This is a genomic window from Klebsiella sp. 10 (assembly GCF_018223925.1).
Taxonomy (GTDB): Bacteria; Pseudomonadota; Gammaproteobacteria; order Enterobacterales; family Enterobacteriaceae; genus Klebsiella; species Klebsiella pneumoniae.
Genome location: NZ_JAGRRB010000020.1, coordinates 57,672 through 101,908, shown reverse-complemented (window position 1 = coordinate 101,908; position 44,237 = coordinate 57,672). Strand labels below are relative to the sequence as shown.

Annotated in this window: 48 protein-coding genes and 1 other annotated feature (1 of these 49 only partly in view); of the genes, 14 read left to right on the top strand and 34 right to left on the bottom strand. The window is 58.5% G+C overall.

Going from position 1 to position 44,237, the window contains the following annotated elements:
- Positions 1–280: 280 nt before the first annotated feature.
- From phnV to phnR, 5 genes are all read right to left on the bottom strand, one after another.
- Positions 281–1,078: a 2-aminoethylphosphonate ABC transport system, membrane component PhnV gene (gene phnV / locus KHQ26_RS22940; protein ID WP_004145044.1), complete on the bottom strand. Its 798-nt coding sequence runs from the start codon at positions 1,076–1,078 to the stop codon at positions 281–283.
- A gap of 2 nt (positions 1,079–1,080) precedes the next feature.
- Positions 1,081–1,941 (bottom strand): 2-aminoethylphosphonate ABC transporter permease subunit, encoded by an 861-nt coding sequence (gene phnU, locus KHQ26_RS22935; protein WP_004150257.1) that lies wholly within the window; start codon positions 1,939–1,941, stop codon positions 1,081–1,083.
- On the bottom strand, positions 1,941–3,053 hold the full coding sequence (gene phnT, locus KHQ26_RS22930) for a 2-aminoethylphosphonate ABC transport system ATP-binding subunit PhnT (protein WP_004150258.1): 1,113 nt from the start codon (positions 3,051–3,053) through the stop codon (positions 1,941–1,943). Before phnT ends, phnU begins: the two co-directional genes overlap by 1 nt.
- Before the next feature lie 5 nt (positions 3,054–3,058).
- Complete coding sequence (gene phnS / locus KHQ26_RS22925; RefSeq protein WP_020805053.1) at positions 3,059–4,072, bottom strand: 2-aminoethylphosphonate ABC transporter substrate-binding protein; 1,014 nt, start codon at positions 4,070–4,072, stop codon at positions 3,059–3,061.
- Positions 4,073–4,250: 178 nt separating this feature from the next.
- Positions 4,251–4,970 (bottom strand): phosphonate utilization transcriptional regulator PhnR, encoded by a 720-nt coding sequence (gene phnR / locus KHQ26_RS22920; RefSeq protein WP_004145049.1) that lies wholly within the window; start codon positions 4,968–4,970, stop codon positions 4,251–4,253.
- 141 nt (positions 4,971–5,111) lie between these two features.
- Here phnR and phnW point away from each other — a divergent pair, with 141 nt between their 5' ends.
- A complete protein-coding gene (gene phnW / locus KHQ26_RS22915) occupies positions 5,112–6,215 on the top strand; it encodes a 2-aminoethylphosphonate--pyruvate transaminase (RefSeq protein ID WP_029497066.1) in 1,104 nt (367 codons plus the stop codon).
- A 9-nt stretch (positions 6,216–6,224) separates the two neighbouring features.
- Positions 6,225–7,034, top strand: coding sequence for a phosphonoacetaldehyde hydrolase (gene phnX, locus KHQ26_RS22910; RefSeq protein WP_004210697.1), 810 nt, complete (start codon positions 6,225–6,227; stop codon positions 7,032–7,034).
- Here phnX and nepI read toward each other — a convergent pair.
- Entirely contained in the window at positions 7,031–8,224 is a 1,194-nt protein-coding gene (nepI, locus tag KHQ26_RS22905) for a purine ribonucleoside efflux pump NepI (RefSeq protein WP_009485057.1), read from the bottom strand. The genes phnX and nepI overlap by 4 nt on opposite strands.
- A gap of 211 nt (positions 8,225–8,435) precedes the next feature.
- On the opposite strand from nepI, the gene KHQ26_RS22900 reads away from it, so the two are divergent.
- Together KHQ26_RS22900 and KHQ26_RS22895 are read left to right on the top strand one after the other, a co-directional pair.
- Positions 8,436–8,795 carry a type II toxin-antitoxin system RelE/ParE family toxin gene (locus KHQ26_RS22900; protein ID WP_004181582.1) on the top strand — a complete coding sequence of 120 codons (360 nt, stop codon included), beginning with the start codon at positions 8,436–8,438 and terminating at the stop codon, positions 8,793–8,795.
- The gene (locus tag KHQ26_RS22895; protein ID WP_004173862.1) at positions 8,779–9,102 is read left to right on the top strand and encodes a helix-turn-helix domain-containing protein; all 324 of its coding nucleotides are present in this window, start codon (positions 8,779–8,781) and stop codon (positions 9,100–9,102) included. Before KHQ26_RS22900 ends, KHQ26_RS22895 begins: the two co-directional genes overlap by 17 nt.
- A 98-nt stretch (positions 9,103–9,200) precedes the next feature.
- Here KHQ26_RS22895 and KHQ26_RS22890 read toward each other — a convergent pair whose 3' ends face one another.
- Both KHQ26_RS22890 and KHQ26_RS22885 read right to left on the bottom strand, forming a co-directional pair.
- Positions 9,201–9,725, bottom strand: a complete 525-nt coding sequence (locus tag KHQ26_RS22890) for a hypothetical protein (protein ID WP_020805057.1) — start codon at positions 9,723–9,725, stop codon at positions 9,201–9,203.
- A 102-nt stretch (positions 9,726–9,827) separates the two neighbouring features.
- Complete coding sequence (locus KHQ26_RS22885) at positions 9,828–10,280, bottom strand: DUF1198 family protein (protein WP_020805047.1); 453 nt, start codon at positions 10,278–10,280, stop codon at positions 9,828–9,830.
- A gap of 105 nt (positions 10,281–10,385) precedes the next feature.
- Between KHQ26_RS22885 and KHQ26_RS22880 the strand changes: the two genes are divergently transcribed.
- On the top strand, positions 10,386–11,291 hold the full coding sequence (locus KHQ26_RS22880) for a LysR family transcriptional regulator (protein ID WP_020805049.1): 906 nt from the start codon (positions 10,386–10,388) through the stop codon (positions 11,289–11,291).
- A 47-nt stretch (positions 11,292–11,338) separates the two neighbouring features.
- Here KHQ26_RS22880 and uhpT read toward each other — a convergent pair whose 3' ends face one another.
- The 7 genes from uhpT to ivbL all read right to left on the bottom strand — a co-directional run bounded on the left by uhpT (position 11,339) and on the right by ivbL (position 18,638).
- On the bottom strand, positions 11,339–12,730 hold the full coding sequence (uhpT, locus tag KHQ26_RS22875) for a hexose-6-phosphate:phosphate antiporter (RefSeq protein WP_002923280.1): 1,392 nt from the start codon (positions 12,728–12,730) through the stop codon (positions 11,339–11,341).
- Positions 12,731–12,875: 145 nt separating this feature from the next.
- Positions 12,876–14,204, bottom strand: a complete 1,329-nt coding sequence (locus tag KHQ26_RS22870; protein ID WP_004145056.1) for an MFS transporter — start codon at positions 14,202–14,204, stop codon at positions 12,876–12,878.
- Between the two features lie 11 nt (positions 14,205–14,215).
- Complete coding sequence (gene uhpB, locus KHQ26_RS22865; protein WP_020324525.1) at positions 14,216–15,697, bottom strand: signal transduction histidine-protein kinase/phosphatase UhpB; 1,482 nt, start codon at positions 15,695–15,697, stop codon at positions 14,216–14,218.
- 17 nt (positions 15,698–15,714) lie between these two features.
- The gene (uhpA, locus tag KHQ26_RS22860) at positions 15,715–16,308 is read right to left on the bottom strand and encodes a transcriptional regulator UhpA (RefSeq protein WP_002923282.1); all 594 of its coding nucleotides are present in this window, start codon (positions 16,306–16,308) and stop codon (positions 15,715–15,717) included.
- A gap of 150 nt (positions 16,309–16,458) precedes the next feature.
- Positions 16,459–16,746: an acetolactate synthase small subunit gene (ilvN, locus tag KHQ26_RS22855; RefSeq protein ID WP_002923283.1), complete on the bottom strand. Its 288-nt coding sequence runs from the start codon at positions 16,744–16,746 to the stop codon at positions 16,459–16,461.
- A gap of 3 nt (positions 16,747–16,749) precedes the next feature.
- On the bottom strand, positions 16,750–18,438 hold the full coding sequence (gene ilvB / locus KHQ26_RS22850) for an acetolactate synthase large subunit (protein WP_004173858.1): 1,689 nt from the start codon (positions 18,436–18,438) through the stop codon (positions 16,750–16,752).
- Positions 18,439–18,542: 104 nt separating this feature from the next.
- On the bottom strand, positions 18,543–18,638 hold the full coding sequence (ivbL, locus tag KHQ26_RS22845) for an ilvB operon leader peptide IvbL (protein WP_002923286.1): 96 nt from the start codon (positions 18,636–18,638) through the stop codon (positions 18,543–18,545).
- 12 nt (positions 18,639–18,650) lie between these two features.
- Between ivbL and KHQ26_RS22840 the strand changes: the two genes are divergently transcribed.
- The 5 genes from KHQ26_RS22840 (at position 18,651) to emrD (ending at position 22,189) form a co-directional block, all read left to right on the top strand.
- Positions 18,651–18,818, top strand: coding sequence for a hypothetical protein (locus tag KHQ26_RS22840; protein ID WP_004150272.1), 168 nt, complete (start codon positions 18,651–18,653; stop codon positions 18,816–18,818).
- Positions 18,819–19,270: 452 nt separating this feature from the next.
- Complete coding sequence (tisB, locus tag KHQ26_RS22835) at positions 19,271–19,390, top strand: type I toxin-antitoxin system toxin TisB (RefSeq protein WP_004145059.1); 120 nt, start codon at positions 19,271–19,273, stop codon at positions 19,388–19,390.
- A 90-nt stretch (positions 19,391–19,480) separates the two neighbouring features.
- A complete protein-coding gene (locus KHQ26_RS22830; RefSeq protein ID WP_002923294.1) occupies positions 19,481–19,927 on the top strand; it encodes a GNAT family N-acetyltransferase in 447 nt (148 codons plus the stop codon).
- A gap of 68 nt (positions 19,928–19,995) precedes the next feature.
- Positions 19,996–20,829 (top strand): DMT family transporter, encoded by an 834-nt coding sequence (locus KHQ26_RS22825; protein ID WP_002923296.1) that lies wholly within the window; start codon positions 19,996–19,998, stop codon positions 20,827–20,829.
- A 175-nt stretch (positions 20,830–21,004) separates the two neighbouring features.
- The gene (emrD, locus tag KHQ26_RS22820; protein ID WP_004181587.1) at positions 21,005–22,189 is read left to right on the top strand and encodes a multidrug efflux MFS transporter EmrD; all 1,185 of its coding nucleotides are present in this window, start codon (positions 21,005–21,007) and stop codon (positions 22,187–22,189) included.
- 159 nt (positions 22,190–22,348) lie between these two features.
- On the opposite strand, the gene dsdC is transcribed toward emrD, so the two are convergent.
- Together dsdC and KHQ26_RS22810 are read right to left on the bottom strand one after the other, a co-directional pair.
- On the bottom strand, positions 22,349–23,272 hold the full coding sequence (dsdC, locus tag KHQ26_RS22815; RefSeq protein ID WP_004188006.1) for a DNA-binding transcriptional regulator DsdC: 924 nt from the start codon (positions 23,270–23,272) through the stop codon (positions 22,349–22,351).
- Positions 23,272–23,406, bottom strand: a complete 135-nt coding sequence (locus KHQ26_RS22810) for a hypothetical protein (RefSeq protein ID WP_004150275.1) — start codon at positions 23,404–23,406, stop codon at positions 23,272–23,274. The genes dsdC and KHQ26_RS22810 overlap by 1 nt, the downstream gene beginning before the upstream one ends.
- 91 nt (positions 23,407–23,497) lie before the next feature.
- Here KHQ26_RS22810 and dsdX point away from each other — a divergent pair, with 91 nt between their 5' ends.
- Positions 23,498–24,835 (top strand): D-serine transporter DsdX, encoded by a 1,338-nt coding sequence (gene dsdX / locus KHQ26_RS22805; protein ID WP_004173855.1) that lies wholly within the window; start codon positions 23,498–23,500, stop codon positions 24,833–24,835.
- A 17-nt stretch (positions 24,836–24,852) separates the two neighbouring features.
- Positions 24,853–26,181: a D-serine ammonia-lyase gene (gene dsdA / locus KHQ26_RS22800; RefSeq protein WP_029497067.1), complete on the top strand. Its 1,329-nt coding sequence runs from the start codon at positions 24,853–24,855 to the stop codon at positions 26,179–26,181.
- Between the two features lie 3 nt (positions 26,182–26,184).
- Here dsdA and KHQ26_RS22795 read toward each other — a convergent pair whose 3' ends face one another.
- From KHQ26_RS22795 to KHQ26_RS22775, 5 genes are all read right to left on the bottom strand, one after another.
- Positions 26,185–26,607, bottom strand: a complete 423-nt coding sequence (locus tag KHQ26_RS22795) for an anaerobic sulfatase-maturating enzyme domain protein (protein ID WP_020805055.1) — start codon at positions 26,605–26,607, stop codon at positions 26,185–26,187.
- A 74-nt stretch (positions 26,608–26,681) separates the two neighbouring features.
- A complete protein-coding gene (locus KHQ26_RS22790) occupies positions 26,682–27,044 on the bottom strand; it encodes a DUF202 domain-containing protein (RefSeq protein ID WP_109226746.1) in 363 nt (120 codons plus the stop codon).
- Positions 27,034–27,381 (bottom strand): YidH family protein, encoded by a 348-nt coding sequence (locus KHQ26_RS22785; RefSeq protein ID WP_020805043.1) that lies wholly within the window; start codon positions 27,379–27,381, stop codon positions 27,034–27,036. Before KHQ26_RS22785 ends, KHQ26_RS22790 begins: the two co-directional genes overlap by 11 nt.
- A gap of 101 nt (positions 27,382–27,482) precedes the next feature.
- Positions 27,483–28,805: a 6-phospho-alpha-glucosidase gene (locus tag KHQ26_RS22780; RefSeq protein WP_002923306.1), complete on the bottom strand. Its 1,323-nt coding sequence runs from the start codon at positions 28,803–28,805 to the stop codon at positions 27,483–27,485.
- On the bottom strand, positions 28,802–30,424 hold the full coding sequence (locus tag KHQ26_RS22775) for an alpha-glucoside-specific PTS transporter subunit IIBC (RefSeq protein WP_002923307.1): 1,623 nt from the start codon (positions 30,422–30,424) through the stop codon (positions 28,802–28,804). Before KHQ26_RS22775 ends, KHQ26_RS22780 begins: the two co-directional genes overlap by 4 nt.
- Before the next feature lie 298 nt (positions 30,425–30,722).
- Between KHQ26_RS22775 and KHQ26_RS22770 the strand changes: the two genes are divergently transcribed.
- Complete coding sequence (locus KHQ26_RS22770) at positions 30,723–31,445, top strand: GntR family transcriptional regulator (RefSeq protein WP_004151520.1); 723 nt, start codon at positions 30,723–30,725, stop codon at positions 31,443–31,445.
- On the opposite strand, the gene KHQ26_RS22765 is transcribed toward KHQ26_RS22770, so the two are convergent.
- From KHQ26_RS22765 to ibpA, 4 genes are all read right to left on the bottom strand, one after another.
- Positions 31,437–33,098, bottom strand: a complete 1,662-nt coding sequence (locus KHQ26_RS22765; RefSeq protein ID WP_020802518.1) for a putative transporter — start codon at positions 33,096–33,098, stop codon at positions 31,437–31,439. The genes KHQ26_RS22770 and KHQ26_RS22765 overlap by 9 nt on opposite strands.
- Positions 33,099–33,199: 101 nt before the next feature.
- Positions 33,200–34,024, bottom strand: a complete 825-nt coding sequence (gene dinD, locus KHQ26_RS22760; RefSeq protein ID WP_009308837.1) for a DNA damage-inducible protein D — start codon at positions 34,022–34,024, stop codon at positions 33,200–33,202.
- A gap of 136 nt (positions 34,025–34,160) precedes the next feature.
- Complete coding sequence (ibpB, locus tag KHQ26_RS22755; RefSeq protein ID WP_004145074.1) at positions 34,161–34,589, bottom strand: small heat shock chaperone IbpB; 429 nt, start codon at positions 34,587–34,589, stop codon at positions 34,161–34,163.
- Between the two features lie 116 nt (positions 34,590–34,705).
- Positions 34,706–35,119, bottom strand: coding sequence for a small heat shock chaperone IbpA (gene ibpA, locus KHQ26_RS22750; protein ID WP_004151523.1), 414 nt, complete (start codon positions 35,117–35,119; stop codon positions 34,706–34,708).
- Positions 35,113–35,188: a sequence feature (ROSE (Repression Of Heat Shock gene Expression) occurs in the 5'-region of heat shock genes and acts as an RNA thermometer to modulate expression.), on the bottom strand. Its footprint overlaps the gene before it by 7 nt.
- 245 nt (positions 35,189–35,433) lie before the next feature.
- Between ibpA and KHQ26_RS22745 the strand changes: the two genes are divergently transcribed.
- The gene (locus tag KHQ26_RS22745) at positions 35,434–35,766 is read left to right on the top strand and encodes a YceK/YidQ family lipoprotein (RefSeq protein WP_004151524.1); all 333 of its coding nucleotides are present in this window, start codon (positions 35,434–35,436) and stop codon (positions 35,764–35,766) included.
- Position 35,767: 1 nt separating this feature from the next.
- Here KHQ26_RS22745 and KHQ26_RS22740 read toward each other — a convergent pair whose 3' ends face one another.
- The 8 genes from KHQ26_RS22740 to KHQ26_RS22705 all read right to left on the bottom strand — a co-directional run.
- Entirely contained in the window at positions 35,768–36,994 is a 1,227-nt protein-coding gene (locus tag KHQ26_RS22740) for a DUF3748 domain-containing protein (RefSeq protein WP_004181594.1), read from the bottom strand.
- Positions 36,995–37,045: 51 nt separating this feature from the next.
- Positions 37,046–38,383 (bottom strand): MFS transporter, encoded by a 1,338-nt coding sequence (locus KHQ26_RS22735; protein WP_004150285.1) that lies wholly within the window; start codon positions 38,381–38,383, stop codon positions 37,046–37,048.
- Positions 38,384–38,560: 177 nt separating this feature from the next.
- Positions 38,561–39,709, bottom strand: a complete 1,149-nt coding sequence (dgoD, locus tag KHQ26_RS22730) for a galactonate dehydratase (protein ID WP_004150286.1) — start codon at positions 39,707–39,709, stop codon at positions 38,561–38,563.
- Complete coding sequence (locus tag KHQ26_RS22725; protein ID WP_004181595.1) at positions 39,706–40,323, bottom strand: 2-dehydro-3-deoxy-6-phosphogalactonate aldolase; 618 nt, start codon at positions 40,321–40,323, stop codon at positions 39,706–39,708. Before KHQ26_RS22725 ends, dgoD begins: the two co-directional genes overlap by 4 nt.
- Positions 40,307–41,185: a 2-dehydro-3-deoxygalactonokinase gene (locus tag KHQ26_RS22720; protein WP_020805051.1), complete on the bottom strand. Its 879-nt coding sequence runs from the start codon at positions 41,183–41,185 to the stop codon at positions 40,307–40,309. Before KHQ26_RS22720 ends, KHQ26_RS22725 begins: the two co-directional genes overlap by 17 nt.
- Complete coding sequence (dgoR, locus tag KHQ26_RS22715) at positions 41,182–41,871, bottom strand: D-galactonate utilization transcriptional regulator DgoR (protein WP_004145084.1); 690 nt, start codon at positions 41,869–41,871, stop codon at positions 41,182–41,184. Before dgoR ends, KHQ26_RS22720 begins: the two co-directional genes overlap by 4 nt.
- A 229-nt stretch (positions 41,872–42,100) precedes the next feature.
- A complete protein-coding gene (locus tag KHQ26_RS22710) occupies positions 42,101–43,234 on the bottom strand; it encodes a BamA/TamA family outer membrane protein (RefSeq protein ID WP_020805054.1) in 1,134 nt (377 codons plus the stop codon).
- Positions 43,231–44,237, bottom strand: the 3' portion of a protein-coding gene (locus tag KHQ26_RS22705) for a hypothetical protein (RefSeq protein ID WP_029497068.1). 76 nt of this gene lie beyond the right edge of the window; only the last 1,007 of its 1,083 coding nucleotides appear in the window; its start codon lies off the right edge, out of view; its stop codon occupies positions 43,231–43,233. The genes KHQ26_RS22710 and KHQ26_RS22705 overlap by 4 nt, the downstream gene beginning before the upstream one ends.

Below are 44,237 nucleotides of genomic sequence, written 5' to 3'. Positions count from 1 at the left end.
CTACGCTTAGCCGGGCTACAACTGGTGCGCTCCATTTATGCCGGATGGCGGCATAAATGCCTTATCCGGCCTACGTTCCTTCCTGTGGGACCCCACCCCAGGACCGGCAAGCGCAGCGCCGCCGGGCAGGACACTTCAAGCTCCATACCTATGGTTGTGCCGGATGGCGGCATAAATGCCTTATCCGGCCTACGTTCCTTCCTGCGGGCTCCCCCCCAGGACCGGCAAGCGCAGCGCCGCCGGGCAGTCAGACCCGTGCCCTGGTGGCGTCATCAATTCTTTATCTCTGGCTTAATCGGCGGGCGATACGCTCAAGCTTCATCATCAACAGCAGCGTGACGCCCACCAGCACAATGGTCAGCGCCGAGCCATCGGCGATATTGCCGCGATCGGTGAGGCTGAAAATGGTCACCGGCAGCGTCGTCCAGCCCGGCGGATAGATCATCACCGTCGCCCCTAGCTCTCCCATCGACAACGACAGGCTCAGCGCCAGCGCTGAAATCATCCACGGCGTCATCAGCGGCAGCGTCACATGGCGCAGGCGATACCACGGCGAAGCGCCCAGGCTGGAGGCGACGTTTTCAATATCAGCGGAAATACGCGCCAGCCCGGTCGTTACGTTGCTGAAGGTAAAGGCGGAGATCAGCACGAAGTGCGCCGCCAGAACGATAAAGAAGGTGCCGTTCATCTGCAGCGGCCCCTGGCTAAACGCCACCAGAATGCCCAGCCCGACGGAAACCGAGGGGATGGCGCTGGGCAGATAAAACGCCAGGCCAAGATATTTCTGTAGCGTCGCGCCATACTGGCGCAGCGCCAGCGCCGCCCACATCCCGCACAGCAGCGCCAGCAGGCTGGCGCAGAAGCCCACCATCAGGCTCGAAAACAGCGAATCCCACGCCGCGCCGCGAAAGGCGTTAACAAAGTGGGCAAAGGTAAAGCCGGTGGGCAGCAGGCCATTCCATTGTTTACTCAGGCTGGAGAGTAAAATCACCGCCAGCGGCAGCAGGAAAACGCCGGCAAAAAGCGTCACCGCCAGCGCGCCCGCCGCCGCGCGGCCTTTACGCGACCAAATCAACATCGTTAACTCCTTACGCCAGTGCGCGCCGCCGCCAGCCGATAGAGCATAAACAGCCCCAGCGACAGCAGAATATTGATCAGCGCAATCATGCAGGCCACGCTGTAATCCGACTCCAGAATCGCCTTGCTGTAGACCATCATCGGCAGGGTATTGACCCCTTTGGCGCCAATAAACAGCACGATCCCGAACTCGTTAGTGGTCAATAGCAGGCACAGGCTGCCGCCCGCCATCAGCGCCGGGAGCGCTGCCGGGAAGATAACCTGGGTAATCACCCGTAACGGATGAGCGCCGAGAATACTCGCCGCTTCCAGCTGGCTCTTATCTATCTGCCGCAGTCCCGCCATCAGCGGGCGCATCACCAGCGGCGTAAAGACGGTAATCTCCGCCAGAATCACGCCGTTAATCGAATAGAGGAAGTCTACCGGCGGCAGTTCAAAAGCAAACAGCGCCATCAGGGTGCCGTTGAGCAGCCCCGCCGAGCCGTAAATAAAGGTGAACGCGAGAGTGATAAGAAAGGTCGGCAGCGCAATAAAAGTATCAATGACCCGGCCCACCAGTTGGCTGCCGGGGAACGGAATAAACACCAGAATCAGCGCCAGCACGCTGCCGAGCACCAGACAGCCAAGGGTAGCGAACACCGCAATCTGTAAGGTATTGAGCAGCGCGCCAATAAAGCGCTTAGAGTCGATCACCTGCCAGAAAGTCTCGAGGCTCAGGTTGCCGCTGGCGTCACGTAATGCCTGTTCGGCGATCAGCAGTAGCGGATAGAAAAATAGCGTCGCCAGCACCAGCAGCGGCAATGCCAGCCACAGGTAAGGCCGTAAATTTCGCGCCGGACGCGCAAGCGTGAGGGTTTGCGCCATCATTGCACCTCGATCAGAACCGCATCGCCAGGTTCGAAGTAGAGCGCCAGCTTGTCCCCCGCTCGCGGCAGCGGGTTCACGTGGGTCATCACAATCCGCACCGCTTCGCCGGCAACATCGCACAGCAGATGCGTCAGATCGCCCTGCCAGTGCACCGACGTCAGGGTGGCGTTGAGACGATTACTGGTTGCCGATCGCGGCGCCAGGCTCATGTGCTGCGGGCGAATGCATAACAGCTTGTTGTTGCCATGCAGGCCGCCCCGGCTGAAGGCGTTAATCAGGCCGCCGCCACAGCTCACGCTAACCAGCCCCGGCTCGGGGCTGTCTTTCAGCGCCGTCGCCTGCAGGATATTGGCGCGGCCGAGGAATTCGGCGCTAAAGCGGTTCGGCGGATAGTGGTACAGCTCGTGCGTTTCGCCGTGGGCGATCAGCGAGCCATCTTTCATGATGCCGATTTTGTCCGCCAGGGTCAGCGCTTCGGTCTGATCGTGGGTGACGTAGAGAATGGTCAGTTCCGGCAGTTCGCGATGCAGACGGGCAATCTCTTCCACCATGTTATGGCGAATTTGCGCATCCAGCGCCGACAGCGGTTCATCAAGCAACAGCACCCGAGGACGCACGGCAATCGCGCGGGCTATCGCCACGCGCTGCTGCTGGCCGCCGGAAAGCTGATGCGGGTAGCGGGTGGCGTAATCCGCCATGCCGACGATTTTTAAGGCTTCAGTCACCCGCTCGGCGATAAGCCCCCTGGGCTGCTTTTGCGCCCGCAGGCCGAAAGCAACGTTATCTTCCACCTTCATATGCGGGAACAGCGCGTAGTTCTGCACCACCATCGCCAGCCCGCGTTTGTACGGCGGCAGCTGGGTGACGTCAGTATCGCCGATCAGGATCCGCCCGCCAGCCGGTTGCACAAAACCAGCAATCGCCCGCAGCACCGTGGTTTTCCCGGAACCGGAAGGGCCAATCAGCGCCAGCACCTCACCGGGCTCAATGGTCAATGACAGCGGTTTTAAGACCACGTTGCCGTGGTATGAAACGCGCAGCGAGTCCAGGGTGATCCCGGACGTCCCCGCCAGCGACGGGGAAGAAGTGACGGTGGTTTTCATCAACATCAGGCTTACTCGCTATCGGTCACTTTATGCCAGCGGGCAATGTCAGCCGACAGCGATACCGCGACATCGTCCCAGTTAGGTTCCCAGCTCTTCACGCCGTCGAGCGCCGCTTTCGCCGCCTTAAAGTTAGCATCATCCGGCGCTACATCGTTGCGTACCGGCAGGCCCCAGGAGCGCGCGCTGACGCTGGATTGCGCCGGTTTATCCAGCAGGAAATTGATCAGCTTTTTGCCGTTTTCGCTGTTCGGTCCGTTCTGTACCAGCCCGATGGTGTAGGGCAGCGCCAGCGCGCTGCGCTCGCCTTTGTCATCCGCCGGCCAGAAAATTTTAACGTTCGGGTTACGCGCCATCTGCGACAGGTTCATCTGCAGATCGCCGTTGGCGACGTACAGCTCGCCTTTGTTGACCAGCGCCGTCAGCTTACCGGTCGAGGCCGATGGGCCAACGTTATTGGCCTGCAGCTTGCCCAGATACTCGAAGCCGGCGTCTTTGCCGCCGAGGCTGTGGAACGCCTGCAGCATCACCGCGGTACCGTCGCCCGCCTGGCCCGGCGTGGAGTACTGCAACTTGTTCTTAAAGCGGCTATCCAGCAGATCCTGCCAGCTGGCCGGCGCGGTTTTCAGCAACTGGCCGTTATAGATGAAGGTCAGATAGTTGTTCACCAGCGGCGAATAGCGGTCGTTGGCGCCGGGGATCTGCGCGCTACCTTGCGGGGTAAAGGTTGCCAGCAATTGCTCTTTCGCGGCGCGCTGGATAAACGGCGGCACCGTGACCAGCACATCAGCCTGTGGATTGGTGCGCTCCTTCGCCAGACGTTCGACGATCGCGCCGGAGCCGCCTTCCACATACTGCACTTTGATGCCCGTCTCTTTGGTGAAGGCAGCGAACTGGCTCTGATACCAGCTGTTATCGCCGTCATGCAGGCCGTCGGCGGAGTAAACCGTGACGACGCCGTCCGCCCAAACCGGAGAGCTGGTCAGCGCGAACAGGGACAGCAGAGCAAGTCGGGAGAGTTTCATCGTGTAAGCCTCATCGGATAGTCAGTTATTCTGGTGTAGACCAGATTTAGCTTCACGCTACCGGGGGTTTATGACAAAACGATGAAAGAAGTGTGTCGAAGGAGTTAAAACGAGCGGGATGCGTAGCCCCGGCACGCGCTAGCGCCACCGGGGAGATCAAAAAATTTAACTAATAAAATCAATGGGTATCGACTTCGATCCGCAGGCTATCATGCCGCCAGTATTCGATATCGTAGTCGAGAATACGCCCGTGCTGATCGTAATTCAGCCTGCGCAACAGCAGCGCCGGGCGCCCCTCCATCACCCCCAGCGCCTCGGCGGCCTGCGGCGGCATTGAGGTGGGATAAAACGACAGATGCATACTGGTATAGATCAGGTCGTAGTGAGTTTGATAAATCTCGGTCAGACTGCCGTTGAGATCGTGGCGCAGCAGCTCAGGCACCCGCGCGGGCAGACAGTGGTTTTCGCAGTAGCACACCGGCCGGCCGTCGGCATAGCGCAGCCGGGTCAGCAAATAGACCTGATCGAAGGGCTGCAGCGCCAGCGGCGCCATCACATCCAGCGGCACGGCAGCCAGGCGGCCATCAAGCAGCACCGTTTTCGGTTCGCGCCCCTGTTCGAGACACAGCTTGTGGAAGTTGGTATTTTGCGTCGGATCCAGCCACAGACGCTCCGGCGTCACAAACCAGCCGCGGCGGTCGGCGCGGTAAATCACGCCGCTGGCCTCCAGCTGCGCCAGACTCTCACGCACCGTAATCCGCGTCGTGTTGAACAGCGCGCACAGCTCGCGCTCGGAAGGCAGCTTGTCGCCGCTTTTGAGGGCGCCGTTTTGAATACGCGCCTGCAGCTGCGCCTTAATCATCAGGTATTGCGGCATCTCGCCAGAGGGTGATTTCATGTTTACTCACTGCCACTTTTCGTGCGCTCATTATACATAGCCAGATGAATTTTTTGTTGCAGCGCCACATTTCCTTTGACCCTTTCCCGGCTTTGTCTCCATGATAACTATAAATCTGGTATAGACCAAATGGTGAGACAAATGACTTCACGAAATTACCTGCTGCTGACCCCCGGCCCGTTAACCACCTCCCGTACGGTGAAAGAGGCGATGTTGTTCGATAGCTGTACCTGGGATGATGATTACAATCTCGGCGTGGTACAGACCATTCGCCAGCAGTTGGTGCAGTTGGCTACCCCGACCGACGGTTATACCGCAGTGCTGCTGCAGGGTAGCGGCAGCTACGCGGTCGAAGCGGTGCTCGGCAGCGTCATCGGCGAACAGGGCAAAGTGCTAATCGTCAGCAATGGCGCCTATGGCGCGCGTATGATTGAGATGGCGCAGCTGATGGGCATCGCCTGCCACCCTTACGACTGCGGCGAAGTCTCCCGTCCGGACGCGGCCGCGATCGAACAGATCCTGCAGAACGACCCGGCGATCACCCATATCGCGATGGTACACAGCGAAACCACCACCGGTATGCTGAATCCGATCGAAGAGGTGGCCGAACTGGCGAAACGGTACGATAAACGCTATATCGTCGATGCGATGAGCAGCTTCGGCGGCATTCCACTGGATATCGCCGCGCTGAATATTGATTACCTGATAAGCTCCGCCAATAAATGCATTCAGGGCGTGCCGGGCTTTGCCTTCGTGATTGCCCGTGAAGCGGAGCTGGCCGCCTGCAAAGGCCGTTCGCGCTCGCTGTCGCTGGATCTGTACGCCCAGTGGCGCTGCATGGAGGACAACCACGGCAAGTGGCGCTTCACCTCGCCGACCCATACCGTGCTGGCCTTTGCCCAGGCGCTGAAAGAGCTGGCGCAGGAGGGCGGCGTTAGCGCCCGCTATCAGCGCTACCGCAACAATCAGCGCCGGCTGGTCGCCGGGATGCGCGCGCTCGGCTTCCGGCCGCTGCTCGACGATAGCCTGCACTCGCCGATCATTACCGCCTTTTATTCACCGGATGCGCCGCAGTATCGCTTTCACACCTTCTACCAGAAGCTGAAAGATCAGGGCTTCGTTATCTATCCGGGCAAAGTATCGCAAAGCGACTGCTTCCGCATCGGCAACATTGGCGAAGTCTACGACGCCGATATCACCGCCCTGCTGGCGGCTATCGACAACGCCATGTACTGGAAACAATAAGGAACCGCCATGAACCGTATTAGCGCACTGATCCTTGACTGGGCAGGCACCACCGTAGACTTCGGCTCTTTCGCCCCGACGCAAATTTTCGTCGAGGCCTTCCGCCAGGCCTTCGATATTGAGATAACCCTTGAAGAGGCCCGCGTGCCGATGGGGCTTGGCAAATGGCAGCACATTGAGGCGCTGGGCAAACTCCCCGCTGTCGATAGCCGCTGGCAGGCCAAATTCGGCCGCGCGATGACTGCCGCCGATATCGATGCGATCTACGCCGCGTTTATGCCGCTGCAAATCGCTAAGGTTGTCGATTTTTCCGCACCAATAGCCGGCGTGGTCGACACCATCGCCACGCTGCGCGCCAAGGGCCTGAAGATCGGCTCCTGCTCGGGCTATCCGCGTCCGGTGATGGAAAAGCTGGTACCGGCCGCCGCCGCCCAGGGCTACGCCCCGGACCACTGGGTCGCCACCGATGACCTTGCCGCCGGCGGTCGTCCGGGCCCGTGGATGGCGCTGCAGAACGTGATTACCCTGGGCATAGACGATGTGGCCCACTGCGTGAAGGTCGACGACGCCGCACCGGGCATCAGCGAAGGGTTACATGCCGGGATGTGGAGCGTCGGGCTGGCGGTGTCCGGTAACGAATTCGGCGCAACCTGGGAGGAGTACCAGGCGATGTCGAAAGCGGAAATCGCCACCCGCCGCGAGCGGGCGGCAGGCAAACTGTATGCCGCCGGGGCGCATTATGTGGTTGATACCCTGGCGGACCTGCCGGAAGTGATTGCCGACATCAATGCCCGGCTGGCAAAAGGCGAGCGGCCTTAAGCGGGTGAATTCACCTTCACTTTGGCCGCCACCAGCAGGCCGGTAAACAGCATCAATATCCCTGACAACACCAGCGGCGACAGCAGCCCTAAGTGGTCAAGCGCAATGCCGCCGACCGCGGCGCCGCAGGTGTTGGCCAGCTGGATCACCGCCACCTGAATCGACCCGGCTTTTTCCGCCTGATCGGAGAGGGAACGGGTGATCCACGTTGACCACCCCACCGGGATCAGCGCAAACGCGAAGCCCCAGATAATCGCCACCGTCGAGGCGATGATTTTGCTCTCTCCCCACAGCACCAGCGCCACCGCGCAGGCGGTCAGCACCAGCGGCGCGATCGCCAGCGCCGCTTTTACCGAACGCTTGAGCAGCACCGAGGAGAGCGAGGTGCCGATAAAGCTGGCGATACCAAAGCTCAGCAGCACCAGCGTCAGGCCGTCGACGTCAAAACCGGCGAGGGTCATGTAAACCGGGCGAATATAGGTAAAGAAGGCGAACTGTCCGGCAAAGGCCATGAAAATGGCGCACATTCCGGCCATCACCCCCGGACGCTTCAGCAGACCAAACATATTTTGCTGCTGAGAAGCCGATTCACCGGGCAGCGACGGCAGCGCTTTCAGCACCCAGAGCGTACACAGCACGCCCATCACCGCCGCGCCGTTAAAGACGTTGCGCCAGCCGATAAGCCCGCCAAGGAAACTGCCCAATGGGGCAGCAATTACCAGCGCGATCGATACCGCGCCGAAAATAATCGATAGCGCTTTCGGCACCACGCGCATCGGCACCAGCCGCATGGTCAGCGATGCGGACATCGCCCAGAAACCGCCGAGCGCCAGGCCCAGACAGGCGCGCCCCAGCAGTAGCAGGGTGAAGCTATCAGCGAAAGATACCAGCAGGCAGGAAAAGGTCAGCAGCAGTGAAAACAGGATAACCACGTAGCGGCGATCGGTTTTACCTATCACCGTGGTGATAAACAGGCTGGAAAACATCGCGACGAATGCCGTCGTCGTCACCGACTGCCCGGCCATCCCTTCGGAGATGCCTAAATCCAGCGCCATCGGCGTCAGCAGGCTGACCGGCAAAAACTCAACGGTAATCAGGCAGGCGACGCAGAAAGCAACCGCGAAAACCGCCGACCAGTTTGGCCGCGCGAGATCGCGTGCATGGGGTTTGGTTTCATTTGAATGACTCATGAGTGACCTGCGAAGAAAGTGGCGGAAAGCTGCGCAGTGTAACATTTTGTATGTGACGTACTTAACGTTTTCGCAACTCTTCTCGCTTTTCATAAGAGGGTGCGTAGCTGCTCGCATGTTTAAAAAAACGATGCTTGCTATCGCTTTAACAAATCTCAGGAGAATTTAATATAGCACTATGTGCTATACTTTTAACGACAGGATGTCAGCAATGCGTATCTTTAAAACCAAATGGTTCGCCAGAGAGGCTAGCTCTCATGGCATTTCCGACGACGAGCTCTATCAGGCAATTCAATCTGCGCTTCAGGGCAAAGTGGTTGATTTAGGAGGAGGGGTTTATAAAAAGCGACTCAACAAGAATCGCGATCGCGCAATCATCCTTACCAAAAGCGCAGAGTATTGGTTTTATACCTTTCTATATGCCAAACAGGATATGGCCAATATCAACCATCGCGAATTAATGGGGTTTCGTGAGTTAGCAAAACACTATGCCAATCTCTCTGAAGAGAAAACGACGGCCTTAGTTAAAAGTAAAGAATTAGTGGAGATTTGCGATGACAGCAAAAAATAAATACAAAAGCCCGGCTTTCGAAGCGATCCATAGCGCTGCGTCGGGGCTATTCAGCGTTGGCGCAATCCCACAGGAAACAATGCGCCATTTTGATGAATCATGTCTCGGTAGCGTAGCCGCACTTCAACCCATTGAAATTAAAGCGCTACGTGAACAACTCAATGTTAGCCAACCCGTGTTCGCTCGTTATCTGAATACCAGCGTGTCTACCGTGCAAAAATGGGAGACTGGCGCTAAACGACCGAGCGGAATGTCATTAAAATTGCTTAGCGTCGTACAAAAACACGGCCTGAAAATCCTACTGTAGTTATCCTGCCGGATGGCGCTTACGCTTATCCGGGCTACAAGTGACGAGTGCGGAAACCGTAGGCCGGATAAGGCGCAGCCGCCATCCGGCACTCGGATTTACTCGCCGCGAGCCGATTTCACCAGCCCGCAAATCCATTCCTGGTGACCGTTAATCATCGGATTGGGCAACGTACGCGCCAGTTCCTGCGCCGGAACGCCCTTTTGCGACTCCTGGGTGAGGATGCGCACGCGTCCGCCGGGCAAATCTTCAAACAGCCACGCGTGGATCACATCAAGACGCGTTGTTGCATCCCCCTCCGCCCAACCGTGCCAGGCTACGCGCGCCGCCTGTCCGGCAACGGGAGGAACATATTCGGTAATCTGCGCCTCAATCGGGAAGCCGAAGGTGCTGAAGCTGAAGCGGGCGTTGGCGCTGAGGGTCGGGCCGCTGCCGTCATGGAAATGGATATCGGCAACGTTACTGTAATAGCCCGGCCACAGCGTGGTGTCATCGAGCTGCGCCCAAATCTGAGCTGCCGTCAGGCCGCTGACGATAATTTCATTGGAGGCAAAATTGTCGGTGGTGCCCGGCAGATACTCTTCCGGCCAGACGATTGCGCTTTGCTGTAGAGACTGTTTCATGATTAACCTCGTGAACGATTGTTTTAACGAGGTTAATCATGCGCCGGAGAGTGATATAAATCGAATCAGCATCCTTGATAATGTTCATAAGCAGCCGTGATATCAGTGCAACCAGTGCACGCCGTCTTCCGGGAGAAACAGATCGTTATAGCGCTGCTGTAGGTTATGCAAATCGCTCACATCCGGGTCCAGCTCGCGCAGAAATCCTTGCGCCAGACGGATTTGCGCGTCGGTAATCGGCGCCGCTAAACGCGCTTTTTGCATCAGGCGATACCAGTAATGCAGGTTTTTTTCGCTGGCGTCGACAATCGCAACCTGCCAGATCAGCAGCACCTGGGCGGCGTTCTGCAGATGCGCTTCATTCGGCCGCTCCAGGTAACGCAAATACTCATTACCGGCGGCTTTTCCCAGCTGATCGATCATCGATTCCAGCGGGACGGGCGTGATGCCCAAGCGTTCGCTCAGGCGGCGGATCGCGCGGCGTGAATCAGAGGTAAGCACCCGAAATCCCACAACAAACACCACTACCAGGGTGGCCAGTCCTATCCAGATCATGCATCCTCTCATCCAATCGCGGCCTCACTATCATAATGGGAATTTGCCTGCTGTCGACTGCCGGACGTACCATAATGTGACTTATCGCGTTTGCGGATGGCTATCATGAAATCTGATATCAGAAACCTCGATCTCAACCTGCTGAAAGCCCTGGATGCGTTGCTCGATGAGCGCAGCGTCACCCGGGCGGCAGCGCGGCTGGCACTCACCCAGCCGGCGGTCAGCGGCATGCTCACTCGCCTGCGCGACGCCTTTAATGACCCGCTGTTTATCCGCGCCCCGCATGGCATGGTGCCGACGCTGCGCGCCCAGGCGCTGGCGGCTCCGGTAAAGCAACTGCTGACCGATGCTGAAACCCTGCTACAACCGGTCGTTTTCGATCCGCTGGAGGCTGATTTCACCTGGACCATCGCCGCGACGGATTATGCGTTGAAAGCGGTGATCGTGCCATTTATCGCCGCGCTGAAGCCAATGGCGCCGGGTATCCGCGTGCGCATTATTCCCGAATCTCCGGCCACGCTGTTGGCTCAGACCGAACGCGGCGAAGTGGATATTGCGTTGTTAACGCCCCACGATACGCCGCCGGAATTGCACAGCCGGGCGCTGTATCAGGAAGAGTATGTCTGTCTGCTGCGCGAAGACCATCCACAGGCCAACCAGCCGCTAACGCTAGACCGTTTCTGTGCGCTGGAACATGTTCTGGTTTCATGGCAGGGCGATAGCTTTCGCGGCGTAACCGACGACGCACTGGCGGCGCTTGGTCGGACCCGGCGAGTAGGATTGTCGGTCAGCAGTTTTCTGGTGTTGCCGGAAGTGCTGGCGGTGAGTGAAATGATTGCCGTAGTACCACGCAGGCTGGCGAAAATGGCCAGCGGCATGAAAATCGCTGCTCCGCCGCTGGCGATCCCCGGTTTTACCAAAAGTATGGCCTGGCACGAACGCAATCATCGCGACCCGGCTCAACAGTGGCTGCGGGAGCTGCTGCTGCAAACCAGCCAGCAGGAACGATAAAAAAGCCCGGCGCGAAGGCCGGGCAAGGTTACCAAATACCTGGTGAATCAGGCGGTCTGCAAAATACGGTTCTTTTTCTCGCGGCGAATTTTACGCTCTTCAAAGATAGCCACGATGGCCATCAGGCAGATACAGCCGACGGCGGCGGCGTCCAGCGCCGCAAAGGTGCCGGCCCAGCCGGTCAGGCCGAAGACCGGGGTGCCGTCGGCGATCATCCCGAGACCCAGTTTGGCGAAGCTATCGCCGATCAGATAGGCGAAGGTGCCCTTGATCCCATCGGCGGCGCCGATCGCTTTTTTCGGTACGAAACCGACGGCGGCGACGCCGATCAACAGCTGCGGACCAAACACCAGGAAGCCCAGCGCAAACAACGAGGCCAGATAGACGTACTGGTTGCTGGCGTGTTGGTAAACCCCGAGGGTGGCGATAATCAGCGCCAGCGCGATGCAGGCCACCAGCGCGCGGCGGCCGTTGGCCAGATCCGACAGCCAGCCCCACAGCAGCGTGCCGACCAGCGCGCCGACCTCAAACAGGGTAAAGCCCTGAATCGCCACCTCTTTCGACAGCTTCAGCTCCTGGAAGGCGTACACGGTGGACCACTGATCGATACCGATACGCACCACGTAGAGGAAGATGTTGGAGAAGCACAGCAGCCAGATCACTTTGTTTTTCAGCACGTACTCAACAAAGATCTGCCACTTGGTCATCGCATTTTCTTCGGTCTCTTTGTCCTCTTCGCTGATCGCTTCGCCAAACAGCTCTTCCGCCGTGCCGAGGCCGTAGGATTCCGGAGAGTCGCTACCGTAGCGCAGGCCGATAAAGCCAACGATCAGCGCAATAATCGACGGGAAGATAAACATGCCGATCACATGGCCGTCGAACAGATAGTTGGCGCCAAACAGCGCCACGCCCGCCGCGCCCGCGCCGCCGAGGTTGTGGGAGATATTCCAGAAGCCGAGGAAAGTGCCGCGTTTGCGTCTGGGCGTCCACTTGGTGATGGTGGAATAGCTGCACGAGCCGCCGGTGCTCTGGAAGAAACCGCTCAGCGCATAGAAGGCGATCATCAGGAACAGGCTGGTAGAACCCGCCCCCATGCTGGCGCTAAAGCCCAGCATACAGATGGCGGAGAGGATCAGCATAAACGGCAGGAACTGCTTGGTATTTTTACCGTCGGCATAATAAGAGACCAGCGTCTTGCCCACGCCGTAGGTGATGGAGAAGCCCAGGCCAATCATCCCCAGCTGGGTCATGCTCAGCCCGTAGGTGGAGATCATGTCGTTCTGCGCGATGTTAAAGTTCTTGCGGATCAGGTACATGGTCAGGTAGCCGATGAAGACCACCAGATAGGACTGCATGAAAGGTTTGAACCACATTTTGCGCCGCACATCGAGCGGCAGATCCAGGGTCGGCTTGCGCACCTGATTCAGAAAGGCCAGCATGGGTATCTCCTGAGCTGATTTTTTATGCCTGCGTAATAACCAGGCATTGTAAAAACCAGCGCGCCGTCTGGCCTGAGACGGCGTCCAGGTAAAACCGGGAAAATTTCTTAGTTTTGTCCCGTTCGCGGCGAAAGGGTGAGCTACATCACGCTTCGCTGGCGGTACGCGGCGCCTGCGCGTTTAAAAACGGCAGCAGCAGCAGCGCGGAAATGCCGGCGGCAATCGCAATCACCACGAAGAATCCGGTCCAGTGCCAGATATCCATCACCTGCGCCAGCGGCCAGCCGGAAAGCGAGGCGCCAAGATAAGCGAACAGGCCGACAAACCCGGTTGCCGCCCCGGCGGCTTCTTTATGCGAACATTCCGCCGCCGCCATGCCGATCAGCATCTGCGGGCCGAAAACGAAGAAACCGGTAGTGAAGAAGCAGGCCGCCTGCATGACATAGCTGGCGAACGGCATCAGCCACAGGCCGCCAACCGACAGCAAAATTCCGGCGGCGAAAATCAGGTTCATCGGCCCACGGTTGCCGTTAAACAGCTTATCCGAGCCCCACCCCGCCACCAGCGCGCCGATAAAACCGCCCAGCTCAAACATGGTCACCGCCGAGTTAGCGGTCACCAGATCGACGCCTAGCGTCTCCGACATATACAGATTGCCCCAGTCGTTAATCGCCGCCCGCACCACGTACACCAGCACATAGCACAGCGACAGCAGCCAGATGTAGGGATTGGCCAGCACGTAGCGGGTCAGGATCGCTTTACGAGACATCCCAGCGCCTTCCTGCTGCTGGGCGATTTCCAGCGCATCGTGACGCCAGTCGCCCACGGCGGGTAACCCCACCGCCTGCGGGCGATCGCGCAGCCGCCAGCACAGATACAGTCCGGCGAGGATCGCCAGACAGCCGGCGATGGTCATCCCGGCACGCCAGCCGTAGTGCAGCGCCGCCGCTCCCACCACCATCGGGATCAGCGCGCCGCCGACGTTATGCGCCGTATTCCATAGCGCCCACCAGCCGCCGCGCTCGGTCCGCGAATACCAGGCCGTCAGCAGTCGGGCGCAGACCGGCGAGCCCCAGCCCTGGAAGAAGGCATTCAGCGCCCACAGCAGCGCGAAAGCCCATAGTGAGGAAGAAAAACCGAACAGAATATTCACCACCCCGGTGGCAATCAGCCCCAGCCCCATAAAATAGCGGGCGTCGGAGCGGTCGCTGACGATACCGGAGAAAAATTTCGACAGCCCGTAGGTGATATAGAACAGCGTGGCCAGCAGGCCAATATCGCTGCGGGTCAGGACGTTGCTGGCGAGAATTTCCGGGACCGCGGCGTTAAAGCTTTTGCGGGTGAAATAGAACAGCGCGTAGCCCAGCCAGATGGTCAACAGGATATGGCGACGCCAGTAGCGATAACGCGCATCAAGTTCGCGTTTATCGCTAATCGGCGCAGCGTCCGGCGGGGCTTTTAAAAAGGCGAACATCGGCGATCCTCTCAGGCGTAACGCAGCGGTAGATTGACGCACACCCGGGTACCATGGGTGCAGGAGATCGTCAGTGTGCCGCCCAGGGCGGTCACGCGCTCGCGCATGCCGGTCAGGCCGAACCCCTGCAGATTCGACCCCGGCGGCAGGCCGCAACCGTCATCTTCCAGCACCAGCATTAGTCGCTCATCCTGCTGCCAGCCCTGCAGAGTGACAGCGCTGGCGCTGGCGTGCTTGACGATATTATTCAGCCCCTCCTGGCAAACGCGAAACAGCGTCACGCGCTGGTTCTCGCTCAGTCCCGCCTCGTTAATCCGCCAGTCGAGATGGCTGACAATGCCGCGGTCCTCCAGCTCCATCTCGCGCATCAACGAACGTACCGCCTGCTCCAGCGGCAGGTCGTCGAGCTGACGCGGACGCAGACGGCCTAGCAGTCTACGCACCGAGTCGTAAACTCCCAGCGACAGCTGTTCTATCAGCTGACCGCTCTGGCGCACGCTGGCATTGTCCGGCGCCAGCCGCTGTACGATCCCGGCCTGGGTGCGGATCGCGGTGATGGTCTGGCCGATATCATCATGGAGCTCGCGGGCGACGTCTCGCCGCACGCTCTCTTCGGTCTCCAGCAGGCGTTCCGCCAGCCGACGATTACGCGCCAGCTCGCTTTGTAATGACTGGTTCAGCTCGCGTAGCCGCTGGATCCCCGCCCCCAACAGCAGCCCGGTGAGGCTCTGTGCCAGCAGGGAAAGCAATAAATCGACCGGGTGATCGTGCCAGGTCTGGCTGGCAATCAAGGCGATAGCGTTCATCAGGGTGGCGATCAGCGCTCCCTGCCAGCCGTAGTGCCAGGCGAGGGCGATAATCGGCAGCGCCAGACAAAACGGGGTAAAGCGGGAGAGCTCGGCGGGCAGGCCAAGCTGCAGCCACAGGCTAATGGTGAATAACAGCAGATACCAGATAAGATGCCGCCCGCGCCAGTTAACCGGCTGCGCCACCAGCGCCGGCCCCAGCGGCCGCCAGACGGTGCTGGTAAGATAGTGCCAGAAAACCAGGCAGGTCGGCGCCAGCGTCAGGCCGCCAGTCAGCGTCAACAGCAGGGCGTTAAGCCCCTCGTCCCCCTCCGCCAGCCACGGCAGCGATTGCAGCAGCGCGGCGGCCATTAACGCCCCGCCCTGGCGCAGCAGCGTCAGCCAGTCGCGCTGCTGCCGGTAGCGCGAGATCAACGCCACCGGCAGCAGCGTCAGCAGGCTTCCGGTCATCAAAATTATCGGGTGCGCCAGCGCCACCTCCTGCGCCAGCCAGAAGATAAGCAGCCACTCGGTTCCCAGCAGCACTGGCCAGTAGCCGCGGGGGCATTGCAGCATTAACCCCAGCCGCAGGCCAAAGGGAAACAGCAGCACCGCTAAATCCGCGCGTTCCACCAGATGCAGACTGATGCTCCACAGGCAGAACCAGGCGGCCGCGAAGATAAAGGCGCAGCCGATGACCGACAGCAATCGTGAGACGACGGCCTTCATTGCCAGCTATCGAACATGCGGCGCGCCAGCTCAACGTCGTTGCTGACGCCCAGCTTTTCCAGCAGGTTGGCGCGGTGTACGTGGACGGTTTTCGGCGACAGACCGAGCTCGGCGGCAATCTCTTTCACCGCCATGCCCTGCGCCAGCTTTTCCGCCACCTGACGCTCGCGTTTGGTGAGCGGATCCTGGCGCCCGGCGGCCAGCTTCATGGCGATATCCGGCGTGAGATAGCAACCGCCCGCCGCCACCGTGCGTACCGCGGCGATAAGTTCATCGGGGCTGCAGCGTTTCGACAGGAAGCCGCGCGCGCCGGCGTTCAACGCCTGCTCGATCAGCGCCGGGCTATCGTGTACCGACAGCATGATGGTCGCCATCCCCTTCGGCAGCTGGCTGAGCAGCTCCAGCCCGGAAATATCCGGCATTGAGATATCGCAGATACAGACCTGCACGCCGCGCCCCGGTAGCCCCGTCAGCGCCTCGCGGCCGCTACCAAATTCGGCGACAACCTGAAAATCAGCTTCCAGCCCCAGCAGCTGAGCAAAGCCGGAGCGGACAATCAAATGATCGTCAATAAGGGCGATGGTGGTCATGGTGTGTCCTGGTGCCTGAAAACGCCGGATGGCGGCGTAAACGCCTTATCCGGCCTACGGATTCACTGCCTGTAGGCCGGATAAGCGCAGCGTCATCCGGTAAAGGCGCCTACCTTAGCGATAAGCACGTGGCTGTTCAAGCCTTGAGCGCTATTCGAAGAACACCGCAATTTTGTTAAACATGGTGGGATCGGACTGGTTACGCGCCACTTTGGTGACATCTTCCAGCTTTTCAATCTGGCTAATCATCTGCCCCAGTCGCTGGTCATCATTTACCAGCAGCCAGATGCGGCTGTGTTCGCTGCCCTGAATTGGCAGACAGAGAATGCCTTCGACGTTAAACGCGCGACGGGCAAAAAGCCCGCACACGTGGGTCATGACGCCGGGATGGTTGCGGACGGTGAGTTCCAGAATGACGTTGTCACATTGTTTTTGCATGGCTTATTCCCCCACCATTTCAGTATTGGCCGCACCCGGCGGTACCATCGGATACACTTTCTGCTGTGCGTCGATGCGCACGTGGATCAGCGCCGGCCCCGGACGGTCGATGATCGCCTGCAGCGCCGCCTGCGGATCGACTTCATTATTTAAATCACAGGTTTGCAGGCCAAAACCGGCGGCAATCTGCATAAAGTTAATCATCCCCGGATAGGTGGCGGCAAAAACGCCCTGCTGATAGAACAGGCTCTGCTGCTGATGCACCAGCCCCAGCGCTTCGTTGTTCAGCAGGATAATTTTTACATCCAGCTGATTTTCGGCGGCGGTGGCCATCTCCTGAATATTCATCATCAGGCTGCCGTCGCCGGAGAAGCAGATAACCTTGCGCTGCGGATTCGCCAGCGCCGCGCCGATCGCCGCCGGCAGGCCGAAGCCCATGGTGCCGAGGCCGCCGGAGGTCAGCCACTGGCGCGGACGATTGAGCGGGTAGGCCTGCGCCGTCCACATCTGGTGCTGGCCAACGTCGGTAGTGATGATCGCTTCATCATCCACGCAGGCGGCCACGGCGTTAATCAGGCCGTAATGGGAGAGCGGGTCGCTTTCCTGCGGGATGGCGCAGGGGAATTCGCGCTGCAAGTCGGCCACCAGCTGGCGCCATTCCTCGCGCGGCTGCGCCTCAATCTGCGGGTTCAGCTGGGCTAAGACTTCCGCCACATCGCCCTGAATCGCCACGTGCGGTTGCTTGATTTTGCCCAGTTCGGCGCGGTCGATATCGACGTGGATAATCTTCGCGTTCGGGCAGAACTGCTCGGTCTTGCCAATCGCCCGGTCATCAAAACGGGCGCCTAAAACAATAAGTAAATCCGCCTCCTGCAGAATGAAGTTGGTGCTGCGCGCGCCGTGCATCCCCAGCATCCCCAGCGACAGCGGGTGCGCCTTCGGCAGCATGCCCAGCGCCATTAAGGTCATGGTGGTCGGCAGGTTGGCTTTTTCCGCCAGCTCACGGATCGCCTGCGGCGCGTTAATCACCCCGCCGCCCAGATACAGTACCGGGCGTTTCGCCGCGTTGATCATTGCCGCCGCTTCACGCACGCTTTCAGGCGCGAATGCCGGTGCCGGGGCGCGCTCGCCAGGCTCAGGCAGCGCTTCCAGCTCAATGGTCGCCGACTGCACGTCCTTAGGAATGTCTATCCACACCGGCCCGGGACGTCCGGACTGGGCAATACGGAAGGCGTCGCTGATCACCTGCGGCAGCTCGGCAATGTCGCGCACCAGATAGTTATGTTTGGTGATGGGGATAGAGATGCCGTAGGTGTCCACTTCCTGGAAGGCGTCGGTACCGATCATCGAGGCCGGTACCTGGCCGGTGATGCAGACCAGCGGAATCGAATCCAGGCGGGCATCGGCGATCGCCGTCACCAGGTTCGTCGCCCCCGGGCCGCTGCAGGCCATACAGACCGCCGGCTTGCCTTCGGTACGCGCCATCCCCTGGGCGATAAAGCCCGCGCCCTGCTCATGGCGCGCCAGGATGTGGCGGATCTGCGTGCTCTGGCTTAAGGCATCGTAGATAGGCAGGATGGAGCCGCCCGGAATGCCGCTGACCATAGTGATACCCTGGCGCTCCAGTAAATGAACAACCAGCTGCGCGCCGGTAAAGCGCATTGTGTTTGATGTGGTGCCCGAACTTGCCATGCTCCAGTCCTTTTCTTCTGGGCCGACTTTACCGGGGGGCTCGCCAACAAAAAACCCCGCTCGGTTTGCGCCGGCGGGGTTTGGAATTCGTGTTGTTCCGGACCCTACGGCGCATTGCCGACGACGACCACCACAGACACGACGACCACCGCGGCTGGCGCGGTTTTTAGTAGGGTCGAAGCGATCAGGGTTGCGTTCATTAGGGACCTGTTGTGTCGAAAAATAAGCTGAATTTATACAAACACAGGTTTTACGTTTTCACAATGGATTTATTTTCATCCACGAAAATTTGCGCGAAAGATCACAGTTCGGCGCAAAAGGACAGAAAACAAAAAACCCCGCCGGAGCGAGGTTTTTATCAGCATGGTTACAGGTGGTAGCCGCAAGCACACTGTATTACGTCAACGCCAAAAGTATACGCGATCGCTGCAGTTCGCGCAATTTAAGGTCGGTTTTTCTCTGTCATAGAGTATGGATGAGAGGGGCGGATTTGTCCAAAAAATACTGTTCATCCATACAGTGTTTATCTATACTGGGTGTGTTCACTTTGTGCCATTCGGGGGCCGCAAGTTTGACCGGCGCAACGAAGTCCTGGCTGAAACGGGTGGTGCCGTCAGTGCCTTAACCCCGAGAGAGCACACTGTGTTACGTCAACAACGTGCAGTCACTGGCCCGCGCGGCAACGCGTGGCTCAGCGCTGCGCACCCCTGTCGTTGCAGGCGGCGGGCCGGGAAGCCGTTCATGGAAAGGACGAACTATCGGCCAGGGCAGACGCCGCCGGCGACAGGCAGGGATAAGCTGGCAACGGGCAGCGGAAAGGTACGTCAGCTTATTGTGCTCCTTAACCACAGGAGACGCGCGTATGGGCGGAATGGATATTATTATTTTGATCCTGAAACTCATGGTTGCTGTGTTGCAACTACTTGATGCAGTCCTGAAACAGTTCCGCTGATTCAGGTTCAAGTCGCACCTGAGGGGGGCGGGAAACCGCCCCCCTGCAGGCGCCCGCCGGGCGTCCCGGGATGACTTGATGGAGGAAGCTATGCCACCCCTGTTAATTGCCGCCACGACGCCGGATGCCCCGGGGTTCGCGGCGCTACGAATTGAAAGCCTTGAACAGCATTTCAATATGCTGCGCCGCCTGGCGGAAAACTGGCAGAGCGGCAAAAACCGCTTTAACGCGCCGGGCGAAACGCTGCTGGGCGCCTTCGTCAACCACCAGCTGGTAGGGGTATGCGGCATCAATAGCGATCCCTTCAGTCCGCAGCCGCGGGCCGGGCGCATTCGCCACCTCTACATCAGCGAACGCTACCGTCGCCGGGGCATCGGCCAGCAGCTGCTGGTCTCGGTTATCACCCACTCCAGCGCCTGGTTCGACTTTCTCAACACCCATGCCCCGGCGCAGGCCTGGCCCTTTTATGAAAGGCTTGGTTTCCGCCCGGTGTACGATGAACCGCGGGTGACGCATCGCCTGTTTTGTTCGCTTTAACCCCCCGCTGGCAGGCAGCGCGGGCGCGTGTTACATTCCGGTGACCTTCACTGTTGAACCTGTCTGCGATGACCCTCACCGTATTCTGCATTTTGCTGTTCGCCGCCCTGCTGCACGCCAGCTGGAACGCTATCGTCAAAGCCAGCGGCGATAAAATGTACGCGGCGATCGGCGTCAGCGGCTCGGCCGCGCTGATCGCCCTGGTGATGCTCCCCTTTGCCCCGCAGCCCGCGCTGGTCAGCGCCCCCTATCTGCTGGCGTCGTGCGCGTTACAGGTGGTGTATACGGTGCTGGTGGCGAAGACCTACCAGGTATCGGATATGAGCCAGACCTATCCGCTGATGCGCGGCACTGCGCCGCTGCTGGTGGCGGCGATAAGCGTGCTGTTCCTCGGCGATCGTCTGTCGCCGCTGGCCTGGCTGGGTATCGGCGTCATCTGCCTGGCGATTCTGGCGATGGCCTTTAACGGCCGCGCCAGCTCGCGCAAAGGCATCGTGCTGGCGCTGATCAACGCCTGCTTTATCGCCGGTTATACGCTGGTGGACGGCACCGGCGTCCGGCTGGCGGGCTCGGCGCTGGGCTACACCCTGTGGACCTTTTTTATGAACGGCTTCTGCCTGCTGTGCTGGGCGATGGTGGCGCGACGGCGTGAGGCCAGTCGTTATTTACGTCAGCACTGGAAAAAAGGCATCCTCGGCGGGATCGGCACCATGGGCTCCTACGGCCTGGCGCTATGGGCGATGACCCAGGCCCCGCTGGCGGTGGTCGCCGCGCTGCGTGAAACCTCCATTCTCTTCGGCGCGCTGATCGCCTTTATCGTCCTGAAAGAGCAACTGATGCCGCTGCGCATCGTGGCCGCCTGCGGGATTGCCGCCGGGGCGATCCTCCTGCGCCTGGCGTAGCCTGAGATGGCAACATTAGTTGCCGTTCCTGTTTACATAATCTGCCTGGAATTCCCTCAACAATCGGCACTTTGCAGTTGTTCTGTCATTTTAATATGGTAGATTCCTCCATCGTTTACGGGATGTGGTAGTCACATATTCTTCATTTCTCTTTACTCACAAAGTATTCATCGACATGAAACGGCATAAGAACTTCAATTTGTTGTTGATGCTGGTACTGCTGGTGGCCGTCGGCCAGATGGCGCAGACCATTTATATTCCGGCCATCGCCGACATGGCGGTCGCGCTGAACGTCCGCGAAGGGGCGGTACAAAGCGTGATGGCGGCCTACCTGCTGACCTACGGTATTTCACAGCTATTCTACGGCCCGCTCTCTGACCGCGTCGGTCGCCGCCCGGTGATCCTCGTCGGGATGTCGATTTTTATGCTGGCGACGCTGGTAGCTATTACCACCCATAGCCTGCCGGTGCTGATCGCCGCCAGCGCCATGCAGGGGATGGGCACCGGGGTCGGCGGCGTGATGGCGCGCACCCTGCCCCGCGACCTGTACGAAGGCGCTCAGCTGCGTCATGCCAATAGCCTGTTAAATATGGGTATTCTGGTCAGCCCGCTGATTGCCCCGCTGCTCGGCGGCATCCTCGACACCCTGTGGAGCTGGCGCGCCTGCTACGCTTTCCTGCTGGTCCTGTGCGCCGGGGTGACCTTCAGCATGGCGAAGTGGATGCCGGAAACGCGCCCGGAAGGGGCGCCGCGCACCAAACTTCTGGCCAGCTACAAAACGCTGTTCGGCACCGGCGCCTTTAACTGCTATCTGCTGATGCTGATCGGCGGCCTGGCGGGGATTGCGGTATTCGAAGCCTGCTCCGGGGTGCTGATGGGCGCGGTGCTCGGCCTGAGCAGCATGGCGGTGAGTATTCTGTTTATTCTGCCGATCCCGGCGGCGTTCTTCGGGGCGTGGTTTGCCGGCCGCCCCAACAAGCGTTTCCCGACCCTGATGTGGCAGTCGGTGATCTGCTGCCTGCTGGCGGGTCTGATGATGTGGATCCCAGGGCTGCTGGGCATCATGACCGTCTGGACCCTGCTGGTGCCTGCGGCGCTGTTCTTCTTCGGCGCCGGGATGTTGTTCCCGCTGGCCACCAGCGGCGCGATGGAGCCGTTCCCGTTCCTCGCCGGAACCGCCGGGGCGCTGGTGGGCGGCTTGCAGAATATCGGCTCCGGCGTGCTGGCCTGGCTGTCGGCGATGATGCCGCAAACCGGTCAGGGCAGCCTCGGCCTGCTGATGATGCTGATGGGCCTGTTGATTCTGCTGTGCTGGCTGCCGCTGGCCTCGCGCTTTACCCACCATCAGCAGCCGGTATAAGCGCGGCGGCCGTTCCCCGGATGGCGGCTGACGCCTTATCCGGGCTACCGGACTGGTCGTCTGCCGGCCCGCGCAAGCGCAGTGCCGTCATTTTGCCGGGTGGCGGCGCACGCCCTACCCGGCCTCCCTAACAACTCCGAGGGATAGCCCGGCTCTTTTTCAGGTCAGGCTATGCAGCCACTCGATAAAGGCGTCGATTTTCGGCCACTGGCGGCCCGGCAGGGTGGTCACGTAATAATGCTGATGGCATTTCAGCGTCATATCGCCGAACGGCGCGATAAGCTCGCCGCTCTCTAACCGCTTCTGCACCAGCCGTTTACGCCCCATCGCTACCCCGACATGATTCATCGCCGCAATCACCGCTAAATCAGAACGATCGAAGCCAATGCCCGACGATTGCGGCAGTTCAATCCCAAATTGTTGTGCCCAACTGAACCATTCATCGGTGCCGGAATCATTGCTCCATGCCTGGCGATCGTGAAGCAGCGTACAGTGGCGCAGATTGGCAGGATTTGACGTTAACTGCAGCTGGCGGGCGTAATACGGCGTACATACCGGCACGATCGCCTCATCCATCAGAAAATGGTGGCTTAGCTGCGACGACGGCGCGTCATCAAAATAGATTGCCAGATCGATACCCGCCCGCTGCAGGTTGACGTTATCGTTGCCGGTCAGCACGGTCAGCGAGATGGCCGGGTAGCGGCGACTGAAATCCCCCAGCGCCGGCACCAGCCAGCACTGGGCGATAGAGGGCCGCGAGTAGACCGTCAGACTGCCGGAGAGCTCCTGGTTTTTGATGTCCAGAATCTCCTGATTGAGACCATCCAGCGACGCCTTCAGCGCCCAGTAAACGCGCTTCCCTTCACGCGTCAGCTCCACTTTGCGGTGCGAGCGGACAAAGAGCTGGATCCCCAGCTCCTCTTCCAACTGATTAATCCGGTGACTGACGGCGCTTGGGGTGAGCGCCAGCTCGTCGGCGGCAAGGGCGAACGACTCGTGCCGCGCCGCCACCTCAAACGTCGACAGCCTGGAGAGTTGCCAGCCGTTCAGCAACCGGGTACCTAAGGTTTTTAGCACATCCATTATGCGCTCCTGGCGATAATAGGGAGTCTGGATGATAAAAAAATAATGCCGGAACTTCCGCTAAAGGATGAGTTAATTTGACCCATAGCATATTTAGAGGTCACTTTTAGAGCTAAATCACCTTTTTGATTCAATTTAGCTCATCTGAAAGGTCATTTATATCGTTTGTCAGCCCATGCCGAGTTTCTATTCAATAACCACACGTTACTTACGGCGAGGTGGGGTATGGAATCGCAAATTTGGGTTGTGAGCACATTGCTGATTAGCATCGTGTTAATTGTATTAACCATCGTCAAACTGAAGTTTCATCCGTTTCTGGCGCTGCTGCTGGCGAGCTTTTTCGTCGGGGCGATGATGGGAATGGGCCCGCTGGAGATGGTCAACGCCATTGAGAGCGGGATCGGCGGTACGCTGGGCTTCCTGGCGGCGGTGATCGGTCTCGGCACCATTCTCGGCAAGATGATGGAGGTCTCCGGCGCGGCGGAGCGCATCGGCCTGACGCTCCAGCGCTGCCGCTGGCTGTCGGCGGACGTGATTATGGTGCTGGTCGGCCTGATCTGCGGCATTACCCTGTTTGTCGAAGTCGGGGTGGTGCTGCTGATCCCGCTGGCATTCTCCATCGCCAAAAAAACCAATACTTCGCTGCTGAAGCTGGCTATTCCGCTGTGTACCGCGCTGATGGCGGTGCACTGCGTGGTACCGCCGCATCCGGCCGCGCTGTTCGTGGCGAATAAACTGGGGGCTGATATCGGGACGGTTATCGTCTATGGCCTGCTGGTCGGTCTGATCGCCTCGCTGGTCGGCGGCCCGCTGTTCCTCAGGCTGCTCGGCAACCGCCTGCCGTTTAAACCAGTGCCAGCCGAGTTTTCCAACCTCGACGTTCGCGAAGAATCGACGCTGCCGTCGCTCGGCGCCACGCTGTTTACCGTGCTGTTACCGATTGGCCTGATGCTGGTGAAAACCGTCGCTGAACTGAATATGGCGAAAGGCGGCACGCTGTATACAGTGCTGGAATTTATCGGCAACCCCATCACCGCGATGTTTATCGCCGTCTTTGTCGCCTATTACATGCTCGGCATCCGTCGGCAAATGGGGATGGGCGTTCTGCTGACTCATACCGAAAACGGCTTTGGGTCCATCGCCAACATCCTGCTGATTATCGGCGCCGGCGGCGCATTCAACGCGATTTTGAAATCCAGCGGCCTGGCCGATAGCCTCGCGGTGATCCTGTCGAACCTTGATATGCACCCGATTTTGCTGGCCTGGCTGGTGGCGCTTATCCTGCACGCCGCCGTTGGCTCCGCCACCGTGGCGATGATGGGCGCTACCGCCATCGTTGCCCCGATGCTGCCGCTTTATCCCGGCGTAAGCCCGGAGATCATCGCCATTGCCATCGGTTCCGGCGCCATTGGCTGCACGATCGTCACCGATTCCCTGTTCTGGCTGGTAAAACAGTACTGCGGCGCCAGCCTCAGTGAAACGTTCAAGTACTACACGACAGCGACATTTATCGCGTCGCTACTTGCACTGGCCGCCACCTTCCTGCTTTCTTTCATTATCTGAGCGCAAAGAGACGTATGATGAAACACGCTGACCTGACCACCTTAACCGCGACCTTCCCGCTTGTGCAGGATCTGATCGCCCTGAAAGAAACCACCTGGTTTAACCCGGCAACCACCACCCTGGCGGAGGGGTTGCCTTACGTCGGTCTGACCGCCGACGATGTGCAAGACGCCCATGCCCGCCTTCAGCGCTTCGCGCCCTATCTGGCGGCAGCCTTCCCGGAAACCGCCGCGAGCGGCGGGATTATCGAATCAGAAGTGGTTGCCATTCCGGCAATGAAACGCAGCCTTGAGCAAAAATTCGGCCAGCCAATTAGCGGCGAACTGCTGCTGAAAAAAGACAGCCATCTGCCGATCTCCGGATCAATCAAAGCGCGCGGTGGGATTTATGAAGTGCTGACCCATGCGGAAAAGCTGGCGCTGGAAGCCGGGCTGCTGACGACCACAGACGATTATCGCAAATTGCTGACGCCGGAGTTTAAACAGTTCTTTAGCCAGTTCAGCATCGCCGTCGGCTCCACCGGCAACCTTGGGATGTCGATCGGCATCATGAGCGCGTGCATTGGTTTTCAAGTCACGGTGCATATGTCCGCCGATGCCAGGGCGTGGAAAAAAGCCAAACTGCGCAGCCACGGCGTAACGGTGGTTGAGTATGAAGAGGACTATGGCGTGGCGGTCGAACAGGGGCGCAAGGCAGCGGAATCCGACCCGAACTGCTTTTTTATCGATGATGAAAACTCGCGCACGCTGTTCCTCGGCTATGCCGTAGCCGGCGAGCGCCTGAAAGCGCAGTTCGCGCAAGCAGGACGCGTGGTCGATGCCGATCATCCGCTGTTCGTCTATCTGCCGTGCGGCGTCGGCGGCGGCCCCGGCGGCGTGGCATTTGGCCTGAAGCTGGCCTTCGGCGACCACGTTCACTGCCTGTTCGCCGAACCGACCCATTCGCCATGCATGCTGCTCGGCGTCTATACCGGGCTCCACGACCAGATAGAGGTGCAGGATTTAGGCATTGATAACCTGACCGCGGCCGACGGTCTGGCGGTCGGCAGGGCGTCCGGGTTCGTTGGCCGGGCAATGGAGCGCCTGCTCGACGGGTTCTATACCCTTGACGACCAGACGATGTATGACATGCTGGGCTGGCTGGCGGCAGCGGAAAATATCCGCCTTGAACCCTCCGCGCTGGCCGGGATGGCCGGACCGCAGCGCGTCTGCGCCAGCAAAGCGTACCATCAGCTGCAGGGGCTGAGTGAGCAACAGCTGCAGCAGGCCACCCACCTGGTGTGGGCCACCGGCGGCGGCATGGTGCCGGAAGAGGAGATGACGCAGTACCTGGCGAAGGGGCGCTAATCTTTAGCGCAGCAGCGGCATCAGCGCCTCTGGCGGCCGCTGCTGTCGTCGCAGGTCCCTCATCACTCGCATATAAGGCCCGCTAAAATCGTAGAACTGCCGGTAACCCGCGCACAGCGGGTCTTTCTGTTCGCCACAGCGGCACAGGCGCAGCCACGGGCAGCCGTAGCAGGCGCTGTTGGCCGCCGGCGCGCCTGGCTGGGTCAGCGTCTCGCCGCACCAGGCGCTCAGCGTCTCGCTAAACAGCAAAATATTGATGCGCCCAATATCTTCCCGCACCCAGCGGTGAAAGACTGCGCAGAGAAACTCTCCCCAAAGCGCGGCGTCGCCGGCCGCCAGCTGCGGAATAAAATGGATAGCGGTGAGCCCCTGTTGACGAAGCTGTGCATAGAACGCCTGCGGTTGATGGCAATGATGCGCCTCCACCACAACAGCCTGAAAGGGAGTGTCATGTTGCTGGCCGGGGGCATGAGTGAGAGGCAAATTCGCCGGACATCCTGTCATGACATATCCCTAATGAATAAAACGATCGGTTGAAGGTGAGTAACAGCAAACAGGAATGCCAGAGAAAGTACTGCGAGTGCGATCAAAAATTTGTCACGAACCGCCCGCGGCTGTAAAAAATCGCTATCGTCGACATCCATCAGATGACGACGGCGGGGATAGCCCCAGAGGATCACCGCCACAATCGCCAGCACGCCGATCGACAGCCAGAACGGCAGGCCGGCGCGGTGCCAGCTGTGCTTAATCGCCAGCGCCATCAGCGCGCCGTAGCCCAACAGGGTGCGAAACCAGGCCAGCGAGGTGCGCTCTGGCTGAAGACCGGGATCGCTTTCCCGCCGCGCCCGGCGTTTATCCGCCATACACCACCAGCAGCATCACCGCGGCCACCACCGCCAGCAGCAGAATGCTAATCACCAGCAGCGTGCGGGTATAGGGAAGGTCCTGCTTGAGACGCATCGCCTTCTCGTTATTCAGCCAGCGCAGATAGCCATAGATGGCCATGCCGCCGGCAAAGAGACACAGCAGCAGGGCGAGAATTTCACGGATCAGCGGCGTGGCAAAGTCCGGCGCTAACTGGTTAAGGCCGACGCCGGCGGCGAGAAAACCGAGCGCCGTGCGGATCCATGCCAGAAAGGTGCGTTCGTTAGCCAGCGAAAAGCGGTAATCCGGCGCTTCGCCGAGGCGGGAGATTTTCATTACAGTTCCTTGTTCATCGCGCTGCAGGCTTCAGCATAGCGTAAATCAGGAACCGGGGAGAAGAACCGGCGCCCCGCAGGGCGCCGGTATTACAACGGGGATTAATGCAGCTCAGGCCAGTAATCTTTGTTGGCGGCAATGAGGTCGTCGAGGATCGCTTTCGCCACCGAGGCGCTCGGCACGGTTTTCGACAGGGTAATCGCCTGCCACAGCTTGTGGTAAGAGCGCTGTTCCCAGGCATCGACCACCAGTTTTTCCACTGCCACCTGCTGGCTCATCAGCCCTTTCTGGAAATGCGGGATGTCGCCGACCGTCAGCGGCTCCGGTCCGTTGTGGCCTACCAGACAAGGGATCTCCACCATCGCGTCGGCGTCAAAGTTATGGATCGCGCCATTGTTCGGCACAATCAGCAGCATCCTTTCCTGCGTGTTAAAGGCGATAGCCGTCGCCAGATCGACGATATAGGAGGCATGCTCGTCAATCTCCAGATCGCCGGCGGTGGATTTCCCGGCGGCGATGATCGCCCGGCAGGCGCTGAAGACGTTTTTCTCCCGATGATCCATCACCTCATTGGCGCGGGTGCGTTCCGGGTTGGAGTGGGCTACCACATAGTCCGGGAACAGATAATATTTCAGGTAGGTATTCGGCATGGTCTGCGGATCCAGCGCCTGCACATCTTTCGCTTTGGCAAAGGTGTCGTTCCAGCTGGCCTCGGTGTGCGGATCGTTCGAGGGCGGCACATAGCCGTATTTCGCCACATATTCGCGCAGTTTCGGCATCAAATCATTGCCGTCGAGGTCCTCAATCGACGTCCACCAGCCGAAGTGGTTGAGGCCGTAGTAGCGCACGCGCATCTGTTTACGGTCTTTGAGGCCGACAATCTGCGCCATCCGCCCTTCAATGCCGATCGGCATATCGCAGATGTTGAGGATTTTGGCGTTCGGCCGCAGACGACGTGTGGCTTCCGCCACAATCGCCGCCGGGTTGGAGTAGTTAAGCATCCAGGCGTTCGGCGAATATTTTTCCATATAATCCACCAGCTCCAGCACGCCGCCGATAGAGCGCATACCGTAGGCGATCCCGCCCGGTCCGCAGGTCTCCTGGCCCAGCACGCCGTGGCGTAGCGGGATTTTCTCATCTTGTTCACGCATCGGATATTTCCCGACGCGGATATGCGCCATGACAAAATCAACATCGGTAAACGCCGCCTGCGGATCGGTGGTATAGCTGAACTCAATCTCCGGCGCCTGCTCTTTGAGGATCACTTTGCACGCCTCGGCGATGGTCTCCTGGCGCGCGCCGTCGTTGTCATAAAATTTCAGCGACCGCAGCGGAAAACGATCCTGGTTTGCCAGCAGCATCAGGACAATGCCCGGGGTGAAGGTGCTGCCGCCGCCTGCGATAACAACTGAGAATTTTTTCATGATACTGCCTCCGTCATGGTGGTATGTTCGGTCGAAAGAGAATCTTTCATCAGGTTTTCCAGCTGGTCGCGCACCTGGGGAACGTGCAGGCCGACGATGACCTGAATCCCGTTGCCGCGGCGTACTACCCCGTGGGCGCCCAGCGCTTTAAAGACGTCGTCACTTTGCGTTTTCGCCATATCGACCAGCGCGATGCGCAGTCGGGTGGCGCAGTTGTTGATGCTTTCAATGTTGTCGGCGCCGCCGAGGGCCTGCAGGAAGCCAGCGGCCTGACCCAGCCGGGTCTCTGGCGCGGCGGCGGCCGTGGTTTTACCTCGTGCCGCCTGGTAATCGGCCTTGCTGTAGAGCTTGATTTCGCTCTCTTCCCGGCCAGGCGTCTTCAGGTTCAGACGCAGGATCAGGGTACGGAAGACTACGAAGTAGAGGGCGGTGAAACAGAGGCCGATGCCTATCTGAATGAACATCATCGAAGCGTGGTGATGGAACATTGGGATCCAGTTTTGCGGCAAGAATTGATCGAGCAGGCCGCCGCCGAAGTTGCCCACCACGCCGCAGATGTACATCACCGTCGCCATGGTCGCCGCCAGCACCGCGTGAACGGCGAACAGCAGCGGCGAGATGAAGAGGAAGGTGAACTCCAGCGGCTCAGTGATCCCGACCAGCATCGCGGTCAGGGTGGCGGGGATCAGCAGGCCGGCGACCTTGACGCGGTTTTCCGGCGCGGCAGTGAAGTAGAGCGCCAGCGCAATCCCCACCGAACCAAACACTTTCGAGTTACCGTGCAGGGCAAAGCCGCCCTCCGGGAACAGCGTCTTCAGCGGTTCCGTACTCTGACTGAACGCCTGCAGATGCTCTGCCCAGTAGACCTGCAGTCCGCCCTCCACCACCGCCGGGCCAAAGATGAACGGGCCATAGACGAAGTGGTGCAGGCCGGTGGGGATCAGGATGCGCTCAAGGAAGATGTAAACCCACACCCCAAGCGCCCCGGCTGAGCGCAGAAAGGCCTGCAGCGATTCAATACCCAGCTGGACCTTTGGCCAGCCGAGCAGGGTCAGCCAGGCGCAAGGGATCATCGCGAGGAAGGCGACAATGACCACAAACGATGAACCCTGAAAGATGCCGAGGAATACCGGCAGGGGTTTATCGAAATAGCGATTGTGCAGGGCCGTCACCAGACCGGAGATGACGATGGCGCCGATAATGCTGGTGTCGAGGGTTTTAATCCCGGCAATCATCGTCAGGCCGCTGCCGGCCGTGGGTTCAGCGGAAAAATCGACGCCGAAGAAGTGGCCCCAGGTCATCCCCATGGCGTTGATAAAGTAGTTCCAGGTGAGAAAGCTCACCAGCACCGCCAGACAGGCCCGGCCCTGGGCCTGTTTCGCCAGGCCGATCGGCAGACCGACGGCGAAAATCAGCGGCATATTACGAAAGACGGTCCAGCCGCCCTCCTCAATGATGTGAACGATCTGGGCAAACAGGCTGTCGGGTGCGGTCAGCGCTTCGCCGACGAACATCGGGTTGCGCAGCATGATGGCGATACCAACCACAATCCCGGCAAAAGGGAACAATAAAACCGGGGTAAACATGGCGCCGCCAAAGCGTTGTATTTGACTGAGCATTGGGAAATCCTCATGTAACAACTCGTAGGGTGAGTGGCCTTCTTTTTCTTGATTACCGGCCTGACTGGAGAATAAAAATTTGCCCGTCCGACAACATGCCGCGCCGTTGCGATTCGTGATCCCATTCATGGTTTTAATTTGGCCAAAGTTGTCTACTTCGATAACAAAAGTTAGACATCGATAAGTCAGGCAGCGAAATTAACTAAATGAATGTGTCTTAATTGATTGTAATTAACCTACTTTTTTAGAAAAAAGAGCACAAAGCGACATCCCCTTTTCCTGCACAAGAGGACTACTGGTGATCTATAAATCCATTGCTGACCGCCTGCGGCTGCGGCTGAATTCCGCCGACTTCGCCATCGGCAGCCCGCTACCAGGAGAGAAAAAACTGGCCGAGGAGTTCGGGGTGGCGCGCATGACTATTCGCAAAGCCATCGATCTGCTGGTGGACTGGGGATTGGTTGTGCGTCGCCACGGCTCGGGAACTTACGTGGCGCGTAAAGACGTCCATCATGAAACCAGCAATCTGACCGGCCTGGCGGAAGTGCTGCGCAAGCAGGGTAAAGAGGTGGTGAGTCAGGTGCTGGCCTTCGAGGTGATGCCCGCCCCGCCGGCCATCGCCAGTCTGCTGCGGATTAAAATTGATGAACGGATCTACTTCTCACGGCGGGTGCGCTACGTCGACGGCAAGCCGCTGATGCTGGAGGATAGCTATATGCCGGTGAAGCTGTTCCGCAACCTGTCGCTGAGTCATCTGGAAGGGTCGAAATTTGATTATATTGAGAAAGAGTGCGGGATCATCATCAGCGGGAACTATGAAACGCTGACGCCGGTGCTGGCGGACAAGCAGTTGGCGCGCTCAATGAACGTCCCGGAGCAGACGCCGCTGCTGCGTATTACCTCCCTTTCCTACAGCGACAGCGGCGAGTTTCTTAACTATTCGGTCATGTTCCGCAACGCCAGCGAGTATCAGGTGGACTATCACCTGCGCCGCGTCCAGGCGCAAAGCCCGCTAGCTTAGCCCCCAGAACAGCACGGCGAGTAGCTGCGGGGTGATAATGCGCAGGAACATCACCAGCGGATAGACGGTGGCGTAAGAGAGCGCCGCTGCGCCGCTGGTGGCGTGCAGGTTGTTGGCGAAGGCCAGCGCCGGCGGGTCAGTCATGGAGCCGGCCAGCATGCCGCACAGCGTCAGATAGTTCATTTTCGCCAGCATGCGCGCGAGGATGCCCACCGTCAGCAGCGGGATGGCGGTGATGAAAATGCCGTAAGCGATCCAGCTCAGACCATCGCCCTGGGTCAGGGTGGCGACAAAGTCACCCCCCGATTTTAGCCCGACCACCGCCAGAAACAGCACTATCCCCAGCTCGCGCAGCGCCAGGTTGGCGCTCGGCGGCATAAACCAGTACAGCTTGCCGATACTGCCGATACGCCCAAGGATCAGCGCCATAATCAGCGGCCCACCGGCCAGTCCCAGCTTCAATGCGGCAGGGAAGCCGGGAATAAACAACGGGATAGATCCCAGCAGTACCCCGAGTCCGATGCCGATAAACACCGGCAGCATCTGGACCTGCTGCAGCTTCTGCTGAGCGTTACCCAGTTCGGCGGCCACGGCGTCAATTGCCTCCGGACGGCCGACCAGGTTGAGGATGTCACCAAACTGCAGGCTGGCGCTGCTGCTGGCTACCAGCTCGACGCCTGCCCGGTTAAGCCTGGAGATCACTACGTCATAGCGCTGTTTGACGTGGAGATCGCGTATTTTCTTCCCCAGCACTTTTTCGTTAGTGACCACCACCCGCTCCACTTTCAGATCGGTGCCGCGCGTCGACAGCGAGGTTGCCACCTCCTGGCCTATCACCAGCTGCGCATTGTGCAAATCCTCAGGTCGCCCCACCAGGTGCAGCAGGTCGCCAGCCTGGATAAGGGTGCCCGGCGCAGGCACCATCAACAGCTCGCCACGCTTCAGCCGCGAACAGACGATGTTGTCGCTATTGAGCATCGGCACATCCTGAATCGCCATCTGGTTGAGGTTGGGGTTCTCCACCCGCACGTTAATGGTGTGCAAATGAGCGTGGCCGTTGCCGCTGCTCTCCTCAAACCGCTGGGCCTCTTTCTCGATATTGATGCGAAAGAACAGACGCACCAGCCACATGGTCAGCAGAATGCCGCAGATGCCGAACGGATACGCCATCGCGTAGCTCATCCCCATTTGATCGACCACCTCGAACGGTACGCCGAGATCGCGCAGAATTTGCTGCCCGGCCCCCAGCGCCGGCGTGTTGGTCACCGCACCGGAGAAGATACCGAGCACCACCGGGAGAGGAATATTGAACAGCTTATGCAGCACCGCGGTCACCAGGCCGCCGAGGATAACGATAAGGATAGCGAACAGATTGAGCCGCAGGCCTGAGACCCGCAGCGAGGCGAAAAAGCCCGGCCCCACCTGAATACCGATGGTGTAGACGAACAGGATCAAGCCGAATTCCTGAATAAAATGCAGCATCGGGCTGCTGAGGGCGACGCCCGCCTGATCGACAAAGTGGCCGACGATAATGCCGCCAAATAACACGCCGCCAATACCAAAGCCAACGCCGCGGATTTTGACATTGCCGATCCACAACCCAACCACCGCCACCAGCGCCAGCACGCTGACCGTCAATGCTATCTCACTCATGGTACCGTCCCTGTGAATAACATTATTATTAACAGGGATTATGACCGCGGCCAGGCGGATTGTATGCTGCCTGGCGCACAATAATCATGGAGTAAGATACGCTATTCAGGCGCGTTCTTATTTTTCGCTGCGATAGTGAGTTGCTGAATACTTTTCTCCGGGGAAGGAAGTGCTTCAGGCATAGTGCCACCCAGGTCTTTAATAGTCTGGCGTACTTTTTGCCCTACGTCATAATGCGTTTTGTTGGCGAGTTGCTTCGAATCAACCGCGTCCCGACGTAGTTTTTCTTCCGTTTGGGTAGCACGAAACAGGTTGGCCGCGAGCTCAGTCGATCCCATATAGTCGAGTATTTTTTGGCTTTTCTTTAGGCCCTTACGCTCATGGATTGCTTTTTGGTCAAGACCACCATAGAGACCTTTATAACCATGGTTTTGAAAGACAGCAAAATCAAGAGTCGTCTCAACACCAGCACGTTGGGCCGTTTCAACCAGATGTTTATTATGCTCTTTGAGCTCATTGCGCAGGAACAGTCGCTTTTCATCCTCTCGTAGAGACTTAAATATTTGATCATCTTGCAATTCCTGGCGCCGGGTTTGCAAGGCAAAGTACGTTTGCCCCGCAGCAATCACCGGTTTCGACGGATCGCCATTTTGCACTACCAGATAGCAGGCGTAGCGTGAGAGGTGGAAATCTTCAAGATTCCTGCTGGCGCCAGAACCTAATTCGACCATTTTGTTGGTTTCAACAAAATGGTCTGCCGAGGGATGACCACTCGCCTCACATGAAATTATCGCTTTTGCAATGACCTTATAAAAATTCCGCCACTCTTTATAGTCAAGCAGGGGACCAAGGTTGCGGGCAGACCAATACTCCCGCCCCGCCTCATCGCTCTTTCTAATCGCTTCAAATGGCTGCTGTTCGTTCATAACGTATCCTTGTTTGAGTGAGTCCCAAAGTATGATTGTTTTTTAAACTGAAACACCCGTTGCAGCAAGGAAGTTTATTGTGCTCTCGCACACAAAAAAGCCCCGAAAATCGGGGCCTTATAAGTTATTCGCTTAATTAACTATTTAATGCCGGTCGTTCGCTGATGGCGATACGCTGCGGGGCGATCTGCTCAGGCTCATTGCGGGTCAGATCGATATGCAGCAGGCCATTGGTGAAGGTCGCGCCAGAGACCTCCATGTTGTCGGCGAGGGTGAAGCTCAGGCTGAAGGCCTGGCTCACCAACCCCTGGTGCAGCCATGTGGTCTCTTTTTCCGGCTGCTGCGGCGTGCCTTTCACCACCAGACGGGTGCCTTCCAGTTGAATATCCAGATCTTCCTGACGGAAACCGGCCAGCGCAAGGGTAATGCGGTAGTGGTTATCGTCGCTTTTTTCGATGTTATAGGGCGGGAAGCTTTGGCTTTCACCGGCGGTTTGCAGGGCGCTGGCCAGTTTGTCAAAACCGATCCATTGACGCAGCAGGGGGGATAAATCGTAGTTACGCATACTGTTTTCTCCTTCTAAGAAGCGAGTGAATACCTGCGAATTCTGTAAATTCGCATCTGCTCCCTGACGGCGAGCAGGTTGTTACATCAGGCCGCCACGCGGCCTGAAACGGACAATTAGTTGATTTCGATGCGGCGCGGCTTGTTCGCTTCCGGGATCACCCGTTCCAGATCGATATACAGCAGGCCGTTCACCAGATTGGCGCCGCGGACGTGAATGTTTTCCGCCAGCTGGAATTTGCGCTCGAAGTTGCGCTCGGCGATCCCCTGATACAGGTAGGTCCGCTCTTTCTGCTCGGCGGCGTGGGCGCCTTTGACGATCAGCAGATTGTCCTGGGCAGTGATCTCCAGCTCGCTTTCAGCAAAGCCAGCCACCGCGATAGCGATGCGATAGTGGTTTTCGTCTACCAGCTCGACGTTATACGGAGGGTAGCCGCCGTTGCTCTGGCTTTGATTGTTTTCCAGCAGGTTGAACAGGCGGTCGAAACCAATGGCTGAACGATATAGCGGGGAAAGATCGAAGTTACGCATAGTAAATAGCTCCTGAAAATCAGCGAGAATCAAATGACCTTCCATCGTGGACAGGCCGCGGTAATCCGGAATACCCCTCAGGCGTATTCTCAGTGGGTTACACCTATAAAATGGGTTTCTCCCCGTCCTTTTCAAGGGATTGAGGGCAATTTTTTTTGCAGTTTATCGATGATTGCTTAGACTGGGTGGAGGAGCACAAAAAGCAAAGTGCGATGCCCGCCACAGTGCGGCGCAATAACACTATGCATTCACGGGATGGCCCGATATAACCGCTGAAAGGTTATCTCAACGCCCGAAACGACAATGGAAGAACAATGAAAAGCAGACGACTGTTAAAGCTGGTCCTGTTCAGCGGGATAATAAGCCTGAGCGGTTGCTCCAGCGTAATGTCACATACCGGTGGCAAAGAGGGAACCTATCCGGGCACGCGATCCAGTGCGCAAACGCTGGGGGACAGCGATACCAACTGGGGTGTGAAATCGCTGGTGGCGCTGGACATGCCGTTCACCGCCGTCATGGATACCCTGCTGCTGCCGTGGGATATGTTCCGCACCGACAGCTCAATCAAATCTCGGGTCGAAAAGAGCGAGAAGGCTACGCTGGCGACCAACTCGGTGATCCCGCCAGCGCCGATGCCTGCCCAGTAAGTTATCGTCCGGTCTGCGTAACCCACAGCTGACGATAACCGTCCACCTCCTCCATCCAGGCAATCTGTTTACCGTCTGGCGAAAAGACGATCGCGTCCGCCGAGGGCGCATGCGCATGCGTATCGGTTAAAAAGGTGATATCTCCCGTACCGGCATGGCAGCAGGCAATCCGATCCTCCAGCGCAAAACCCAGCCACTCTCCCGACGGATGCCAGTTAAACGCCGACTGGATACCCGACGCGTGATGCGTCAGCTGCCGCGGCTCGCCCCCCTGCGGGGAAATAAGCCACAGCTGCACTACGCCGGCGTCGTCGCGCATCAGAAAGGCTATCGCCGTCGCCTGGGGATTGGCGCGCACCCAGTGGCGCGGGACGTTCACCAGTCCCGGGTAGCGGCGATGGTGGGTGAAGGTCAAACGACGCTGGCTGACGCCCACCGGCGGCGCCGGCATTGTGGTTGCGGTACCGGCCAGCGGCGCCCCGCCAGGCTGCTTCCAGCCGGCTTCATCCTGCGGCAGATCGACAATAAACAGCTCAGGCACTTTATCGCCATTTTCCGCCAGCGTATCGCCAATAAACGCCAGAGTATGGTTCCCGACCCAGCCCTCCTCATAGGCGCGATTAATCTCATCGCTGCCCGGCGCGGGTGCCGGCGTCGTACGGCTTACCAGCACGCACCAGTGGCTGCCGCCATATTCGCGCGGATGCTGTCCCTGCGGCGTCACCGGTCCATAGGGCGCCGCCACGCCGACGTTGCGCAGATCCAGCGCCGGATCGCGCTCGTGCAGCACGTGATCGTTGTAGGTAAAACTGACAAACTGACCGTTGGGGCTATAGACATGGACGTGGCTGCCGCCGCGCAGCGCGCCGGGCGTGTAGGGGGGGGTAATGTCCATGGCGTCCAGATTCTCGACAGCCCCCTGAAAGGCCACCACTCCGCGGCGATGATGAAAATCATACTGCCACTGCGCATCCGGCCGCTCGGGGCCATGAATAAACACATAGCGCTCCTGGGTTGGATGCACGGTTACCACGCCCACGTGCGCGCCCTGCGTGGCACGATAAATGGTCTCCACAGTACCGCTGTTTACGTTCACTCGCTCAATGGTTTCGCCGGTAAACGATGCGCCGGACGGACGAACGTCGAATACCAGCCACTGGCTGTCGGGAGTCCAGGTATTAATATTGGTAAGCTGGTGATGACGGGGAGCAAAAGTGACTTGTTTCATGACGATACCCTGATGCGAGACTTACGCATCAGGGTAGCGTATCGCAAAAAATTAGCCTACACGTTTCACATCGCCGACCAGCAGGATATAAGACAGCGCGCCTATCAACGCCACCACGGAGATATAAACCAGCGCCGGGCCAAAGCCGTAATCCTGCGCCAGATAGCCAATCACCAGCGGGACGGTGATGCCGCCCAGGCCGCCAACAAAGTTAAACACCCCGCCGGTCAGGCCGATCAGGCGCATCGGCGCCAGGGAGGAGACCAGCGACCAGGTGATAGACGCAAAACCGTTACCGAAGAACGCCAGCGCCATCAGCGCCATGATCCAGATGGGGTCGTTGGTGTAGTTTGCCCCCATGATGCAGGTGGAGATCAACAGTCCACAGATGATCGGCGTTTTGCGCGCCACGCCCAGCGAGTAGCCTTTTTTCACCAGCTTATCCGCCAGCCAACCAGACAGCAGGACGCCAAAAAACGCGGCGAGGAAGGGCACCGTGGTCATAAAGCCGGCCTTCAGCGCGGTGATGCCTTTTTCCTGGGTTAAGTAGTTCGGAAACCAGGTCAGGAAGAACCACAGCGTCGAGGTTACCGCGAACTGTCCAAGGTAAACGCCAACCAGCTTGCGGTGAAAAACCAGCTTCCAGTCCGCTTTCGATAACGGTTGACGCGCCTCTTTCTTCACCGGCGCATCGCCATCCACCAGGCCGCCGCCGTCGCGGATATAGTCGAGTTCGGCTTTACTGATGCTTTTAGTCAGGCGCGGCGGTTGATAAACCTTGAACCAGATCAGCGACCAGATAATGCCGATACCGCCGGTAACGATAAACACCCAGTGCCAGCTCAATAGCTCCTGGATCCAGATCAGCAGCGGCGTGAGGAAAGCCAGGCCAACAAATTGCCCCGAGGTATAAAACCCGACGGCGGAAGCGCGCTCGTGCTCCGGGAACCAGCTGGTCACCATGCGGTTGTTGGTCGGGAAGGCTGGCGCTTCGAAGATGCCGGTAATGGCGCGTAAACCGATAAGCGACATTAAACCGGTGGCGAAGCCTTGTAGCAACGTCGCCACCGACCAGCCAAATATAGCGATAAAGTAGGTAAGCCTGGATCCCACGCGGTCAAGGAACCAACCGCCAGGGATCTGGCAGAGGGTATACAGCCAGGCAAAGGCGGAAAATACGTAGCCCATTTCCGCTTTGCTAATACCAAACTCCTCCTGAATATGCGCCGAGGCGACGGCGAGGTTGGCACGGTCTACATAACAAATAACCACGGTAATAAAGATCATGATGAGCGTCAGATAACGGCGACGCCCGGTTTTTACAGCGGTAACTGAAATATCCATCGCAATCTGTCTCCAGATTTTGGGCATAGCGAAGCCGCTCACCATGCCCGGTAATTTACAGAGGGTGTTTTTGTTTTTTATTAATAACTATGTTGCGATGCGCTAAATAATTCGTGCTGGGGAAAGGCGGCAAATTTTCGCATCCCTGGGAGCATACAATAGTATGTGACCAGGGTAAGAAAATGCAGCCAACGCATCACCAGTGCGAAGTATGACGCGCATTTACCATTCGGCGACAGATCCATCCTCATACCGCCACAACGGATTTCGCCAGTCCGGCGCGTTTTTACTTAACTCAATCACGCGGGCCTCATCAATTTCCACGCCCAGCCCCGGCTTCATCAATGGTTTAAAGAAGCCGCCTTCCATATTGAAATCTTCTTTGTTTTTCACAAAATCAAGCAGTTCGGCGCCTTTGTTGTAATGGATACCCATGCTCTGCTCCTGGAAGACCGCGTTATGCGAAACGAAATCAACGTGCAGACAGGCTGCCAGCGCGATCGGCCCCAGCGGACAGTGCGGCGCCAGCCCAACGTCATAGGCTTCCGCCATGCCGGCAATTTTATAGCATTCGGTAATACCGCCTGCGTGCGACAGATCGGGTTGTAAAATAGCCACCCCGCCCGCTTCCAGGACCCGTTTAAATTCAAAGCGCGAAAACATACGTTCGCCGGCGGCAATGGGAATATGGGTTTGCGCCGCCAGCCGCGGATAATATTCCGCCTGCTCGGCTAATACCGGCTCCTCAATAAATAATGGGCGATATGGCTCCAGCTCTTTAATTAATACCTTAGCCATCGGCGCGCTAACGCGGCCGTGAAAATCGAGACCAAACTCAATTTCATTGCCAAACGCTTCACGGATTTGCGCCACGGTATTCACCGCGGCATCAACCGCGCGGGAATTATCAATGATACCCATCTCTTCGCAGCCGTTTAATTTAAAGGTGTCGAAACCAATGCCGCGCAGCTTCTTAATCCCGTCAATTACTTCGGCGGGGCGGTCGCCGCCCACCCAGCTGTAGGCTTTAATTTTGTCACGCACCAGCCCGCCCATCAGTTGCCAGACCGGGGCATTCAGAACCTTACCTTTAATATCCCATAGCGCCTGGTCAATACCGGCGATGGCGCTCATCATAATCGGGCCGCCGCGATAAAAGCCGCCGCGGTACATTACCTGCCACAGGTCGTTAATCCGCGCCGGATCCTGGCCAATCAGGTAGTCGCCAAATTCATGAACGGCCGCCTCCACCGTGCGGGCGCGCCCTTCAATCACCGGTTCGCCCCAGCCGACAATGCCTTCATCGGTTTCAATCTTCAGGAACATCCAACGCGGAGGTAAACGGTACGTGGTGATATTGGTTATTTTCATTTCACTGCCTCTCGATACGCTTTTACGAATGCGGCTGCCTGCTGCGCGGTACGTTCAACCGGCTGGCCGGCACGATAGAGATCGCTACCCAATCCTGCCCCAACACAGCCGGCATTAATCCACTGCGCCAGGTTTTCCGGCGTCACGCCGCCAACGGCAAAGACCGGAACCTCGGGCGGAAGCACGGCTTTCAACGCTTTGATGTAATCCGGGCCAAAAGCCGATGACGGGAAGATTTTCAGAGCCTGCGCGCCGGCATCGAGCGCGCTAAAGGCTTCGCTGGCGGTGGCGCAGCCTGGACACACGGTCATGCCGTAACCCACCGCTCGCCGGATCACTTCCGGTTGAATGTTTGGCGTCACAATCAGCCGACAGCCCATGGCCGCCAGCCTGTCGACCTGCTCCGGTTGCAGCACCGTGCCCGCGCCGATAAGCGCCTGCTCGCCGTAAGCGTCGACGACCTGCGGAATACTTTTCTCCCACTGCGGCGAGTTCAGCGGGATTTCGACCGCGTCGAAACCGGCGTCGATAACGGCGCCAACGTGAGCCAGCGCCTCGTCTGGCGTAATACCGCGCAGGATAGCGATAAGTGGAAGGTTAGTTTGCCACTGCATAAGCGATGCTCCTTATTCCTGTCTGAAATGCCGTATCGCCCGCAACCGCGCTGACTTCGCGGCCAATGGCGGCGAATGCCTGCTGATAGCGGGATGTTAACGATGACCCAGCGACGAGACTGATCGCCTGCTGTCCGGCGAATGTGTCGCTGAGGGTGGCAACTTCAGCGCCAATCAGCAGGCCGGAAAGAAATTCGCTAACCTGCTCGCGAGGCAGCGCGCCCAGCACGTGCGAAGCGCGAACTTCAAACAGCTGCGGCAGGACGGCGGGGTTGTTGATACCGCGCTGCAGACCTGCCGCGAATGCGGCAGCGGACGTTTCCTGCGGCGGTAAGCCGGCGCCCACCAGCGAGTGCTGAAGCAACAGATGATGCAATTCACCGGTCAAAACGGTACGAAAATCGTGAATTTGCCGGCGATCGGCCAGTACCCACTTGCAGTGGGTTCCCGGCATCACGTAGACAGACGAAGGGGCTAAGGCGCTAGCGCCCAGCAGCTGCGTTTCTTCCCCACGCATGACGTTATGGTTATCGTCACGGGAAACGCAAAGGCCGGGAATTATCCAGATATTGTCGCCAACGGCAGTTAACTGCTGGCCAATATCCGAGAAAGCGGCAGGAAGCGGCAAATAAGGGGCGATTTTCCAGCCCACGTTGCTGCCGACCATCCCTGCCATCACCACCGGTGTGGCGCCATCGCGCCAGTGCTGTGTGATTTCCGCTAACACCGCAGCGGGAGAGCGACCATTCAGGCGCGTTACGCCTGCTTCAGATTGCCTGCTTTCCAGGCATTCTTCGCCCTGATAAAGCCAGGCGCGTAAATTCGTCGATCCCCAATCTATTGCGATGTAGCGAGCCGTCATGTGATTTCCTTAAGCCTTCGTGTCGAGCTGGCGATCATCGTCAACGCCGCCTGCTCCGCCGCGTCGCTATCCTGATGCCGAATGGCGTCAAATAGCGCTTTATGTTCCTGGAGGGTTTTCGGCATGTTGCCTTCATCGCCCATCCAGGTCCGTTCAAATACCGCCCGCTGCAGCGAACTGATCGCCACGCTAAGCTGCTGCAAAACCGGGTTATGTACTGACTGCAGCACCGCCTCGTGGTAGCGAATATCCGCTTCGTTAAAGGCATCCCGGTTTTGGTTGTTGGCGATCATGTCATTGAGCGCCGACTCGATTTCCGCCAGATCGCTTGAGGTGGCGCGTTCCGCCGCCCAACGCGCGATGGCGGGTTCAACCAGGTTGCGCACTTCACTCATCGCGCTGATAAGACGCGGGTCATAGTCATTTTCCAGTACCCACTGCAGCACCTCGGTGTCGAGGTAGTTCCACTGGTTTCTGGGAGCGACAAACGCGCCGCGATAGCGCTTCATTTCAATCAGCCGCTTCGCCATCAGGGAACGAAACACTTCGCGGATGATGTTGCGCGAGGTTTCAAACTCCTCACAGAGTTCCGCTTCGGCCGGAAGCGCCGAACCCGGGACGTATTTACCGCTGACGATCTGTTTGCCCAGCGAGATCACAATGCGATCGGTCTTATTGAGAGTCATGGAGAGTCCTTGTGCTCTATGTGTACTGCTCTACTTTACCGTCGCTGCTGAATTTCGCCTCATGTTTGTACTACTAACGTGATGCTGTACGTTATCAACATGAGCGTAATGTAGTACAACATTATTGTGTTGTACTACAATTTGGATCACAAAAAGAACAATTCATGAAAATTAAAGCGCAGCGGCCCTGACAAGAGGCGATAAGAGAGAAAATTAAGGGGAGGAGGCGTTAAAACGCTTCGCCGACCTGGAAGTAAAAGCCGCTGCTGCCATTGCCGATACCGTAGTCGAGGCGAACATTAACGCGAGGTTTGAATTCAAAGCGGTAGCCAACGCCCGCCGAAGGCAGCCAGCGGCCATTATTCAGCGACGACAGTGAGGGCCCCATGGTTCCCGCTCCTGCCCAGGCGACAATCCCGTGCCGCCAGGTGAGCTGCCGGCGGTATTCCAGCTGGCCGCTGACGACGTTTTTATCCCGGTAGCGCCCCTGGTAGTAGCCGCGCATCCGTTCATCGCTGCCGAGCAGCGGCATCATGCTCCACGGTACCTCGCCCTGGGTGAAGGCGCCATCGGCCTCCCAGGCGAGCACGCTTTTCTCGCTCAGGGCATGATAATGGCTATAGTGCAGCTGAAATTCCTCAAAGCGGGTATCGCTACCTAATCCGGGCGCATAGTGGGTATAGCGGAGGTTGGCATACTGACCCCGGCGCGGGTTAGGGACAAAGTCGCGATCGTCCCAGTTGATATCAATGCTGGCGCCGGAGCTGAATACCGACGGTCCCTGCGGAGTGTTTTCTATCTTCGGCCGATCGTCATGGTCCATCTCATCGGCATTCTGCACCGCCAGCGACCATCCCGCCCCGAGATAAACATGATCGATAAGCTGCCGATAAAGGGTGGGTCGCAGGGTCAGTACCTGGGCGGTATACTTCTCTTTTTCATTGTCTTTATCCCCGGCATGAAAACCCTGCCCCCAATAATAAGTGGGCGTATTGGCTATCGACCCGTCGACAAAAACGCGCCACAGATCACGATCGAAAAAGGTGTAGTTTTTCACGCTGAGGCCAAAGGCGCCGGTAGAGCTGGCGTAGCCGCTGAGCGTCAGGGTCGAGTTCTGGCTGGTGGTATCCTGCGGGTCGGGACGATACAGGCCGACGACAGCGGTGCCAATGCCCAACCCTAGTTCCGGCGTATAGAACGGACCGGGCATCACGCCCCAGTCGATGCCTTTGCTGGCGTCGAACTTATCGCTGGCGCCGAGATGCTGCAGCCAGCCGTCGATTTTCTCGCGGCTGAGCGCCTCGGCCTGGCTGCCTGTCGGGCAGACCATCAGCAGCAGAAAAGTGATAAACAGTCGGCTCAAAAGCGATACTCGCCGGCAATAAAGAAACTGTTACGTTCGGCAAAGCCAAACTCGGTAGTAATATTAAAATTCTGCGTCAGCTCGTATTGCGCGCCCACCAGAACGTTCCATGGCGACTGCAGATGCTGCTTCACATCGAAGCGACCGTTATTGTCCTGGTTGGCCAGATTAACCATATTCTGCAGCATCGGCGACGGCATCGAGAGATCGCTGAGGCTGCCTTTAAACTCCTGCTGCACATCCTGATACATGCTGCCAACCCACAGATTTAGCTTTCCGGCGGGGAGATGCAGCGCATCGACCGATGGCGTACTGAAACGATAGCCAACGCGCGGCGAAAAGGTAAGCGCATCGATGCTGCCGTCGAGGATATCAAAGCGCGTTTGCGTGTAGTTGGCGTCCAGCACGGTAAACCAATTGCCGACGCCGCCCACCAGGGTGGTGCCCATCCCGTAGGTAGTACCTTTAAAATCGAGACGAAAGTCGAGATCCTGCATCCCCGGCAGGGGCACCACTTTACCGTTCGGTCCCTTCAGGCCGACAGCTATCTGCGAAATTGAATGCCCTTCGGTGTGCCCCACCAGGCCATAAACGTTCATAAACGGCAGCAGCCAGGCATCCAGCTTGAGCGTCTCGGTTTTGCTGCTTTCCCGCGTATGACCAACGCCAATCTGGAAAGCGTTATCCAGCGAGACCGGCCCATTAGCGAAAATGTTATTCACGGCGTGCTTGCAGACAGGATCCTTACCGCAATCGATATTGCGGCCATCCAGCGACAGCCCGGTGAAGTTTATGCTGTCGACATTAATATTCTGCCGCATATCCATATAGTTAATGCTGACGCCAAACGGCAGCGGCAGGACGTAGCCGCGCTTTCTGGCCTCATCGCCTAGCAAAGGGAGTAGCGAGGACGATGCTGCGGCCGCAGGCTGGCGACTTTCTGGCACCGGCAGATCCGCGGGCTCTGCGCCGTGATAGGCATACGCCGGTTCGAGCGGCGCCG

Excerpts from the sequence above, each read along its gene's own strand:
- phnV (WP_004145044.1), bottom strand. The coding sequence starts at position 1,078 with ATGTTGATTTGGTCGCGTAAAGGCCGCGCGGCGGCGGGCGCGCTGGCG.
- phnU (WP_004150257.1), bottom strand. The coding sequence starts at position 1,941 with ATGGCGCAAACCCTCACGCTTGCGCGTCCGGCGCGAAATTTACGGCCT.
- phnT (WP_004150258.1), bottom strand. The coding sequence starts at position 3,053 with ATGTTGATGAAAACCACCGTCACTTCTTCCCCGTCGCTGGCGGGGACG.
- phnS (WP_020805053.1), bottom strand. The coding sequence starts at position 4,072 with ATGAAACTCTCCCGACTTGCTCTGCTGTCCCTGTTCGCGCTGACCAGC.
- phnR (WP_004145049.1), bottom strand. The coding sequence starts at position 4,970 with ATGAAATCACCCTCTGGCGAGATGCCGCAATACCTGATGATTAAGGCG.
- phnW (WP_029497066.1), top strand. The coding sequence starts at position 5,112 with ATGACTTCACGAAATTACCTGCTGCTGACCCCCGGCCCGTTAACCACC.
- phnX (WP_004210697.1), top strand. The coding sequence starts at position 6,225 with ATGAACCGTATTAGCGCACTGATCCTTGACTGGGCAGGCACCACCGTA.
- nepI (WP_009485057.1), bottom strand. The coding sequence starts at position 8,224 with ATGAGTCATTCAAATGAAACCAAACCCCATGCACGCGATCTCGCGCGG.
- KHQ26_RS22900 (WP_004181582.1), top strand. The coding sequence starts at position 8,436 with ATGCGTATCTTTAAAACCAAATGGTTCGCCAGAGAGGCTAGCTCTCAT.
- KHQ26_RS22895 (WP_004173862.1), top strand. The coding sequence starts at position 8,779 with ATGACAGCAAAAAATAAATACAAAAGCCCGGCTTTCGAAGCGATCCAT.
- KHQ26_RS22890 (WP_020805057.1), bottom strand. The coding sequence starts at position 9,725 with ATGAAACAGTCTCTACAGCAAAGCGCAATCGTCTGGCCGGAAGAGTAT.
- KHQ26_RS22885 (WP_020805047.1), bottom strand. The coding sequence starts at position 10,280 with ATGATCTGGATAGGACTGGCCACCCTGGTAGTGGTGTTTGTTGTGGGA.
- KHQ26_RS22880 (WP_020805049.1), top strand. The coding sequence starts at position 10,386 with ATGAAATCTGATATCAGAAACCTCGATCTCAACCTGCTGAAAGCCCTG.
- uhpT (WP_002923280.1), bottom strand. The coding sequence starts at position 12,730 with ATGCTGGCCTTTCTGAATCAGGTGCGCAAGCCGACCCTGGATCTGCCG.
- KHQ26_RS22870 (WP_004145056.1), bottom strand. The coding sequence starts at position 14,204 with ATGTTCGCCTTTTTAAAAGCCCCGCCGGACGCTGCGCCGATTAGCGAT.
- uhpA (WP_002923282.1), bottom strand. The coding sequence starts at position 16,308 with ATGACCACCATCGCCCTTATTGACGATCATTTGATTGTCCGCTCCGGC.
- ilvN (WP_002923283.1), bottom strand. The coding sequence starts at position 16,746 with ATGCAAAAACAATGTGACAACGTCATTCTGGAACTCACCGTCCGCAAC.
- ilvB (WP_004173858.1), bottom strand. The coding sequence starts at position 18,438 with ATGGCAAGTTCGGGCACCACATCAAACACAATGCGCTTTACCGGCGCG.
- ivbL (WP_002923286.1), bottom strand. The coding sequence starts at position 18,638 with ATGAACGCAACCCTGATCGCTTCGACCCTACTAAAAACCGCGCCAGCC.
- KHQ26_RS22830 (WP_002923294.1), top strand. The coding sequence starts at position 19,481 with ATGCCACCCCTGTTAATTGCCGCCACGACGCCGGATGCCCCGGGGTTC.
- KHQ26_RS22825 (WP_002923296.1), top strand. The coding sequence starts at position 19,996 with ATGACCCTCACCGTATTCTGCATTTTGCTGTTCGCCGCCCTGCTGCAC.
- emrD (WP_004181587.1), top strand. The coding sequence starts at position 21,005 with ATGAAACGGCATAAGAACTTCAATTTGTTGTTGATGCTGGTACTGCTG.
- dsdC (WP_004188006.1), bottom strand. The coding sequence starts at position 23,272 with ATGGATGTGCTAAAAACCTTAGGTACCCGGTTGCTGAACGGCTGGCAA.
- dsdX (WP_004173855.1), top strand. The coding sequence starts at position 23,498 with ATGGAATCGCAAATTTGGGTTGTGAGCACATTGCTGATTAGCATCGTG.
- dsdA (WP_029497067.1), top strand. The coding sequence starts at position 24,853 with ATGAAACACGCTGACCTGACCACCTTAACCGCGACCTTCCCGCTTGTG.
- KHQ26_RS22790 (WP_109226746.1), bottom strand. The coding sequence starts at position 27,044 with ATGGCGGATAAACGCCGGGCGCGGCGGGAAAGCGATCCCGGTCTTCAG.
- KHQ26_RS22785 (WP_020805043.1), bottom strand. The coding sequence starts at position 27,381 with ATGAAAATCTCCCGCCTCGGCGAAGCGCCGGATTACCGCTTTTCGCTG.
- KHQ26_RS22780 (WP_002923306.1), bottom strand. The coding sequence starts at position 28,805 with ATGAAAAAATTCTCAGTTGTTATCGCAGGCGGCGGCAGCACCTTCACC.
- KHQ26_RS22775 (WP_002923307.1), bottom strand. The coding sequence starts at position 30,424 with ATGCTCAGTCAAATACAACGCTTTGGCGGCGCCATGTTTACCCCGGTT.
- KHQ26_RS22765 (WP_020802518.1), bottom strand. The coding sequence starts at position 33,098 with ATGAGTGAGATAGCATTGACGGTCAGCGTGCTGGCGCTGGTGGCGGTG.
- dinD (WP_009308837.1), bottom strand. The coding sequence starts at position 34,024 with ATGAACGAACAGCAGCCATTTGAAGCGATTAGAAAGAGCGATGAGGCG.
- ibpB (WP_004145074.1), bottom strand. The coding sequence starts at position 34,589 with ATGCGTAACTACGATTTATCCCCCCTGCTGCGTCAATGGATCGGTTTT.
- ibpA (WP_004151523.1), bottom strand. The coding sequence starts at position 35,119 with ATGCGTAACTTCGATCTTTCCCCGCTATATCGTTCAGCCATTGGTTTC.
- KHQ26_RS22745 (WP_004151524.1), top strand. The coding sequence starts at position 35,434 with ATGAAAAGCAGACGACTGTTAAAGCTGGTCCTGTTCAGCGGGATAATA.
- KHQ26_RS22740 (WP_004181594.1), bottom strand. The coding sequence starts at position 36,994 with ATGAAACAAGTCACTTTTGCTCCCCGTCATCACCAGCTTACCAATATT.
- KHQ26_RS22735 (WP_004150285.1), bottom strand. The coding sequence starts at position 38,383 with ATGGTGAGCGGCTTCGCTATGCCCAAAATCTGGAGACAGATTGCGATG.
- dgoD (WP_004150286.1), bottom strand. The coding sequence starts at position 39,709 with ATGAAAATAACCAATATCACCACGTACCGTTTACCTCCGCGTTGGATG.
- KHQ26_RS22725 (WP_004181595.1), bottom strand. The coding sequence starts at position 40,323 with ATGCAGTGGCAAACTAACCTTCCACTTATCGCTATCCTGCGCGGTATT.
- KHQ26_RS22720 (WP_020805051.1), bottom strand. The coding sequence starts at position 41,185 with ATGACGGCTCGCTACATCGCAATAGATTGGGGATCGACGAATTTACGC.
- dgoR (WP_004145084.1), bottom strand. The coding sequence starts at position 41,871 with ATGACTCTCAATAAGACCGATCGCATTGTGATCTCGCTGGGCAAACAG.